Raw genomic sequence first — 54832 nt, 5'->3', positions numbered from 1 at the left:
GCGCCCTCAGCAGCCGAGATCGAAAGTCCACAGAGTATCGTACCGAACGGTCTCCTCAGAGCAACAGCCGCGCATTGTCGACCACCACGCTCACGATTATCCGCGCGGCGATCGATACTTCAGTTTCATAAACGCTCACTTCTTGCCTGAAAAGTACTGGATTTTGCCCTGCTACGTTTATGACATGACTGTCATTGACACATCGGTCAATCACCAGGCCGAAGCCCCAGCCCTTTCCATGCGAGGCCTTCGCAAGTCCTTCGACGGCACGGAAGTTCTCCACGGCATTTCACTCGACGTGCCGCGCGGCTCGTTCTACGCGATCGTTGGCCCCAACGGCGCGGGCAAAACGACAGCACTCTCGATCGCCACTGGCTTGCTCCGCCCGGACGATGGCAGCGCTGAGGTACTCGGGACCGACGTCTGGTCGCACCCGAACGAGGCAAAAACGCAAATGGGCGTTCTTGCGGATGGGCTTCCGACGTTTGACCGCCTTACGGGGCGCGAACTTCTCACGTATGTGGGCCTCATTAGAAACATGGACATCGACACTGTCAATGCACGCACGCAGTCGCTTCTCGACGCGCTCGGGCTCGCCGACAGCGAGGGCAAGCTCGTCACCGACTACTCGGCGGGCATGACGAAAAAGATCCTGCTCGCGTGCGCCCTTATCCACGCTCCTCGCCTTCTCGTTCTCGATGAGCCTCTCGAGGCCGTCGACCCCGTGTCTGCCCACGGCATTCGCACCTTCCTCACCTCCTACGTCGAGGGTGGTGGCACCGTCGTGATCTCAAGCCACGTCATGGAACTCGTCGAAGGCCTGTGCACACACGTCGCCATCATTGCCGAGGGCGAGGTGCGAGCCGAAGGCACCATTGACGAGGTTCGCCGCGGCGGCAGCCTCACGGATCGCTTCATCGAAATCGCCGGTGTCGACGAAACGCAGGGGGATCTTTCGTGGCTGAACCAGTAAACGATAAAGCCCCGGCAGGCGTCGGAACCGAAGTATTTTTCGAAAACCTCGACCGGGAATATTCCCAGAACACTGGCAGTACTTCCGGGGCAACCGCCGAGAAGACGCCGAGCCTCATGCGAGTGCTCCCCAAGCTCCAGTGGACGCTGCTCAAGCGCAGCTTCCACAAGAACTGGGCCAAGATTATCGGGCTCGGCTTTGCACTCTTGTACGGAGTGGCCGCGCTCGTGTTCTTCACCGTCGTTTTGTCAGGCATGTTGTTTGTTCCCGCCGAGTCGGGAGTTTTTGCCCTTGTGATTCGCGTGACGGGCCTCGCTGCCGTCGTCGCGTGGACTCTCCTGCCTCTCTTCATGTTTGGCGTCGACGACACACTTTCGCCCGCCCGGTTCGCGCAATTCGGGCGGGGCCCGAAGGACCTCTTGAAGCCCATTCTCGTGGGCTCTCTCATCTCGGTCGGTTTCATCTTTACCGCGCTCGCCGCGCTCGTGACGGTCGTGCTTGAGGCCATTTGGCTCATCGGGGCACTCGTGTCAAACAACGGTGCCGCAATCTCCACGCCCGGGGCGATCATCGCCCTGATCGCGCTTGTGCCTATGACTGTGCTCGGGCTTCTCCTGTGTGTGCTCATCCCGCGCGCCATTTTCGCGTGGATGTCGACGGTCCGCATCGCAAAGCGTAAGAAGGAACGCCTCCAGGCGCTCCTTCTCATCGGTGTCCTCGTCGCCGTTTACGGCGCGAACCTGCTTCTCAACTCCGGCGGTGGGATCGTGGAGGGCCTCGCTCGGCTCGCTGGGCCTGTGTACGATTTCCTCCTGTGGACGCCGTTCGGTGCTCCGTTTGCCGTCCCCATGGACCTTGCCGAGGGACTGTGGGTCGCCGCGGCTATCCGACTCGTCCTGACGGTCGTCGCCATTTGGCTGCTGTGGCAGTGGTGGGGCCTGAGCTTCGCCGAGGGGCAGCTCCAGGCGCTCAAGGGCGCAAGCCAGGAGCAGGACGCCAAGGTCACGCCACTCGTGCCGGGCTTCCTCAGGTCGAATGCCCTCGGCGCCTCCGCGGGCCGTTCCCTCAAGTATTGGCGCCGCGATACCCGCTACTCCACGGCGCTTCTGATCGCGCCGATCCTCGCGGTCTTCATGCTCGCGATGAGTGTTGTCGTCGACGACAACGCTTTCATGGCGTACTTCGCCGTGGCTCTCGTGGCGTGGCTTACCGGCATCACAATCAGCAACGAGATCGGGTTCGACGGCCCCTCCTCGTGGGTGAATATTGTGGCGGGTATCGACAACCGTGCAAACCTGCTCGGTCGCTATGTTGCCCTCGGCATTCTCATGCTTCCGCTCGTAGTGATCGTCGCGATCGTAGCCCCAATTCTCCAGTCGCAGCCGCAGTACATCGCACTAACGTTGCCCACCGCGCTTGGCTTCGTCGCAAGTTCGTGGGGCATCTCGATGCTCACCACGGCGTTCCTTCCCATGCCCGCGCCTAAGCCCGGCACGATGAAAAATTCCCGCAATGGCGGCGGTAGCGGACAAATGTGGATCACGTTCCTCGCGACGTTTGTGGGCACGTGGCTTCCCCTCACGCCGAGCATCATCTGCATCGTCGTCGGTCTCAAGCTCGTTCCGGGGCTCGAGTACGCGGGGGCGGTGCTCGCTCTCGTGATCGGTGGCGTGACGCTATATCTCGGCCAGAGGTTTGCGGTAAAGCACCTCGATTCGCACTACGCGGACGAGTTCCAAAAGGTCCGGGCCTTCGCCGGCTAGTTCCTGGATTGCATAGTGGTTGTGGGGGTTTGATACCGAGCGTTCTTTCCGCCTCGCGGCTCTCCCCACCTCCCGCTCCCCGCTGTCCCCCTCCCCGCTCCCCTGCTCCCCGCTCCCCGCTCCCCATCTTCGCGGATTGACGTAGCTAAACGTAGGTAATCCCGGCTGTTCGGATGAGTGCGGGCGCGCCTAATTCACGCGCCTATCGGTTGAGTGTGCGCACGGGATACGGGCGTCGATTCCGACGCCTGCTTGTCTCTCTTTTCCGCTATTTCGAGCGTCAAGTGCGAGACTTAATGTTTCGTTTGCGGCGAGGTCAGTGTTTCGACACGCGCATCCGGGTTCGGCGGACCCATCGTGTCGGAGCCACGCTCCGGTTCTCGACGGTACTCCTCCGGAACCTCATCGCCTACAAGACGCGACTCCCGAAGATCCGAATAAACCCACCGCTTCTCACTCGCAACCTCAATGGTTCCCGCAATCGGCTGCCAGGCACCGCCATTGACCGAATACTCTCCGCTGAGTTGTGTCACGAGCGAAACTTCATACCACCCTTGGTGCACGTACCGCATCGACACGTCCTTCTCCGGATACGGCCGACCAGGAAAGGACGTCGTCAGCACCGTCCCATCCCCAAAGTCCCACACATACTTCACCGGCGTTGCTCGAACTTGCACCGCTTGACCGAGCATCTCCATGTCGAACGTCTGCACATCCGATTCCGCCCACGCGATCATGTCGATACCTATCGGAATCCACCCACTCGGCGGGCCAATATGCGCGACAAGTGGCTCGACACCGAGCGACTGAAAATCTGATTCCGTCACCACCGGCACCGCCGGCGCACCACCACCGCCACTGGATGATGGCGTCGAACAACTCGACCAACGCTCCGTTCCAAAAACAGGAGCGCCAGTGGACGGATCAACTTCCCTGCCAACACTCATCGAGGCACCTGGCGTCACGACCGAACACACGATGCTCTGCGCCAGGCACGCCGTACCGCCCATCTGCGCAGTAATGCTGCTCTTATCCGCCAAACACCCTAAATCCGAATCACTCGCTGCAGCCCACACTCGACGAGGACCATCAGTGACGGCGTCACCCCGAGCGCGCTTGCGATCGTCCGGAAGTTCCGATGTACCGCCACGGCCTACTCCTCGAAGATCTGCATCGACAACGATCGAACTGTTGTCCCCATCAACATCGAACTGAAATTCCGGTTCATCAGCCGTCGAGACGCTAAGTGGGAGGAGTGTAAAGACCGATAGTACGCACAACGCCAGCCTGGAAATACACAACGATCCGCTCTTCATCACGCTTCACGCTTTTCCCAAGAAGCTTTTGCGACTACCCACTTTTCCTCTTGCCAGTCCAGGAGGAAAACTGCCTCATACGCGGTAGATGGGAAATGTTTCCCCTGGCTACCTTGGCGAATCTCAACAGTTTGCCCACGCGTAAATTGCAAGACAACCGGGCTCTTCCCCTCGTACTGCTCGCGATCCGGCAGTCGTTCAACTGAATCGACAGTTATGGTTGCGGGACTCAAATACCTCAGGTCGGCCTGCCAACCATCAATTTCTGTGATGACTTTGTCACATCGTTCGCACGTCTGAAGGTCACTGATCTCCTTCAACGGCGCTGAGTCGCCCGTCGCGTAGCCGTAATACATCGCATCGATAAAGTATTGAGCGGCAGCCTTGGCCCCCTGCTCCGTTGGATATGTAATCCCCAGATAATCCCCCTTATCGGGGGCTTTGAGAGCCTCGTTCTCAGGCGGCAACCCTTCTGTACGGCCACCCGATTCAGCACCGCCTGAATCCGAAGCGCCACCCGCATCGCTGCCGCCAGCATCGCTACTGGACGAAGCGGCAGCAGCGGGCGCGGCAGACGCCGAACCGCCGCTCACTTGCTCACCGCCGCAACCCGCCAGCGCCCCCACCAACGCGACTATCCCGATCGCACCGAAAAGCTGCGTCTGCCTGCTCCGCATGTACTCCCCCTCCCGAAAGCCGACCACACTCCCCCGAGCGAGTCCCATGTCACATAGCAAACCATGCAGACCTGCCCGACGCAACGCGTGTTTCAGATTTGTGGAGAAGACCCGCCGTACGAGCCGTCAAATTCCCACCCTCCTATGCAGTCCGGGGCGGTGTCATCCGGGAGAGGGGCTTGTGCATGACGATGGCGTCGACCGGCCCCTCAGGTGTGCGGTAGTAGCCGCGCCTCACCCCAATCTCGCCAAAGCCCGCCCTCTCATACAGCTTCCGTGCGCGGGTATTGTCGCGCCGAACCTCAAGAAACAGACTCTCGGCGCACTCCTCGAGTGCCCGTTGTTCGCACCAGTCAAGCAAGGCACGTCCAATTCCTGCACCTTCGCGAACCGTGCCGATCGTTTGCACATCGGCGCTCTCACCCGCAAGGAAAATGCCCGCGTAGCCGAGGATGCCGCCGCCTTCGTCAACCGCAGCAACATAGTCTCGACTCGGATGCGTGATCTCCTCGAGCACCATGTCGATGCTCCACGCCTCATCCGGGAAAAGCTCGTACTCGAGGCGCGCGAGCACGGGGACATCGGCGCGTGTGAGCGGCCGCAACGACCAGGGTCCCGGTCCTGGCCGCGCGCGCGAAGGATCAAGCGGCCTCCCAATAGCCGGCATAGCTAGGCGGGCCGATCGCCGAGTCCGAGCGCCGACTTGCGGCGCTTAGGCTTCGCCGCATCCGCCTCGCGCAAATAGAGGGGCTCGGTTGAGGAAAGGTCCTCACCACGTTCTTCGGCGCTGAACGCCGCTCGGATCAAAGATCCCGCATCCGCATGGCGCAACTCCCCCGTGGGAGGCAAGATCTCCGGATAGAGGTGTGCGCCACTACCCACGAGCACGTCGGCGGCCATCAGACTCGAGGCAATATCGGCGGGCGCGGCAACACCGGGCTCAAACGTGCGCACGATGTGACGCGGGGAGGCGTCGGAACCTTCACCACTCACCTCATAGAGCGCCCAGTACACCTCGCGGCGCCGGGCATCGAGAGCGACCGCGATCGTTTTTGCCTCCGGGCACCGTTCAGCTGCCTCGAGAGCGATCGCATCGAGGCTCGGAAGGCCGATGAGTCGTGCGCCAAGAACAGAGGCGATAGAACGCGCGGTCACGAGACCCACGCGTAGACCTGTAAAGGGCCCCGGCCCGCGGCCACCGACGACGCACGAGATATCGGCGCGCGAGGACCCAGTCTCGTCGAGAACCGCGTCGATCATGTCGAGCAGCACCTCGTCGTGGTGACGCGCACGTTCATCCATGCGGCGCGCGAGGACCTGGCAACCGTCGGAAACCGCCACGCTTACCGCACCCGACGTATCAATACCCAGCGTTAGCTTTGCCATGTCACTCCTCGCCCTGCTCCGGGCTAAAACCAGCCTCGCGCAGATCAATGCCAATCCGCACGAGCTCTTCGCGCGTATAACGCTCCCCCACGAAGGTTACGGTGAGGCTGCGCTCCTCATCCGTGTCATCCGGGTCCTCATCGAGCGGCCCGCTCTGAAGACTTTCCTCACGATGCAACTCGACAATCGCATAGGAACTTGCGAGGTGCTCAACGCGGTCGCGGCCCCATTCGACGAGCGTGATCGAGGTGTCAAGGTTTGAATCAAGATCGAGATCCTCGATGTCCCAATCCTCGTCCAAGCGATAGGCATCGACATGGACGAGATCAGGGCCTTCCGCATTCGCAGGGTGCACGCGCGCAATTACGAACGTCGGCGAGGCGACGTTACCGCGCACGTCAAGCGCACGAGCGAAGCCCTGCGTAAAAGTTGTTTTGCCAGCTCCGAGTGGGCCGTCGAGCACGAACAGATCGCCTGCCTTCGCGTGATGGGCAATCGCGCGGGCCGCCCTTCTCGTGTCTTCCGCCCCGCGCGTGCGCACCGTGAACGAACGCGGTGCGGGGCGCTCCCCCTCGACGCTCCATGTGCGCTCGACCGGGTCGGCAGCAAGTGGCAGGACCACGCGCGGAACGCGCGAGGATACCGACGTCAGAATCTCGTATGGGATCGTTCCGGCTTCGCGGGCGAGGTCGTTCGCCGTCCACACACCGGGGTAGCGGTTCGGGTCGCCAAAAATGACGACGCGATCCCCGGGCCCGGCATCCGTTTCGGGCCCAAGGTCAAGCACGATCTGATCCATCGAAATCGTGCCCACCTGTGGCACGAGCGTCGATGTCGAACCGGTTTGCACGAGCACTTTGAGCCGATTCGTGAGCCGTCGATCAAGGCCATCGGCGTAGCCAATCGGCACAAGCGCGAGGGTCGTGGGGCGCCCAGTCACGTACTGAGCGCCGTAGCCCACGACCTGACCGGCTTCAACCCTCTTCACGAGCGAAATGCGCGAGGTGAGCGACATTACGGGGCGGAGATCCAGATCGGTCTCGATCGACGAATAGCCGTACACCGTGATTCCCGGGCGCACCATGTCGTAGCGAAACTCCTCGCCCGCGAGTGCCCCCGCGCTCGCCGACAAATGCCGAAGCGGAATCGGGCCCGCAGCGGCCTCGAGCCTCTCGCACATCGCGTCAAAGCGTGCGGCCTGCTCACGCACGCTCGCATCGCCCTGGACATCCGCGTTATATAGGTGACTCATGGCGCCGGCGAGCGACACGTGCGCGCTTTCGCGAATTGCCGCGCCGATTGCTTCGACCTCGCTGCCGAACGCGCCCTCTCGGCCCATCCCCGTATCGAGCGCCACGTGGATGCGTGCACGACGCTCGATCGAATGCGCTGCGTCGATCACGGCCTCAAGTTGCGCGAGGGAGCTCACCGCGAGGTCGACACCCGCACCGATAGCGTGCGGAAGTACCTCCTTGGCCGAAACCGGCTCATGCAGCCAGGCGAGAATCGGCACGTCGAGGTTGGCGCGCGCGAGGTCAAGGGCCGTTGCTGGATGGGCAACGCCGAGCCAGGTCGCGCCGCCAGCAATCGCCGCGCGGGCCGCCTCCACCATGCCGTGCCCGTAACCGTCGGCTTTTACAACCGCCATGAGGGCGATGTAGTCGGGGATCGCAGCACGCAACTGCGAGGCATTGTGCGCGATTGCCTTGAGGGAGATCTCCGCGCGATTCGGGCTGATCAGGGGATCGATGTCGGGTGTCAAGTTCATTCTTGGGGCTCCTCATCCCCGAGTGCTACTTCGTCACTTTCACCGGTCTCCAGTACGACCATGGCGGTCGCGAGGCCTCCATCGTGCGAAAGAGAGAGGTGTGCGAAACGTACTGCTTGCGCATTTGCGGTCTCGAGCGCGGCGCCGCGGAGCACGAGGTAGGGGCGGCCCTGCTCGGTGCGACGCACGATCGCGTCGTGCCATGAAAGGTCGCCCGGATTCCCGAGCGCCTTGCCAAGCGCTTCTTTCGCCGCAACGCGCGCGGCGAGGGACGCGAGGCTCAGATCGCGCTCCTCGGGGGCGAAAAGTCTCTCGCGAAGCCGCGGGTGCCGCTCGAGGCGATCCCCGAGGCGCTCGATGTCAACGATGTCCACGCCGATCCCCGCAAGCGCGTCGCCGCCTAACGGCACGAAGCTGCGCTCACGCGCGTGCGGGGGGTTCGACATGTTCCCCATTGTAGGTCGGGCCGTATGCCCGGACCCGAGTGCTCTACTCGACCGTGACAGACTTCGCGAGGTTTCGGGGCTGATCAACATCGAGCCCCTTCGCGGTTGCGAGTTCGCACGCGAAGATCTGCAGCGGGATGATCGTGAGAAGCGGAGCGAAGAGGGTACGCGTTTCCGGGTAGCGGATGACGACATCGGCGTAGGGCTCAACATCGCTATCGCCCTCTTCCGCAATCACGAGGGTGTAGGCGCCGCGTGCGCGCACTTCTTGGATGTTCGAGACGACCTTCGCGTGGAGTGAGTCGCGCCCGCGCGGGCTCGGCACGACGATGAACACCGGCTGGCCCTCCTCGACGAGCGCGATTGGCCCGTGCTTGAGCTCGCCCGCGGCGAAGCCTTCCGCGTGGATGTAGGCGATTTCTTTGAGCTTGAGAGCACCCTCGAGTGCGGTTGGGAAGCCCACGTGCCGACCGAGGAACAGCACGCTCGTGGTCTCCACCATCGTGCGCGCAAGCTCCTCCACCTGAGTGGAATTGTCGAGAACGTCCTGGATCTTGCCGGGAATCGCCTCGAGGTCGCGCATGATCGCCTGGATCTCGTCCCCGTAAAGATTGCCGCGCACTTGCGCGAGGAAAAGCCCGAGTAGGTAGCACGCGGCGATTTGACCGAGGTACGCCTTTGTGGAAGCGACCGCGATTTCCGGCCCCACGTGTAGGTAGATGGCGGCATCGGACTCGCGCGGGATGGTCGCTCCGCGCGTGTTGCAAATCGCGACGACCTTCGCGCCCTGCTCCTTCGCGTAGCGCACGGCCATGAGGGTATCCATCGTTTCGCCCGATTGCGAGATGGCAACGACAAGCGTGCGCTCGTGAACGATCGGGTCGCGGTAGCGGAATTCGTGGGCGAGCTCGACCTCGACGGGGATGCGACACCAGTGTTCAATCGCGTACTTGACAACCTCCCCGGCGTTGGCGGCAGTACCGCACGCGACCACGATGATCTTGTCGATCGAACGCAAGTGCGAGGGGTCGATATGCATTTCGTCGAGAACGATCTCGTTGTTCTCGAGACGCCCCAGAAGGGTATCGGCGATCGCCTTGGCCTGCTCGTGAATCTCCTTCGCCATAAAGGAGTGGTAGCCGGATTTTTGTGCGGAAGCCGCGTCCCACTCGATCGTGTACTGCTTGGGTTGTGGAACCGGCGTGCCATCGAATCCAATGACTTCGACACTCTCGGCGCTGACGGTAACGATTTGATCTTGACCGATCTCGACCGCGCGCTTCGTGTGGTCCACGAATGCCGCGACGTCGGAACCGAGGAAGTTCTCCCCCTCTCCGAGTCCAACGACGAGAGGGCTATTGCGCCTCGCCGCTACAACCGTTCCCGGCTCGTCCTCGTGAATCGCGAGCAGCGTGAACGCGCCCTCGAGGTGAGCCACGCAAGCGCGCATGGCCTCGGTGAGATTTCGGGCGCTTTCGTACTCGCGCGCGAGTAGATGCGCGACGACCTCGGAATCTGTATCCGAGATGAACTCGTACCCCTCTTCGAAAAGGTTCTTCTTGAGGGAGGCGAAGTTTTCAATGATGCCGTTGTGCACAAGCGCAATTTCGCCGCGTTTGCCGCCGAGGTGAGGGTGAGCATTGGCATCGCTCGGGGCGCCGTGGGTCGCCCAGCGTGTATGACCGATTGCCACGCTCGAAGTCGAGGATTCTTGCCCTTCAAGCCGGTCACGAAGGTTCTGGATTTTTCCCGACGCCTTGAAAAGCTCAATCTTACCGGCGCCACACCGGGCAATACCCGCCGAGTCGTAGCCGCGGTATTCGAGGCGGCTCAGGCCCCCGAGAACGACCTCACTCGGCCGAGTTGTCATGCCCGCGGCGGCGGGCCCTGCGTATCCCACAATTCCACACATGCCACAGAGAGTAGCGCTCCACCAATGAAAAAACGCTGCTCCACTCCCGCGCGTCACCGTAAACTTAAGGAATGCTCGAGCACTTGGACTCTGCCGCACCCCACGCGCACACCCCGCATCACGGCCGCGCACCAGTTGATGATTCCCACCTCACCCCTTTCACGGAGATCAGCCGCGCGGACTGGGCGAGGCTCAGCGACCAAACCCCGCTCCCCATGACTCCAGAGGAGGTCAAGGAGATTCGCGGCCAAGGCGATCCCCTCGACTATGCCGAGGTCAACGACATTTACCGGCCCATATCGAGGCTCCTCAACCTGCAAGTCATGACCGCCCAGCACTTGCGCAACCTCCGCCAGAGCTTCCTTCAGGAACACTTCCGCCGCACCCCCTTTGTCATCGGCGTTGCCGGCTCAGTGGCCGTCGGCAAGTCCACGACCGCGCGCCTTTTGCGGCTCCTCACCGCGCGCTGGCCCGAGACCCCGCGCGCCCAGCTCATCACGACCGACGGTTTCCTCTACCCGACCGCTGAGCTGAGGCGTCGCGGCATTCTCGAACGCAAAGGCTTCCCAGAGAGTTACGACCGTCGCGCACTCTTGCGCTTCATCGCCGACGTCAAAAGTGGCAAAGACCGCGTCGAAGCTCCCGTCTACTCGCACATCTCCTACGACCGGGTACCGGGCGAGCGCATCATCGTGGAGCGCCCCGATGTGCTCATCGTCGAGGGCCTCAATGTTCTTCAACCTGCTCGCCCCCGCGCCGACGGCCGCCTCGGGGTCGCCGTTTCCGACTACTTTGACTTTTCGATCTATGTCGATGCGAAGGAGGATGACATCCGGCGCTGGTACATCGACCGGTTCCTTACTCTTCGCGGGACGGCCTTCTCGAATCCGGAGTCGTATTTTCGTAACTACGCCGACCTCAGCGACGATGAGGCAATCGAGCGTGCAGGTCGCGTGTGGGACACGATTAACGGCCCGAATCTCAAGGAGAATGTGCAGCCTACGCGCGGGCGGGCCGATCTCATCCTCCGCAAGGGCGCGAATCACCAGGTCCACTCGGTTTTGTTACGCCGCATCTAGCACCCAGTAGTAGCCGCCTCATCAACCAGGCTGCTCGGCTGCTGCCCAGACCTCGCCGCACCCCGGCTGCTTCTGCAAACCCCGGCCACCGCTCCTCTTCACCCCGGCCGCCCTCCTCCGCACCCCTGCCGCTCCTCCTCATGAAAAAACTCGGGTCCGACGGCTGCACAGCCACCGTCGGACCCAAAATCTTTATGAAGAGAGCCGCCTTGTCCGCGGAACCCTACTTCTCAAGCGCGAGGCGCTCACGCACGACACCGGCAAGTCGCTCGGCGATGCTGTGAGCGCGTTCATCTTCGGCTGCTTCGACCATCACGCGCACAACCGGCTCGGTGCCCGAAGGGCGAAGCAACACGCGACCGGTATCGCCGAGTTCAGCTTCGGCTTCCTCGACGGCCTTCGTCACGACCGCGTCGATCTGAGCGCGGTTCTTGTCGACACCACGCACATTGATGAGGGCCTGGGGCATGCGGGTCATGACGCTCGCGAGTTCGCGCGCGCTCTTCCCTGTCTCCTTCATGCGCTGGAGAAGGTGGAGGGCGGTGAGCTCACCGTCACCTGTCGACGCGTGTTCGTGGAGAATCACGTGGCCGGATTGTTCGCCACCGATCGAATAGTTTCCGAGAGTCATCTCTTCGAGAACATAGCGGTCGCCAACTGCAGTCTGGCCGAGTTGGATTCCGTGCTCGCGCATCGCGAGCTTGAGCCCGAGGTTGCTCATGACGGTGACGACGAGCGTGTTCTCGGCAAGCTTGCCTTTTTCTTTGAGAGCAACGGCGAGGATCGCCATGATCTGGTCGCCATCGATGACCGTGCCTTCGGCGTCGACGGCGAGGCAGCGGTCGGCATCCCCGTCGAAAGCCACACCGATGTCGGCGCCGTGCTCGACGACGGCGGCCTGAAGTTGCTCGAGGTGGGTCGAGCCGCAGCCTTCGTTGATCTGGCGACCATCGGTGCGATCACCAAGCACGTGGATGCTCGCACCTGCACGCTCAAGAACCCTCGGGCCGCTTTCGAAGGATGCGCCATTCGCACAGTCCACGACGACGTTTAACCCTTCGAGAGAGACCTCGAGGGTCGAGAGGAGGTGCTCAACGTATGCGTCAACGGCGTTTTCGTACGGGGCGATCGAGCCAACCTCTGCCCCAAGCGGGCGGGCCCATTCCTCGTGGAGGCGCGCCTCAATCGCATCCTCGACTTCGTCGGGCAGCTTCGTGCCGCCACGCGCAAAGAATTTGATGCCGTTATCGGGATGCGGGTTGTGACTCGCGGAGATCATGACGCCGAGATCGGCTTCGGAATCCTTCACGAGGTAGGCGAGGCCCGGCGTGGGCAGGACGCCGGCGTCGAAAACATCGACACCCGCGGAGGCGAGTCCCGCGCAGATCGCCGCGGAAATGAAATCGCCCGAGGGGCGAGGATCGTGCGCGACAACAGCGCGAGGCTTGGCCTGACGTTCATCGCTTTCGCTCGCTTCGAACGCACCGAACTGCCCAAGAACGTGGGCCGCCGCAACAGCGAGTTCGACCGCGAGCTCCGCGGTGATGTCCTTGTTCGCAACTCCGCGAACGCCGTCGGTTCCAAACAAACGTGGCATGTGGTTTCTTCCTTGATCGGGTGCACTTCGCGTGCACGAAACTCTTCGAGTGTAGCGGGCGGGTTTTAGGTGACCATGAACTGCACGAGCAGGAGCTGAACAACGATTCCTAGCGCATATACTGCGGCGTAACCCGACGCGGTGCGCTCGTCGTCATAGCTGAGGTTGAGGGCATGCTCGAGGACGACCGATTGCCCCACGAAAGCTGCGACGGCCCCCGCGGCACGCTCGAGACTCACCCCGAGAAACGCTCCGGCAGCGGGAACGAGGGGAAGCATAACGATGAGCGAAGCTGCAGCGACTAGGGCGACTTTGAGGCCCGTCAAGGTAAAAACGTTCTCGGCAAACGAGGGACCCGAGATGACGCCGACCGCCGCGAGGAACACGGAGAGGCCGAGCTGGCGGATCGTAAGGTTCACGGGCCTTGGCAAGGTCCACAAAATGGGTCCCGTGTGCTCCCACCTTCCAAGAATGAGCCCCACGACGAGCGGCCCCGCCGCACTTCCAAGCGCAAACGATGAACCCCCGCCGATCGGGATGCTCACCAGACCGAGAAGGAGCCCGAGTGAAATTCCGAGGCCGAGCGCGAGAAAATCGACACTGTTGATGCGCTTTTCGCTGTCGCCGAGGTATTCAGAAATGCGGCTGATCTCTTCGCGAGGCGCGACGACGCGCACTCGGTCACCGAGCTCGAGCCGAGTCCAGGGCGAAGCGACCATGTCTTCATCACCTCGGCGAAGGCGCGTCACGATCGCGCCATAGCGCGAAGCGATCCGAGTTTCGCGAAGTAGCCGCCCCTCAAGCCTCGGGTTCGAGACGAGAATGCGCCGGTAGTCCACGGCACTCCGGTCGTCCAGAAGGCGGTGCTCGGCGCGTTCTCCGATTACTTCGAGAGCGCTCTCGAGAGAGTCGGGAAAGCCCACGAGCACAACCTCGTCGTCTTCGTGGAGCACCGTGTCGGTGCGAACGATCGTCATCATGCCGCGCCTCAGTAAGTACGAAGCGGACACCGTTCCCTCGCGCACCCCAGGGACGTCCATGAGGGCGATCGTCGAGGTGACGCGCACGCTCATATCGCGAATCTGCGCTCCACGGGGGCGGCCGGGATCCCTTCGCGCGGAAAACTTCGAGCGCAACCAGGGACTCGCCATCATGAGCGACACGAGAATCATGGGGATGATGACACCGAACGGGTAGGCGATCGCGTAGCCCACCGCGGGGATCGTGGATCCACCCGAGGCCCTACTTGCGGCAGCGAGGGCAGGGGTCGAGGTGAGCGTGCCCGTGAACGTTCCAGCAGTGAGCTCTTTTCCGAGGCCGGCGAAGGATCCGAGAAGGCTCACCCCCACAGCATAGAGTGCGTAGATTCCGACGGCGGCCAGCATAAGCCGGTACTGCTTTCGCATGTCGCGAAAGAAGCCATTACCGGCGCTGAGGCCGATCATGTACACAAACAGGGCCAGTCCGAAGGTTTGATACACGCCAAAGCCTTCGCCGAGGCGTGGGTCGAGCGCGCCAACGACGAGACCCACGAACAGCGCACCAGCCGCACCAAACTGGACGGGTCCGAAACGCACGCGCCCGAGCAGCGTCCCAAGCGCCATCACAAGAAAGAGCGCGAGGAGCGGCTGCTCGGCGAGGATATCGAGGACGACCACGGCTACAACCTTAGGCCTCTTGCACGGTTAACGATTGAAGGCGCCACCGTGAGGTGACGCCTTCACTGCAGCGCAAAGGGCTGATGAATCAGCGCTTCGAGAACTGCGGAGCCTTACGGGCCTTCTTGAGGCCGGCCTTCTTACGCTCGATGACGCGGGCATCGCGCGTGAGGAAGCCCGCCTTCTTGAGCGCCGGGCGGTTCGACTCGGAGTCGATCTCGTTGAGCGCGCGCGACACGCCAAGGCGCAGCGCACCGGCCTGGCCCGAGGGGCCACCGCCTGAGATACGGGCAATAACGTCGAAGCGGCCCTGGAGGTCAAGAAGCTTGAACGGATCGTTCACTTCCTGCTGGTGCACCTTGTTCGGGAAGTACTCCTCGAGGGTGCGGCCGTTGACCTTCCACTCTCCGGTTCCGGGCACGAGGCGCACGCGGGCAACAGCCTGCTTGCGGCGGCCGGTGCCGTAGCCGGGAGCGGAAATCGACGAGCCCTTGCCAACGGGCGCGTCGTTCGTAGATTCGGTGGTGTAGTTCGAGGCTTCGCCTTCGAACTCCTCAACTTCGGGGGTGGTTTCTGCCACTTGTTTTCCTCAGATCTCGTATCGGCGTAGCCGGGCTGGGCCCGTTACTGCGCCACCTGGTCGATGGTGAACGGGACCGGCTTCTGAGCCTGGTGCGGGTGCTCGGCACCCGCGTACACCTTGAGCTTCTTGAGCTGCTGGGTGGCAAGCTTGTTCTTCGGGAGCATGCCCTTGACAGCCTTCTCGATCGCGCGCTCGGGGTTCTTCTCGAGCAGCTCGGCGTACCGAGTAGCGCGCAGGCCGCCCGGGTAACCCGAGTGGCGGTATGCGAGCTTCTGCTCGAGCTTCTTGCCCGTGAGGGCAACCTTCTCAGCGTTGATGATGATGACGAAGTCGCCCGCATCCACGTGGGGTGCGAAGACCGGCTTGTGCTTGCCGCGCAGGAGCTGAGCGGCGTGGGAAGCGAGCCGGCCGAGGACGACATCAGTTGCGTCAATGACGTACCAGGAACGCTCGACGTCGTCGTGCTTCGGGGTGAACGTACGCACTCGTGCCTTCTTCTCTCGTTTAAGTGCCTCGCGACACCCATTTTTGGGCACGCAAGAACACGGTTCGAATGGACCGTGGACACGCTTCCTTTGGTTTAAAGCATGACCAAGAAATGCCGTGCTGAGCCGGTAACCCGGGTTTAGGGGCGGGTGTGAGGCTCAGATGCGTGTGAGGAGCCCCTTCGCGCCGAGCGTGAGAAAGCGGCAGCGGCAGAGCGCGCATCTATGGCACAACAGCCCTCAACTCTAGCCCGGATCCTCCGCAAGGGCAACGGTCCGACGGCTGCCCCTCCCTTGTTTTCCCTCACATTTGCGCGTTGTGGCCGCGATGGCACTCAGCAACCGTCGGACCTTCACCCGCGCGTGAACGGTTCCCCGCGTTTATCGCGCGTTCGAGATGCACGGGCCGCCCACTCAGACTCTTTGGGGTACTCAATCCTCTCGAGCGTGAGACCGGAGGGGGCAAACATGGGGGCGCTTACGGCTTCATCGCGCCGGGGAATCGTCACGAGAGCAGCCATCCATTCGGCATCGAGACGCCCCTCCCCCACGGCAACGCTCGCACCAACGATCGAACGGACCATGTGATGGCAGAAGGCGTCGGCTTTGACGACTGCGACCACGAGCCCTGCATCCCTTCCGGTTTCCGGCCGCTCCCAAGCGATCTCGTGGAGAGTGCGAATCGTCGTCGCGTCTTCACGTGGCTTGCAGAACGACAGGAAGTCATGCTCGCCGATGAGGGCACGGGCGGCAGTGTTCATTGCCTCTGCGTCGAGCGAGCGCTTGTGGAAGGCGACGTCGCGGCGCAAGGGGTCGCGCCGCGCATGCTCGTCACAAATGCGATAGCGGTAGGTGCGCGCAAGCGCGCTGAAGCGGGCATCAAAATCTTCACTGACGACGCTCGCGCGCCGAACGGCGATGTCGCGGGGCAAAACTGCGGCGAGGCGCTGGACGATTGAGTCCTCGCTCGAGCGATCACTCCTGCCCGGCATTCGCTGCCACCGCTCGTGGGGAATGTCGACGTGCACGACCTGGCCGCTCGCGTGGACACCCGCGTCGGTGCGACCGGCGACCGTGACCCGAATATCCTCACGAACGATTTTTGCGAGCCCCGCCTCGAGCTCCCCCTGGACTGTGCGCAGCGCCGGCTGAATCCCCCACCCCTTAAAGTCGGTTCCGTCATAAGCGAGGTCGAGGCGCACTCGCAGGCGCGGCGCTTGCTCGAGCGAGGAGTCGGGGGCTGTGGGCTCGGTGTTCACCCCAGAAGCCTAGCTGGAACCGCTAGGGTTAAGGCGTGAAAATTCTCGTAGTGGGCACCGGCGCGCGTGAACACGCCCTCGTGCGGCGCCTCAGCCAAGATTCCGTCCCTCACGATCTCCACGCCGCCCCCGGCAATCCGGGCATGGAGGCCCACGCGGCCATCCACGACGTTTCTCTCGGTGATAGCGCGGCCCTCACGGCACTCGCGTGCGATCTCGGAATCGACCTCGTCGTCATCGGCCCCGAAGCGCCACTCGTCGCGGGCCTCGCCGATGAGATGCGCGAGGCAGGCCTCACCGTGTTCGGCCCCTCCAAGGCGGCAGCCGAACTCGAGGGCTCGAAGGATTTCGCGAAGCGTGTGATGAAGGACGCGGACATCCCCACGGCGCGCTCGATCACCGTTTCGGATCCGACCGCTCTCGAGAGCGCACTCGACGAGATCAATCCGGGCGCGAAGGTTCCCTACGTCGTGAAGGCCGATGGCCTCGCCGCAGGAAAAGGGGTCGTCGTGACACTCTCGCGGGAGGAGGCGCTCGAGCACGCCCGCGCGTGTCTCGCGAGCGACGCCCACGACTCACGCGTGGTTCTCGAGGAGTTCCTCGATGGGCCCGAACTTTCGGTGTTTTGCGTCAGTGATGGCGAGCGTGTCGTTCCACTCGTTCCTGCGCAGGACTTCAAGCGCGCCTACAAGGGCGACGAGGGCCCGAACACGGGCGGCATGGGTGCGTACTCTCCTCTCCCGTGGCTCGACGAGACGGCCGCGATGCACGCAACAGTCGAGAAGATTGCCGAACCCGTCGTGCGCGCGATGCGCGAGCGAGGCACCCCCTTCGCCGGCCTTCTTTTCTGCGGTCTTGCTGCAACACGCGAGGGCCTCAAGGTCATCGAGTTCAATGTGCGTTTCGGCGATCCCGAAACCCTCGTCGTGCTCGACCGGCTCGAAAGCGACCTCGGCACGCTCTTGCATGCCGCAGCATCGGGGAGCCTCGCGGAAGCTGAGCCCGCGCGTTGGCACACCGACAGCTCGGTCGCGGTCGTCCTCGCAAGCGAGGGCTATCCGCTCGCCGCTCAAACCGGGCGCGAGATTACGGGTCTCGATCGGGTCAAAGAGGAAGGCTGCGCGGTGATTCACGCGGGCACAACGCGCGCTTCCGACGGCACCCTCCGCTCCAGTGGCGGCCGAGTCCTCAGCGTGGTCGCCAGCGAAGACACACTCGACAAGGCCCGCGTGCGTGCACAGTCGAGCATCGCGCACGTGCTACTCGAGGGCTCCCATTACCGCACAGACATCGCCGAATGCGCCGCTCACGGCGAGATCGAAAGGGTGACGCAGCTGTGAGTGTTCATGACGGTGGCGCCCTCGTGGAAGCACCCACATTTGAGGGTTGGGATCACGCCCTGAGCGGAAAGGTGCGCGAGCTGTACGTGCCACATGGAAGCACTCTCGAGAGCGCGAGCGAGGTTCTTGTCGTCGCGACCGACCGCATTAGCGCATTCGACCATGCGCTCACCCCGGGCATCCCCGACAAAGGGCGGATCCTCACGGCGCTGTCTCTAGTGTGGTTCGAACACCTCGAGGGCGTCACGGAGAACCACGTTCTCAGTGCGAGCGACGTTCCTGACTCGGTTCGCGGCCGAGCCCTGAGATGCGAGGCGCTCGACATGGTTCCCCTCGAATGCGTCGTGCGCGGGTACCTCACCGGTTCGGGTCTTGCGGACTATCGCCGCGACGGCGCGGTAGGAGGCCACGCACTTCCCGACGGCCTCGTGGACGGTTCCCGGCTTCCCTCCGCGCTCTTCACGCCTTCAACGAAGGCCGAGCAGGGCGAACACGACGAGAACATCACGGTTGAGGAAGCCCGCATTCGGCTCGGATCCGAGCTTGTCGACGAACTCGAGGAGCGCGCTGTTGCCGTGTACCGCTCGGCGGAGCGTTTCGCCCGCGAGCGTGGCATCATCCTCGCCGACACGAAGCTCGAGTTTGGGCGTTCGCGACACACCCGAAACATCGTTCTGGGTGACGAAGTTCTCACGCCCGATTCGTCGCGCTTTTGGGCTGCTGACCAGTACGAACCAGGGCGTGCGCAACCCAGTTTCGACAAGCAGTTCGTGCGCGATTGGCTCACCTATGGAAGCGGCTGGGACAAGAAATCCCAGGTCGCACCCCCACCCCTCCCAGACGCCGTCGTCGAATCAACCCGGGCGAAATACATCGAAGCCTACGAACGGCTCACGGGCGAGCGCTTTTAGGTCACCCAGGCGCTTGCCCGCCCCGAGACGTACCATGTGACCAACGCCACGGAGAGGGCTCTAGGTCCCATACAGATATAGGGCGCGCTCCTACGGTTTAACTACCAGCACACCTCACGAGCATGCGGCTTAGCCCCCGCCATGGAAGGAAGGCTCTCATGACTGCTGTGGAAGAAAAGAACGCCGGAGCCCAGGGCGAGAATCTCGACCCGTGGCGCGGTTTCAAGGCCGGCGACTGGAACGAGAACATCAACGTTCGCGAGTTCATTCAGCTCAACTACACCCCCTACGAGGGCGACGCCGAGTTCCTTGCGGGTGCAACCGAGAAGACGCTTCGCGTGTGGGACACCCTCGAGAAGAACTACCTCTCCGAGGAGCGCCGCCGCCGCGTGTACGACGTCGACACCGATATTCCCGCTGACATCGACGCCTTCCCCGCTGGCTACATCAGCGAGGACGACGACGTCATCGTCGGCCTTCAGACCGACGTTCCCCTCAAGCGCGCGATGATGCCGTTTGGTGGATGGCGCATGGTCGAGACCGCGATCAAGGAAGCCGGCAAGGAGCCGAACCCCGAGATCAAGAAGATCTTTACCAAGTACCGCAAGACCCACAATGATGGCGTGTTCGACATCTACACCCCGCGCATCCGCGCGGCGCGTAGCTCGCACATCATCACCGGTCTTCCCGATGCCTACGGCCGCGGCCGCATCATCGGCGACTACCGCCGCCTCGCTCTCTACGGCGCTGACTTCCTGATCGCCGAGAAGAAGGCCGCAAAGGACGCCGTTTCGGATCAGCCGTTCAGCGAGCACTGGGCTCGTTTCCGCGAGGAGCACGCCGAGCAGATCAAGGCTCTCAACAAGCTCGTGACGCTTGGCGAGTCTTACGGCCTCGACCTTCGCCGCCCCGCCGCGACCGCACAGGAGGCCGTGCAGTGGGTGTACATGGCCTACCTCGCCTCGGTCAAGAGCCAGGACGGCGCCGCCATGTCGATCGGCCGCCTCTCCCCGTTCCTCGATGCCTACATCGAGCGCGACCTTCAGGAAGGCCGCATCACCGAGACCGATGCGCAGGAGCTCATCGACGCCCTCGTCATCAAGCTCCGCATCGTGCGATTCCTCCGCACGATCGACTACGACCAGATCTTCTCGGGCGATCCCTACTGGGCAACCTGGTCCGACGCCGGTATTGGCGAAGACGGCCGCACGCTCGTCACGAAGACCTCGTTCCGCCTGCTCCAGACCCTACGTAACCTCGGCCCGGCCCCCGAGCCGAACATCACGATCTTCTGGGATCCCATGCTCCCGCAGGGCTACAAGGACTTCTGCTCGGCAATCTCGATCGAGACCAGCTCGGTTCAGTACGAGTCCGACGAGCAGATCCGTAACCGCTGGGGCGACGACGCAGCGATCGCATGCTGTGTCTCCCCGATGAAGGTCGGCAAGCAGATGCAGTTCTTTGGCGCTCGCGTGAATTCGGCAAAGGCTCTTCTGTACGCGATCAACGGCGGCCGCGACGAGATGAGCGGCAAGCAGGTCACGGAGGCAGGACTCTTCGAGCCCATCCAGGGCGACGGCCCGCTCGACTTCGACGAGGTCTGGCAGAAGTACGAAGAAATGCTCGACTGGGTCGTGGGCACCTATGTCGAGGCGCTCAACATCATCCACTACAGCCACGACAAGTACGCGTATGAAGCGATCGAGATGGCTCTGCACGACTCGGACATCGTTCGCACGATGGGCTGCGGCATCGCTGGCCTGTCGATCGTTGCGGACTCGCTCTCCGCGATCAGATACGCCAAGGTCTACCCGATCCGCGACGAATCGGGGCTCGTGGTTGACTACCGCACCGAAGGCGACTTCCCGATCTACGGTAACGACGATGACCGTGCCGATGACATCGCTGCGACCGTGGTGCACACGATCATGTCGAAGATCAAGGCGATCCCGATGTACCGTGACGCGATCCCGACCCAGTCGGTCCTCACGATTACGTCGAACGTCGTTTACGGCAAGGCAACCGGTTCCTTCCCCTCGGGTCACGAGAAAGGCACGCCTTTCGCACCGGGCGCCAACCCTGAAAACGGCATGGACAGCCACGGCATGGTGGCCTCGATGCTTTCCGTTGGCAAGCTCGACTACAACGACGCGCTGGACGGTATCTCGCTGACCAACACGATCACCCCGCAGGGCCTCGGTCGCACGAAGGACGAGCAGGTCAAGAACCTGGTCGGCATTCTCGACTCGGGCTTCATCATGGACGACGAAGACTGATCGTCTGAATCCCCACCAACCGAATCGGTCGGGCGCGAGCCCCTCGGGCTCGACCGATTTTCACCCCACATTTTCATCACTTCGATTGAGGAGAGAACAATGGCAGTCAAGACTTTCGATGAGCGCCTTCAGTCCATGAAGACCAATCGCGCAGCGAACAACATGGAATCGGGCCTCTACCACGCGAACATCAACGTGCTCAACAAGGACACCCTTGTCGACGCTATGGAGAACCCCGAGAACTACCCGAACCTCACGGTTCGCGTTTCGGGCTACGCCGTGAACTTCGTGAAGCTCACGCGCGAGCAGCAGCTCGACGTTCTCAACCGCACCTTCCACCAGGGCGCCTGAGACACACTCCTTCGCACGCGTGATGCGCAATAATGAGGCGCATCGAAGCGTTCACCTGTTGGGCCTGGAAGCTCCGGTTTCCGGGCCCAACTCTTTAGGGCGACCAACCCGGCTCGTGGCATCCACAGCCGAGCGCCCGCCACGACTTTGACGAGAGGCGATCCATGACCGAGTCCCAGGGCACGAGCATCAGCCAGGTTGACCTTCCGCTTCATAAGAGGCGCCAAGGCGCCGGGATTGAAGGACTCGAAGAAACGCATCTTGAACGCCCTGATCGCCTCCAGGCCGTGCGGGAGGGTGAGCTCGCCTCCATTCATTCCTGGGAACTCGTCACGGCCGTCGATGGCCCCGGCACGCGCCTCACGATCTTCTTTAGCGGCTGCCCACTTCGCTGCCTGTACTGCCATAACCCCGACACTTTCGAGGCAAAAAACGGCCAGGACGTCACTGCGGACGAGCTGATCTCGAAAACCAAGCGCTACCGCCGCATTTTCAAGGCTTCGGGTGGCGGCATCACGCTTTCTGGCGGCGAGGTGCTCCAGCAGCCGGCCTTTGCGAAGCGACTCCTTGAGGCGGCAAAGGACATGGGTGTTCACACCGCGATCGATACATCCGGCTTTCTCGGCCGCAACGCCTCGGATGAGTTGCTCGAGTCGGTCGACCTCGTGCTTCTCGATGTCAAAAGCGGCGATCCCGAGGTCTATAAACGCACCACCGGCCGCGATCTTCAGCCAACGATCGACTTTGGCGATCGATTAAATGAAAAGGGCATCGAGGTGTGGGCACGCTTCGTACTTGTTCCGGGCCTCACTGACGACTACGACAATGTCGAGAAGGTTGCCGATATCGTTGAGCGCTGGCGATCGAACGTGAGCCGCATCGAGGTGCTCCCCTTCCACCAGATGGGCACGGACAAGTGGGATTCACTCGGTCTCGACTACAAGTTGCGCGATACTCGCCCGCCGGAGAAGGAGCTCGTGGAACGCGTGCGCGAACAGTTCCGTGCGCGCGGAGGCTTTGAGGTTCACTGAGTCCCTAGGCATTCGCTAGAACCGCAAGGTGCGCCCATCCTCCGCCTCCGCATCCGCGGGCCAGTCGCGCACCTCGCATTCCTCGGGGGCGTTCTCTCGCGACTGTTTGAGGTAGATCGCACGCCCTTGCCCGGATGCGACGCGATCGTGCACGGGAATCGCCACCGAGGGCTTCACGATCCGCAGAAAGTCGATCGTTTCCTGCATCTTCGACCACGGCGCTACGACGGGGAACGACAGTACGTCCACTCCCATGAGATCGGGGTGCGGGACGAGGGAATCGCCCGTGTGCGCAAAAGTCCGCTCTCCCGGGGCCTCAACGATGAAAGCCACGTTTCCCACGGGTGGAATCGCGGGGTGGATCGTCGCGTGGGCCCCGCCAACTGCACGCACGGTTACGGGAAGTGTTCCGACGCTTGCCCGCCCACCGGGCGCGAGCGGTGTAAATCTTTCCCGGAAGCGTGAGGTCTCGGGGGCTCCGCTTAGCACGCTCGCAGTTTGAGGCTCGAGAATGATCGTCGCCTCGGGGTTGTTCTCGAAGAGTTGTTCGAGGAAGGGCGGGTGAGCGTGGTCGGGGTGCTGATGACTCACCGCGATCGCGTCGAGATCCATGAGTTCCGTAATTCGGGGATCGCTGAGGTTTCCGGGGTCGATGAGAATGCGGCAGGCGTCGGCCCCTCCCTCCCCCGCGTAACTGAGGAGCAGAGCGGAGTGGCCGAAGTGTGTGATGTCCATACCGCCACCGTAGGGCCGAAAGATGAGCATAGGCCGCACGGGTCGGTAGAATCGAGGGGTGCGCGGATCGCGCATTTTTCGACGACACATTCATGCCTATTGTTTTCTGGAGATGACATGCCCCGCCTCATCGTCGACGTGATGCCAAAACCCGAGATTCTTGACCCTCAGGGAAAGGCCGTTCTCGGCGCTCTCGGAAGGCTCGATTTTGAGCACATCACCTCGGTTCGCCAGGGCAAGCGCTTCGAACTCGAGATCGAGGGTGAAGTGACGCACGAGGTCCTCGAACGCGTGCGCGAGGCCGCAGGCGAACTCCTTTCGAACCCCGTGATCGAGGATGTCGTCTCGGTGCGCCTCGAGGAGGAGCAAGCCTAATGCCCGCAATAGGTGTAGTGACCTTTCCCGGCACTCTCGATGACCGCGATGCTCTTCGCGCGGTCACGATCGCGGGTGGGGAGCCCGTATCCCTTTGGCATGCGGACGACGATTTGCGCGACGTCGACGCGGTGATTTTGCCCGGTGGCTTCAGCTACGGCGACTACCTTCGCGCGGGCGCAATCTCGCGCTTCGCTCCGATCATGGACCGTGTTGTCGACGCCGCTAAGGGAGGGATGCCCGTCCTTGGTATTTGCAACGGCTTTCAGATTCTCACCGAGACCCACCTCCTTCCAGGCTCGATGATTAAGAACGCGCACCGCACATTCGTGTGCCGCGATCAGCCTCTCCGGGTGGAGAACAATCGCACCGCGTGGACAACCGCGTACGAGCAAGGGCAGGTCATCACGGTTCCGCTCAAAAACCAGGATGGGCTCTACGTCGCGGATGAAAAAACCCTCGACGAGCTCGAGGCCGAAAACCGCGTGGTGTTCCGATATGCCGAGGGCGCCGCAGGTGGTCCTATCGGTTTCGAGGACAACCCCAACGGTTCCTACCGCGGGATTGCTGGCGTTACGAACAAATACGGCAATGTTGTGGGGCTCATGCCGCACCCCGAGCACGCTGTTGAAGCAGGATTCGGCCCGGATGCTCCCGGTGAAGGAACACGCACGGGGGTCGATGGCCTCGGATTCTTCACCTCCGTGATGACCTCGATCCTCGACTAAGGAATAAGCACGCTCAATCGCTACTTCGTCGCGCTGAGAACAGTGAACGTGCGGTCGCGACTCACCTCACGGGTCGCGGCAAAACGACGCTCGAGCAAGGCGCGATAGCGCAAGTGCGAGTTATGCACGAGGAGCAGCTGTCCGCCAGGCTCGAGAATGCGATGCGCCGCTTCAATCAAAGGCTCAACGAGGGTCGCGTCCACGCGCGTGCCGTCGTGGAACGGCGGATTGAGCAGAACAAGGTCACATGATTCCGACGGTTGCCGGGCAGCCGCATCGTCCCACGTGACTCGCACATCGATCCCCGGCCGATCGATGTAGGGCGCGAGAGTCGCCCGGGTGGATCGCACCGCATCGAGGTCGATATCCGTTGCCGTGAGTGAGAGCTCGAAGCCACTGAGCGATGCTCTCTCGCTTAGGGCAAGCGAGAGCATCCCGTTTCCACAGCCGAGGTCAAGCACTCGGGCTGCGCCCCGCCCGAGTGAGGAAAGATTCGTCATCCACGCCGACGCTGCGCGCGCGAGGCTCTCTCCCCCGCGGTCGGGCTTCGCGCCGGAGAACACACCGCCGAATGCGGTGATCCGGCCCCCGCCCCACGGGGTCTCGCGCGGGCCAAGCGCTTCTACAGATGCGCGCGGCATCGACGCCTTGAGGCACCGGAACTTTCCCTTACCTCGAAGACCGTGAACGTCAGCAAAACCTGCGGCGAGAGCATCGTTCATCGAGCGCGTCATGTGCTTCGTGGCGCCGCCTAACACGAGTGCCATCTCGGTCTTAGCCCTGCTCACGTGTTTCGCGAGAAAGCGCGCGTTTTCCTCGAGAGCCGCGAGAGACTTTGGCAGCCGCCCAAGCGCGAGGCTTCCGCGGAACTCGTGCTCAGCGAGGAATGAGCCGAGGTCGAGCTTAGGGGAATCTTCACCGGCGATGAGTAGGCGAGCGTCGGACTCCCCGCGCCGCCGCACAGCTGAGCGTACCGTTGCCGCGTGAGCGAGCGAGACGGTGCGCACAAAGACCCGCGAGCGCTCCCCCGCTTTCGCAGTCGCCCACCCCGTGAGCGCACCCGAGCGATCGTCGAGCACGAGGATGTCACCCGCCGCGTCTTCTGCATGCTCGGCGACGTCGTGGGCGATGAGACGCTCGAGCGCGTCGGCATTCTCCTCAAGTGCGAAGGTCATGGCTTCGAGCCTACGACATCGCGCGAGGGCGGGAGTCGATCCTTTCGAACCTCCTCCCGCCCTCGGCGGTGCAATGCGTTGATGCTAGGCGTTTGCTGCGCGCGGCGCGCCGATGCCCGGATCGATCTTCGGAACGTCACCCGCACCGGGGCGCACGTCGATGTCGAAGATTGCGGTCGGGATGTACACCGTTGCGCACGAGTTCGGGATGTCTACGACGCCCGAGAAGCGGCCCTCAATCGGTGCGGCGCCAAGCATGAGGAATACCTGCTCGGGGCTCCAGCCGAAGGTCGTGAGGTAGTCAATCGCGTGGAGGCATGCACGCTGGTAGGCGAGCTGCGAATCGAGGTAGCGCTGTTCGCCGTCGAGCGTGACGGACGTGCCCGAGAAGGAGATCCACTCGCTGTAGCGAGGCTCCACATTGCCGGGCATGAAGATCGCGTTTTCCTTGACGTTGTACTTATCCATGCCACCGGGGATGACATCGACGTGCACGTCGATAAAGCCGGACATCTCGATGCCACCGCAGAAGGTGATTTCGCCGTCGCCTTGCGAGAAGTGCAGGTCGCCAACCGAGAAGTGCGCGCCGTCCACGTATACGGGATAGAACACGCGCGTACCCTTCGAAAGGTTCTTGATGTCCTGGTTGCCACCGTTCTCACGCGGCGGGGCGGTGCGTGCGCCTTCAGCCGCAACACGGTCGTAGTCGGCTCCGGTAAGGGTGCCGAGAACGGCATCCTTCGGCTCGGGCGGAAGCGCGAGCGGGGGCAGGCGATTGGGGTCGGTCGCGATAAGGGCGGCCTCGCGGTCATTCCACTTCTTGAGCAGTTCGTGCGAGGGCGCGGTACCCATGAGGCCCGGATGGATGAGGCCTGTAAAGGACACGCCCGGTACGTGACGCGACGTTGCGGTCTGACCGTTGAAGTCCCACACGGCCTTGTACGCATCCGGGAACTGATCCACGAGGAAGCTACCACCGTTGTTCTTCGCGAAAATGCCGGTGTAGCCCCAGCCCTGACCCGCGAGTGGCCCCTCGTCTTCCTGCGGGATCGGGCCGACGTCGAGGATGTCCACGATGAGAAGGTCGCCGGGCTTCGCACCCTTGATGTGGAACGGGCCCGATAGAGCGTGGACCTTGCTCACGGGAGCCTCGAGGATGTCCTGGGCGCTGTCGTCGTTCTTAATGTCGCCGTCGAACCACTCGCGGCAGTCGATACGGAACGTGTCGCCCGGGTTCACCGTCACGGCCGCGGGAATATCCGGGTGCCAGCGGTTGTGGCCAACGATGTCCTGGTCTTTAAACGATTTCGTGGAGTCAAGCGGGAAAAGATTCTTAGGCATTGAGTATGTGCTCCTTTGCTCGCCTACCCGAGGGCGTCAGGGACGCGGAAGTGCACGATGGCGCGGATCGTGCGACACGGGGGTGGGCTTAGCGCCAGGCGACGTGGGAAGCGACGAATGAACCTGGGGCTCATAAGCGCTCTTATTCGCCGAATCGATCGCGTTCGTCAGTGCCGGGTTGAGTGAACGCAGCGCGGGCGCGCTCACGAGGCGCTTCGCGGGGTTCTCGCACTCGGGGCACTGGCGTTCTCGAGTTGTACTGCTCATGGGTAGCAGGGCTTCGCTGAGGTGACCTTCACCGCAACGGAACTCGTACAGGGGCATGGCGCTCCTTCGTCCGCACCTTCGGGCGGTACACCTGCTGCACCGCCCCTCGTCTTTTCTGCGCTTTCACACTAACTCGCAGCTCATCAGCGTTCCTGAGATCTCCTGAACACCCGGGGCACTCACAGCGCTCCTTACGCCGCGATGAGCGAGCTGACACAACCGAAAAAACTGAGGTGCGCCGTGCGGTCAGCGGGCGTCGGACCGTGAAAATTGAACCCCGAAAAGGTGACTTTTTCGCCCGCCGGTTCTCCTCGTCGAGTCTCACGCTCGTAGCGCACCCACACGGTTGCGGGTAGGGGCGGAAGCGAGGGGAACTCAAGCTCCCACAGGAGCGGCGTACTCACGCTCGGGCGAATCTCGCTCAGGGCGCGAGAGCCCAAGAGCATGCCGTGAGCGAGCGGCCCCGGCGCTCCAAGCGCACGAGCGCTGAGGGCGCTCACATGGACCGGGTGGACGTCCCCACTTGCGCGTGCGAACTCGCGCCCCGTGCCCGCGGAAAGCCTCCACCGTGATCGCGGCGCGTTGGTGGCAAGAGGGTAATGCTCGGCCACCTCCGAATCGCGCTGGTTGCCGGTATCAGCGGAGCCCCGCAAGAGATAAGTTGAGACATCCGTCGCAAGGATTTCCCCACCGCGCGAGATCACCGAAACTACCTCGCACGTGCGTCCCTTTGGCGTGCTGCCAAGGGAGCCTACGCGCGTTTCAATGTCAATCTTCTCCCCCACGCGCACCGGCCTGTGCACGAGGAGTGAATTCTTGACATGAACGAGTCCGAGGGCTGGCAGCGGAAAGCGCGGGCGAGCCATGAGAGAAAGACCAAGCGGCTGTGCGAGAGCGTGAACAAAACCGGGATGAGTGAAGCTCGCTTCCGGCCACGGCTCTTGACGTTTCGGGGCGACGAGCCGCGAGTAGCGCATCGCGCGTGCCCGATCAACGCGCACCCCGCGCACGATGTAGCGAAGGTCGGCAAACGCCTCGGAGCGCGCAACGGGCGCACGCGTAAGAATTGCCGCCCATGCGGCAGCCGCGCTTGGGACGCGCGCGAGTGTCTTCGTCGTGGACGGCATACTCCTACTCTTTCATTCCCCGCTCTCTCGCGCGACGTCGTAAAATACAAGGTGCTGCGAACAACCGACACGGAGGACAGCCGCGAGCATGAACACCCACGAGCCAGACACCATCGAACGGGCACGTGAGACGCCAAACGAGATCCAGCCGTGGGCCGAGCTCGGTCTCAAAGAGGCGGAATACGGAAAGATCCGCGACATCCTCGGCCGCCGCCCCACAAATGCCGAACTCGCAATGTACTCCGTCATGTGGTCGGAGCATTGCTCGTACAAATCCTCGAAAATCCACCTCAAGCAATTCGGCCACAAGCAAACCGCCGCGATGAAGGAAAATCTCCTCGTGGGCATTGGTGAGAACGCCGGCGTTGTCGACATCGGCGACGGTTGGGCCGTGACATTCAAAGTCGAATCGCACAACCACCCGAGCTACGTCGAGCCCTACCAGGGTGCCGCAACCGGTGTGGGCGGGATCGTCCGCGACATCATCTCGATGGGCGCCCGCCCCGTCGCCGTCATGGACCAGCTTCGCTTCGGTGCGATCGACCACCCCGACACGGCGCGCGTTGCTCAAGGAGTCGTCGCCGGCGTTGGGGGTTATGGCAACAGCCTCGGTTTACCCAATATCGGTGGCGAAACTGTTTTCGATCCCGCCTACCAAACAAACCCGCTTGTGAATGCTCTCGCCGTTGGCGTGCTGCGCCACGAGGATATCCATCTCGCCTCCGCCACCGGCACCGGGAACAAGGTTGTCCTGTTCGGTGCGCGCACGGGCGGTGACGGCATCGGCGGCGCATCAATCCTCGCCTCCGAAACGTTCGAGGATGAGGGCCCCGCCAAACGCCCGAGCGTCCAGGTCGGCGACCCGTTCATGGAGAAGCTCCTTATCGAATGCTGCCTCGAGCTCTTTGCGAAAAAGATCGTGGAGGGCATCCAGGATCTCGGCGCCGCAGGTATTTCGTGCGCCACGAGTGAACTCGCCTCCAACGGCGACTCCGGCATGCACATCGACCTCGAAAACGTCCTGCTTCGTGACCCGACTCTCACCGCCGGCGAGATTCTCATGAGCGAATCGCAAGAGCGAATGATGGCCGTCGTCAGCCCGGAGAATCTCGAGGACTTCCTTTCGATCACCGAGAAATGGGGAGTCGAAGCCGCCGTCATCGGTGATGTTACGGGTGAGGGCCGGCTCACGATCGACCATTACGGCAAGCGGATTGTCGACGTCGACCCGAGGACCGTCGCGCACGAAGGCCCCACGTACGATCGCCCCTACGCGCGCCCCGCATGGCAGGACAACCTCGAAGCAGACCGCGCCGAAGACCTCTCGCACCCCTCGAGCCCTGAAGAACTCGTGGACCAGCTTTGGGCCCTCACGACTTCTCCAAACCTTGCGAGCGCCGCGTGGGTCACCGACCAGTACGATCGCTACGTCGGCGGCAACACCGCACTCGCCATGCCCGATGACGCCGGCGTGCTCCGCATCGATGAAAAAACCGGCCGCGGCATCGCTATCGCGACAGACGGCAACGGCCGCTTCACCATGCTGAACCCGCGTGAAGGTGCTCGCGCCGCCCTCGCCGAGGCCTATCGCAACGTCGCGACAACGGGCGCGCGCCCGCTCGCCGTTACCGATTGCCTCAACTTCGGCTCGCCTGAAGACCCCGATCGCATGTGGCAATTCGTCGAAGCGATCACGGGGCTTGCCGACGCCTGCCAAGAGCTCGAGGTCCCCGTCACAGGCGGCAACGTCTCGCTCTACAACTCCACGGGCGAACCCGGACGCCTCAACTCGGCGATTCACCCGACTCCCGTCGTCGGCGTTCTCGGGGTCTTTGACGATGTCGCTGCGCGCGTGCCCTCCGGCTGGCACGAAGCGGGTCTCGCGATCTACCTCCTCGGCGAAACCCGCGAGGAGCTTTCGGGTTCGGCATGGGCCGACGCCATCCACTCCCACCTTGGTGGCACACCCCCGCGCGTGTCGCTCAAGAACGAAAAGGCCCTCGCTTCGGTACTCATCGGTGCCGCAGAAAAGGGCCTCGCGCGCGCGAGCCACGATCTGAGCGAAGGCGGCCTCTTTCAATCGCTCGTCGAATCGGCGACTCGATTCGGCATTGGTGCCACAATCGATCTTGCGCCGATAATGGAACGAGACGGCGTTGACTCCTTCACCACGCTCGTTTCCGAATCACACGCCCGCGCTCTCGTTGCGATACGCCCCGAGGACGCCCCCGGTTTCGAGGAGCTCGCACAAAGCGCCTCGGTTCCCGTGGTGCACGTGGGCACAAGCGGTGGAGACGTCTTGGATCTCGCAGGCGTCGGAACCTTCCCCCTCCCTGAGCTGCGCGAGCGTCGCGCACGCACGCTCCCCGAGCACCTCGCCTGAGCACGTACGCAAGCCACATAGCCCACGTTGACCTTCACAAAGAGAGGCTGCGTGGGCTATGGTGATGCCGGAAATCCCCATTTACGAAAGTACTTCCCCCATGAACTTTTCGAAAACTCCCGTCAATCGTCGCGCCCTCCTCAAGATCGGCGCCGTGACTCCCCTCGCCGTCGCCGGCGTAGGCGCGCTCGGCATGGGCCTCGCCCTCGCCGACGGCAGCCCCGCCCCGAGCGGTGGCGATACCGCCGTAGTCGACCGCGACCTCGCCCGCACCAATTCGGTCGAGACACAGGGCGCTTCGGAAAAGAACCCTGAGCTCGACGGCAGCTCCGCCAAGCAAGTCGCCGGATACATCACCATGGCCGCAGCCACGTGGCCGGAGGACGTCGAAGCCCCCGACGCGGTCGAATTCCAGGGCCAAGATCTCAACACGGGCGAATGGGGCGATTGGCTCAGCGCTGAAATCTTGACGGACATCGCCGAAAACGCGACCGACGCCGTCTGGCTCGGCCCCTCGAGCGCGGTCAACGTTCGCGCCTTCCGTAATGGGAAAGATATCTCCAATCAGCTCACCGCACACCTCATCACCACATCGGAGGCGGGCAGCGACGTGCGCCTCGCCTCGAGCGGCGGCGGTACCGGTATTACGCGAATCCTCCCCGCGACCGTCACGCCTGGCACTGGTGCTCCAACGTTTATCACCCGCAAAGAATGGAACGCCGGATCGGTAAGCGCGTCGCGGCTCAGCTACGCGAAGGAACTCAAGGCGATCTGCATCCACCACACCGGTGGCTCCAACAACTACACAAAAGCGCAAAGCCCGCAAGTCGTACGTGGAATGTTCTCGTATCACACGGCCACGCTCGGGTGGGCAGATCTCGGCTACAACATTGTGGTCGACAAATACGGCCAGATCTTCGAAGGGCGCAGCGGCGGACTCCACCGGAATGTTGCCGGTGCACACGCGCGCGGCTTCAACACCGGCTCGTGCGGCATCTCCGTCATGGGCGACTACATGAACATTTCCGTCCCCTCCGCCGCCCTTAACGCGATTGCGACCGTCGCTGCTTGGAAACTCGGAAGCACGTTCACGCAAGACGTCTACGGAAGCAAGGAATGGACGGTGAATATCTCCCGCGTCAAGCGCACGGGCACCTTCTCCTTACCGCATCTTTTCGCGCACCGCGACGTCAACTACACCGATTGCCCGGGCGATCGGTACTATCGCCAGCTTCCCGAACTTCGCAAACGCGTGCAGCAAAAGCTCACGGAATACAAGAACCGGTACCCCGAGCACTCACGTGCTTTCGTGAATGGCGGCGGGCGCAGCACTTTCGGCACCGTCACCCACGTTCGTCGCCGCGAAGGCAGCTTTGACGTCACGCGCCTCACGAGCGGCTTAATCATCACGGCGGGCGGGCGCACAACCGCGCACAGGAGCAGCTTCTCGCACGACTGGCAGCCAGCTTGGGGCCGCCCCATGGAGAACGGAAGCAGCACCCGCCAGCGGTTCGAAAACGGCACCGCATCACGCGCCAATGGCAAAGTGGCGTTCACGCCGCAGAAGAACACGACCCCTCCTTCAGCCGAAGGCGTCACCGGCGCGATCGGTGCTTTCTATGTGCGCAACGGTGGCGCAGCGGAATTTGGTGCCCCGCGAGGAGCGGAATACCCCGTGCACGGCGGGAGCCAACAAAAATTTGCCCGTTCTACCATTACGTGGAGCCGAACAACCGGCGCCTACGACACGCGATACGCCATTGGCGACAAATGGAATTCCCTTGGCGCCACGAGTTCCCAGCTCGGATTCCCCACGAGCCGTGAACGCATTCTTAACGGTGGGGCGGCGCAGTCGTTCCAGAACGGCCAAATCGTCTGGTCCCGCAAGACCGGGGCCATCATGATGACCGGGCCAATCCTGAACTACTGGAACAAGGTCGGCGCCGAGAACAGCTCTCTGAAATACCCTACCCGTGATCTTCGCACAGGACTTAAGGGCGGCGGAAGCTCGCAAGTCTTCCAAAATGGGATTGTGCTTCACGACGCAAGGAATAGAAAAACGTTCGGAGTACACTACGCAATATATAGCGTTTACGTGCGCGAGAATCTCGAACGCGGAAGTCTCGGATACCCCACGACCGATGAAATCGTTGTGAAGGGTGGCGCCTATCAAGCCTTCGAGAACGGCCAACGCGTGTATTGGTCGCGCGCGACCGGGGCTCACATTATCAAAGACGGTTTCAAGACCTACTGGCTCCAACGAGGTGGGGAACGAAGCACCCTCGGCTACCCAACAACAGACGAGTTCAAGGACTCCCTCGGGCGCACCGTCCAGGATTTCCAGGGCGGGCGCCTCATCTGGGATCCGAAGAGGCGTTCGGTCATCTTCACTCGACGTCACTAAGACGAGCAACCAACGAATTTTTCGGCTGTTCAATAGCCGCACCGAAAAACCCGACTGACGTCTCCAATAGAGAAAGCGGCCCGACACCCCTTCACAGGGGATCGGGCCGCTGCTCTATGCGGAGAGGAGCCGGGGATCAGGCCTCGGTGTTGTCCGTGACCTCTTCGGTGGTGTCCTCGGCAGCGGTCTCTTCAACCTTGGTCTCCTCAGCGGGAGCCTCCTCGGCCTTGGCGGAAGCCTTGGCTGCGCCTTCAGCTTCCTTCACGACTGCCTGCTTCGGCGAGTACTCTTCCTCAACAAGCTCGAGGAGCGCCATGGGGGCGTTGTCGCCCTTGCGGTTCTCGAGCTTAGTGATGCGGGTGTAACCGCCTGGACGCTCCGAAAACTTCGGGGCGATCTCAGTCATGAGAAGATGCGCAGCTTCCTTGGTCTTGAGCGTCTGCATCACGCGGCGGCGGTTCGCAAGATCGCCCTTCTTGGCCTGAGTGATGAGACGCTCAGCGAGGGGCTGAACGCGCTTCGCGCGAGTGTGCGTCGTGGTGATGGCACCGTGCTCGAACAGGGCGGTCGCGAGGTTCGCGAGAATAGCTTTCTCGTGAGCCGGGGACGAGCCGAGTCGAGCGCCCTTAGTGGGTGCAGGCATGTTGTTTCTCCTCGAAGAAAAAGATGGAAATCAGAACTGCTCGCCGAACTCGTCGTCGCCGTACGAGTCAAGAACAGAAGAAGGATCAAAACCGGCAGGGGAATCCTTGAGCGAGAGACCGAGCTCTGCGAGCTTCGCCTTGACCTCGTCAATAGACTTCTGGCCGAAATTGCGGATGTCGAGCAAATCCGCCTCCGAGCGGTTGGTGAGTTCACCAACGGTGTATACACCCTCGCGCATGAGGCAGTTGTACGAACGAACCGTGAGGTTGAGGTCGTTGATCGGAAGCGCAAGGTCTGCGGCAAGTGCCTGGTCGGTCGGCGAAGGGCCGATCTCAATTCCCTCGGCTTCCTGGTTGAGCTCCTGAGCGAGGCCGAAGAGCTCCACGAGGGTCTTGCCAGCCGAAGCAATCGCATCGCGAGGAGCAATCGCCTGCTTCGTTTCGACATCAATGATGAGTCGATCGAAGTCAGTGCGTTGCTCCACACGAGTGGCCTCAACCTTGTAGGTCACCTTGAGAACGGGCGAATAGATCGAATCAACCGGAATACGGCCAATCTCGCTCTCGGCTCCCTTGTTCTGTTGAGCCGAAACGTAGCCGCGGCCACGCTCAACGATCAGCTCGACCTCGAGGCGACCCTTCGAGTTGAGGGTAGCGATGTGAAGATCAGGGTTGTGGATCTCGACGCCTGCCGGAGGGGTAATATCGGCGGCGGTCACGACGCCCTCTCCCTCCTTGCGCAGGTACATGACGACCGGCTCGTCGTTCTCTGACGACACCACGAGGTTCTTGATGTTCAGGATGAGCTCGGTGACGTCTTCTTTCACGCCAGGAACGGTCGAGAATTCGTGAAGAACGCCATCGATGCGGATCGACGTCACTGCTGCGCCCGGGATGGACGAGAGCAGTGTGCGGCGCAGCGAGTTACCGAGCGTGTAGCCGAAGCCCGGCTCGAGAGGCTCGATGACGAACCGTGAACGGTAGTCAGAAACGACCTCTTCGGTCAGCGTGGGGCGCTGTGCAATGAGCACGTTGTGTCCTTTCTTGGAACGTCCGCTATATGACGTTCGCGGTGGCGGTACGACACTGATGGATGACGGTTATCGTTTCGCGCACCCGAGCAATGCTCAGTTGCGACGACGCTTCGGCGGGCGAACGCCGTTGTGGGGCTGCGGGGTGACGTCCTGAATCGAACCGACCTCGAGACCCGCTGCGGTGAGCGAACGGATCGCGGTCTCGCGGCCCGAGCCCGGGCCCTTGACAAAGACGTCAACCTTCTTGAGGCCATGCTCCTGGGCGCGGCGAGCAGCAGCTTCGGCAGCCATCTGCGCCGCGTAGGGCGTGGACTTGCGCGAGCCCTTGAACCCAACCTGGCCCGAGGACGCCCACGAGATCACAGCACCGCTCGGGTCAGTGATCGACACGATGGTGTTGTTGAAGGTGCTCTTGATGTGTGCTTGGCCGTTAACGACGTTCTTCTTGTCTTTGCGGCGTGGCTTACGCGCCGCAGCGGCCTGTCGTGACTTGGGAGGCATATGCCAAAACTCCTTGAGTTCGTGAAAGGTGATCGATACGGGTCAGCGCACTGCGCTGCCCGTGGAGTAACTGCGGCTCAGCGAGTGGCCTTCTTCTTGGCGGCCACGGTACGCTTCGGGCCCTTGCGGGTGCGGGCATTGGTCTTGGTGCGCTGACCGCGAACCGGAAGACCACGGCGGTGACGAATGCCGGCATACGAGCCAATCTCGATCTTGCGGCGAATGTCTGCTGCGACCTCGCGTCGCAGGTCACCTTCGACCTGGTAGTTTTCTTCGATGTAGTCGCGCAGCTTCACGAGGTCCTCATCGGAAACCTGGTGGACGCGCTGGTTGCCGTCAACGCCGGTAGCGTTGAGAGCTTCAATTGCGCGGGTGCGACCCACGCCGTAAATGTACGTCAAGGCGACTTCCAGGCGCTTTTCGCGCGGGAGGTCAACGCCAACGAGACGTGCCATGAGCAGTTCTCCTACTTTTCTCAGGGGCCTGATCCAGCATGCCGCTCCCGTGTGTAGGGTGCGCCGCGGCCCCTGGCCCGCGGGTGATCCTCGAGATGAGGTTCATGCTGTCTCTTTACTTATAAGGTGCGGCATGTGCCGCGGGTTGCCTCCTGCTGGGAGGCGATGCACTCAGCCCTGCCGCTGCTTGTGGCGCGGGTTCGTGCAGATAACCATGACACGCGAGTGGCGACGAATCACCCTGCAGTTGTCACAGATGCGCTTCACGCTGGGGTAAACCTTCATGATGCCCTTCTACAGTTGATCTGCTCTCGGCCCTTGAAGGCGTGAGAGCATAGCTGACCGCGTGCGCGGTCCGGCCTACTTGTATCGGTAAACGATGCGGCCCTTTTCAAGGTCGTACGGGCTGAGCTCCACCACGACGCGATCCTCAGGGAGAATCCTGATGTAGTGCTGGCGCATCTTGCCCGAGATATGAGCGAGTACTTTGTGGCCGTTGTCCAGCTCAACGCGGAAGCGCGCGTTTGCAAGCGCTTCGGTCACGGTGCCCTCGACTTCGATCACGCCGTCTTTTTTCGCCATAGTCTCTACTGTCCCTCTGCCCCGAGCGGGGTCTGGTTTCGCATGTGCTACCTTCGAGCGCGTGCTTTCGCGGGCAGCGAACCGCTCGAATTAACGGCGGTAGCCCAAAAACACACTCGGTTGTCTATCGTACACGCGCGAGGGTGCCGAGATAAGTGGCTTTGCGCGTGGGTTCGCTCACCTTCCGGTGGCGGTATGGGAATCCGACGGCTCCTGCGCCACCTCAATGCCGCGCTTTTCAAGTTCGGCTTTGCCTCCGTCAACCGCACTGAGGACGAAAATGCCCGATTCGGTCACAGCTACCGAATGTTCGAAGTGAGCCGCGCGTCCACCCTTTGTTGCCACAACGGTCCAATCGTCGTCGAGAATCTCAAACTCTCCATCGTTTTGGATCAGCATCGGCTCGATACAAAGCGCCATACCGGGCATGATCTTTGGGCCGCGATCACGGGTGCGGAAGTTCATCACATCGGGCGGCTCGTGCATGGCCCGACCGATGCCGTGCCCACCGAATTCCTCGAGGTGCTGGATCCTCTCCCCTGCGCGCTCTGCAACGTAGTCTTCGATCGCAGCTCCAATTTCGCCCACGCGCGTCGCTTTTGCGAGAGCGGCGATACCTTCCCACATGGCCTCGTGAGTGACATCCACGAGCTCGCGATCGGCATCGCTCTTCGCTCTCCCCACGATGTGCGTGCGGGCGGCGTCGGAATGCCAGCCTCCCACGATACAGCCGGCGTCCACGCTCACGACGTCACCTTCTCGGATCACACGCGTGCCGGGAATGCCGTGAACAATTTCCTCATTCACGCTCACGCATACCGTAGCTGGAAACCCGTGGTACCCAAGGAAGTTGGACCTCGCGCCCGCGCCATCGATGATGCCGCGGGAAATCTGATCGATGTCCGCGGTCGTCATCCCCTCGCGGAGACGGTCTTCGATTTCGTCGTGGATTCGCGCAAGCAGAAGCCCCGCGCGGCGCATCACCCCGAATTGCTCGGGCGTTTTCAGGCTCACGCGGGGCTTACGGCGAAACGACATTCGCTCTCAAGCTCCGAGGGCAGCGAGGATATCGGCGGTCACGGCGTCAATGTCCTTCATACCGTCAATGCGCTTCACGAGGCCGCGGCGCTCATAGATGTCGATGAGCGGGGTGGTCTGCTCCCCGTACACCTCAATGCGGCGGCGAATCGTCTCTTCATTGTCATCGCTGCGGCCCTGTTCCTTACCGCGCTGAAGGAGACGCTGGACGATGGCTTCGCTGTCCACGTCGAGCAGGACAACGGCGTCGAGTGCAACACCGAGCTTTTCGAGGATCCCGTCGAGGGCCTCAACCTGCGCTACGGTGCGAGGATAGCCGTCGAGAAGGAAGCCATTCTTCGCATCGGACTCACCGAGGCGGCCCTCGACCATGTCATTCGTCACCGAATCAGGAACGTACTCGCCCTTATCCATGTAGGACTTGGCGAGGACGCCGAGGTCGGTCTCATTCGAGACATTCGCGCGGAAGATATCGCCGGTTGAAATTGCCGGCACACCGAGCTTCTCCACGATGCGTTCAGCCTGCGTTCCCTTACCGGCACCGGGAGGACCAACAATGAGGAGTCGGCGTGCGGGAGTGGAGGCGGCGTTCATCGGACAATCCCTTCGTAGTGGTGCTGCTGGAGCTTGGAGCTGATCTGCTTCAAGGTATCGAGGCCAACACCGATAATGATGAGGAGTGAGGTTCCGCCGAACGGGAAGTTCTGGTCGGCGCCGAGAAGCGCAAATGCGAGAAGCGGAACAAGGGCGAGGATGCCGAGATACAGCGACCCCGCGGAAAGCACGCGATTGATCACGTACTCGAGATAGCGCGCGGTCGGACGGCCCGCGCGAATCCCCGGCACGAAGCCCCCGTACTTCTTCATGTTGTCGGCGATCTCTTCAGCGTTGAACGTAATTGACACGTAGAAGAACGCAAAGAACACGATGAGGGCGAAGTACACGACCGCGTAGGGCCATGAAACGCCCTGGCCGAGGACGAAGTGTTTGTGAATCCACTGCACCCAACCTGCGGTCTGGTCACCAAAGGAAGCGATGAGCTGAGGCAAGGCAAGAAGAGACGACGCAAAGATGATAGGAATAACGCCGGCCTGGTTGACCTTGATCGGGATGTAGGTCGAGGAACCGCCCACGAGTCGGCGACCTACCTGGCGCTTCGCGTACTGCACTGGGATTCGGCGCTGCGACTGCTCAACATAGATGACGGCGACAACGATGACCATGCCCACGAGCATGACGGTCGCAAAAGTCAACCAGCCCTGAAGCTTGAGAATCTGACCGAAGGAGCCGGGGAAGCCGGCGGCGATCGACGTGAAAATGAGCAGCGACATACCGTTGCCGACCCCCTTTTCCGTGATGAGCTCGCCAAGCCACATGATGACAAGGGTTCCCGTGGTCATCGTCAGGATCATGAGCACAAGCATCCACCAGGATTGGTTCGGCACGAGGGGAAGATTGCACCCCGCGAAGAATGCGCCGCTTCGCACGAGCGTAATAACGGTAGTTGACTGAAGGACGGCGAGGCCAATCGTCATGTAACGCGTGTACTGCGTCAAAGTTGCCTGGCCCGCTTGGCCATCTTTATGGAGCTCTTCGAACTTCGGAATCACGACTCGAAGAAGCTGCACGATAATCGAAGCCGTAATATACGGCATCACGCCAAGCGCGAAAACCGACATTTGCAAGAGCGCCCCACCCGAGAACAGGTTGACCATGCCGAGCACACCGCCGCCGTCGCCACTGAGCGCCTGATCAGCGCACGCGGTGATGTTCGTGAAATCAAAGCCGGGGGTCGGCACGAACACGCCGAAGCGATAGATGGCGAGCATTCCCAGAACAAAAAGAAGCTTGTTCCTCAGCTCAGGGGTTCGGAAGGCGCGCACGAAGGCGTTGTCCACCAGGTTCCTCCTGTCGGGGTGGCCCGAGGGGTGGGCCAATCATGCACACGGGGCGCATTAGAGCAATGGCTTTAAGGCCTAAACAAACAGGCACCGCGACTCAAAATAACCCGAGTCGCGGCGCCTGGTCAAAGAAGCATTATGAAATTTGCTTCAACTCACGCCACAGTGATCGAGCCGCCAGCAGCGGTGATCTTCTCCTCAGCCGTAGCCGAGAACTTCTGAGCGGTGATGTCAATCTTCACGGAGATGTCGCCCGAACCGAGCACCTTGACGGGCTGGTTCTTGCGCACGGCACCTTTCTGGGCGAGGTCCTCGACGGTGACGGTGCCACCCTCGGGGAAAAGCGCCTCGATGGTGTCCAGGTTGACAACCTGAAACTCCACGCGGAAGGGGTTCTTGAAGCCGCGAAGCTTGGGAAGGCGGCGGTGCATCGGGGTCTGACCACCCTCGAAGCCGGCCTTCACCTGGTAGCGAGCCTTCGTACCCTTGGTACCGCGGCCCGAAGTCTTACCCTTCGAACCTTCACCGCGGCCCACGCGAGTCTTGGCGGTCTTTGCGCCGGGAGCCGGGCGAAGATCGTGAAGCTTAAGCGGGTTTTCGTTCGCCATGGATCAGTCCACCTCTTCAACCGTCACGAGGTGACGGACGGCATTGATCATGCCGCGAATCTCGGGGCGGTCTTCCTTCACGACAACGTCACCGATGCGCTTGAGGCCGAGGCCTCGCACCGTGGAACGCTGTGCGTCGTTACCGCCGATTACAGACTTGACCTGAGTAACTTTGAGCTGCATCAGGCACCTACCTTCTCTTCACGCGCCTCGCGAGCCGCTGCGCGACCCTCGGCCTGCGCACGAAGCAGGTAGCCGGGGGCAACATCCTCGAGGGGAAGGCCGCGACGCGCTGCCACTGCTTCCGGTTCCTCGAGCTGCTTGAGGGCCTTGACGGTTGCGTGCACGATGTTGATCGTGTTCGAGGAGCCAAGCGACTTCGACAGAACATCGGCGACGCCTGCGCACTCGAGAACGGCGCGCACCGGACCACCGGCGATTACACCGGTACCGGGAGCAGCCGGGCGAAGGAAGACGACGCCCGCGGCATCCTCTCCCTGGACCGGGTGCACGATCGTGCCCTGGATGCGGGGAACGCGGAAGAAGTTCTTCTTTGCTTCCTCAACACCCTTCGAGATGGCGGCGGGAACTTCCTTTGCCTTGCCGTAACCGATGCCAACGGTACCGTCGCCATCGCCAACCACAACAAGCGCGGTGAAGGCGAAGCGGCGACCGCCCTTGACAACTTTCGACACGCGGTTGATGGTGACAACACGCTCGAGGAAGGCCGACTTCTCTTCCTGACGACCGCCACGACCCTCGCCGCGGCGCCCGCCCTGGTTGCGGTCGTTGCCACGACCGCGGTTGTTACGATCCTCGTTCTCGCCCCTCCGACCGGAGGCCGCGGGACCATTGTTACGCTGCTCAGCAGCCATGTGAATCCTCTTCTCGTCCTATTTCCGGGGGGTGGTCACAGAGTCAGTCCGGCCTCACGTGCGCCGTCAGCGACGGCGGCCACGCGGCCGTGGTACTTGTTGCCGCCACGGTCGAAGACCACGGCGTCGATACCGGCTTCCTTCGCGCGCTTCGCCACGAGCGAGCCGACCTGCTTGGCCTTCTCGGTCTTCGTAGCCTCCGACGCGCGAAGGTCTGCTTCCATGGTCGACGCCGATGCGAGGGTGACACCCTTCGTATCGTCGATGACCTGAACGTACATGTGGCGCGCCGAGCGGGTCACAGCGAGACGGGGACGCTCAGCGGTACCCGCAACACGGCGACGGAGGCGCAGGTGACGGCGGCCGCGTGCGCGGACGCGGCTCTTGCGGTCACCGCGAGTGTGCTTTTCAGCGAAACCCATAATCACTTACCAGCCTTTCCGGCCTTGCGCTTCACGGTCTCGTCGGCGTAACGCACACCCTTGCCCTTGTACGGCTCGGGCTTACGAATCTTGCGAATCTTCGCGGCTGTCTCGCCGACCAGCTGCTTGTCAATACCCGACACCGAGAACTTGGTGGGGCTCTCCACGTTGAACGTGATGCCCATGGGGGCCTTCACGAGAACGGGGTGGGAGAACCCGAGCGCGAACTCGAGGTCGGTTCCCTTCGCGACAACACGGTAGCCGGTGCCCACGATCTCGAGCTTCTTTTCGAAGCCCTCCGTGACGCCCTGAACCATGTTTGCGATGAGGGTACGTGCAAGGCCGTGGAGGGCCTTGTTTTCACGCTCTTCGTCGGGGCGGCGCACGACGATCGAGCCGTCTTCAGCGCGCTCGACGCTGAGAGGCTCCGGCACCTCGTACTGAAGCTCGCCCTTCGGGCCAGCGATCTGGACGTGCTGGCCGTCGATAGTCACACCAGTGACGGAAGCCGGTACGGAAACCGGACGAAGTCCAATGCGGGACATTACGGTTCTCCTTTCCGGTTACCAGACGTAGGCGAGGACTTCCCCACCCACACCCTTCTTCGTGGCCTGCTTGTCGGTGAGGAGACCGGAGGACGTGGACAGAATCGCCACGCCGAGGCCGCCAAGCACCTTGGGCAGGTTGGTGGACTTTGCGTATACGCGAAGGCCGGGCTTCGAGACACGGCGAACGCCGGAGATCGCGCGCTCGCGATCGTCGGTGTACTTGAGTTCGATGACGAGGTTCTTACCAACCTCGGCTTCTTCCTCGTGCCAGTCCTTGATGTACCCCTCGGCCTTCAGAATCTCCGCGATGCGGGACTTGAGGTTCGAGTACGGCATGGTCACGGAATCGTGGAACGCGGTGTTGGCGTTCCGGATTCGCGTGAGCATATCCGCGATCGGATCAGTCATTGTCATGTCGAATGCTTCTTTCTCACCGTGGTTTCCCTCGCAAGGAACGGGGACCTGTGGCGATAGTCCTTACCAGCTGCTCTTGGTGACGCCGGGCAGTTCACCGCGGTGGGCCATCTCGCGAAGGCACACGCGGCAAAGACCGAACTTGCGGTACACCGAGTGCGGGCGGCCGCACTTCTGGCACCGGGTGTAGGCGCGCACAGCGAACTTGGGCTTGCGCTGCTGCTTGTTCTTTAGCGCTGTCTTGGCCATATCAGTTCTCCTTGAAGGGGAAGCCGAGCGCACGAAGCAGCGCACGTCCCTCGTCGTCGGTCTTGGCGGTGGTCACCACGGTGATGTCCATGCCTCGAACGCGGTCGATCTTGTCAGGGTCGATCTCATGGAACATGACCTGTTCGGTGAGACCGAAGGTGTAGTTGCCGTTGCCGTCGAACTGCTTCGGCGAGAGGCCGCGGAAGTCGCGGATACGCGGAAGCGCGGTCGAAAGCAGTCGGTCGAGGAACTCCCACATACGGTTGCCGCGAAGGGTTGTGTGGCAGCCGATGGCCTGCCCCTCACGAAGCTTGAACTGGGCAATCGACTTGCGGGCGCGCGTCACCTGAGGCTTCTGGCCGGTGATCGCGGTGAGATCCGCAATAGCACCGTCGATGACCTTCGAGTCACGTGCGGCATCGCCGACACCCATGTTCACGACGATCTTGGTAAGACCGGGAATGAGCATCGGGTTGGCGTAGTTGAACTCGCTCTGGAGCGAGTCCTTGATTTCTTCGCGGTACTTGGTCTTCAGGCGCGGGGTGGTCGTCTCGGTCATCAGATGTCCTTCCCGGTGCGCTTCGAGTAACGCACACGAATGGTCTTCGTGCGGCCGTCCTCGAGCTCGACCTTCTCTTCACGGAAACCCACGCGAGTCGGCTTGCCGTCGTCAGCCACGAGGGCGACGTTCGAGATGTGGATCGGGGCTTCGACCTGCTCGATGCCGCCGGCCTGGCCGTTGTAGCCGGGCTTGTTGTGGCGGGTGATGCGGTTGACACCCTCGACGAGCACGCGCTGGGTGTCGGGGAACACCTGGAGTACGCGGCCCTGCTTGCCCTTGTCGCCTGCGGCGAGCTCGCCCTTGCCCTTTTCGGCGCGGGTTTCGTTGCGCTTGGCGATCTTGTCTGCGTCGCTCGTGCGACCGGTGATGACCTGAACGAGGTCACCCTTCTTAATCTTCATGCTCATGTCACAGCACCTCCGGTGCCAGCGAGATGATCTTCATGAACCGGCGATCACGCAGCTCACGGCCCACGGGGCCGAAGATGCGGGTACCGCGCGGCTCGCCGTCGTTCTTGAGGATGACGGCGGCGTTCTCATCAAAACGGATGTATGAACCATCGGCACGACGGCGTTCCTTCGTGGCGCGAACCACGACGGCCTTCACAACATCGCCCTTCTTGACGTTTCCGCCAGGGATTGCGTCCTTGACGGTCGCAACGATGGTGTCACCAATGCCGGCGTAACGGCGACCGGAGCCACCGAGAACACGAATGCAGAGGATTTCCTTTGCACCGGTGTTGTCGGCGACCTTGAGTCGCGACTCCTGCTGAATCACTAACGTTCTCCTTGCGTCTCGCCGGTTCTCTCGGCGTTCGCCTCAAGCCTTGCGGAACGGATATCGGACTTGTTTTCCACCGGGCCCACGAGTGGGCACAGCGGCTTCCAGTTCCCGGGCATCAAAAAACCCCGAGCCGGACTCAGGCACTGCCGAAAGGCGATGCAAGGTCTCCGGCTGGGCTGGGTCCCACGTGGGGCCCGAGGACCGGGTCCTGTGCTCAGTGGCGCGTCCCTTAAACTTCGAAGTTTTTCGGACGCGTTCACACAGCAACCCGTCTAGTTTACGGCACGCTCTCGTTCTTGGTAAGGGGGAAAGGGGCTCCGCTCGTGTGTGCTTGGTCTCGCTCGGCCAGGCTGTTGTTCGTGCGCTTGCGCGGAAGTTTTCGAACAGCCGCGGGTCCGACGGTTGCCGGCAAACGTCGGACCTCACGCTCGTGCACGCTGCTCGAGCGACGCCTTCGCCATCGCTCCCTTTGAGCGCACCGGATCCTTTCCCTTTCGCTAGTGCGCTGGCCCCGCGAACGGGAGGGTGAGGCTCACGGACGTGCCCTCGCCGTGCCACGACGTAAGGGCAGCCGTGCCGCCGTGGCGTTCGACGATCGCTTTCACCATGGGCAATCCGAGACCGGAGCCTTCTATCCCACGCACCTCGCTTGCACGGCCGAGCTCCTCCCACACGAGGGGGATGTCGTCGGGAGCGATGCCGAGCCCCGTGTCAGCCACTTCGAGCAGGATTCCATTCTCGAGTTGGCGGCCGCGAACCTCGATCGCGTCACCGGGCCTCGAGTACTTCACCGCGTTCGTCAGCACGTTTACGAGACACAGGAATAGGAGATCCTCGTCGCCTTTGATCGGCGGCAGTGGGCGCGGTGCGGTCGGGAGCGAAACGCTCATCGACCGCTCACTAGCGCCGGGGACTTCCCGCGCCGTCTCGATCGCGTCATGGACGAGCCGCGAGGGGTCTACCTCCGTGACCTCTAGCTGAGTGTGCTCAACTTCGCCAATCTTGCGAAGGTCGCTCAAGAGGGACGTAAGGCGACGCGACTGCGCGTCGATGCTCTGACGTTGACGCTCGGAGGGCTCGTCGGCAAGAGCAGCGCGGATCCCCTGGATGGGATTCTTGATCTCGTGATCGAGGCGCGCGATGAGCCGGCGGCGACTGGCAGTCTGCTCGGCTGCGGTCTCGCGCTGCGCCCGGCGCACGGCATGACGCGTGTACCACCACGAGCCCAACGCAGGAAGAGCCGCGAGGGTGAGGAGCACACCGACCGTGACAGGGAGCCACGCAAGCGCCATCGAAAAGTAGATGTGCCTTGTATCGCCGAAAAGGCTCCACACGAGAGAGGCGATGAGGCCGACGACGAGTGGAAGCGCGACCACAACGACGGCGTAGGTGAAAGGGTGTTTCTTCATGAACGTTCGACCTTGTGCGCGAAGCGATAGCCGAGGCTCGGAACGGTCTCGATATACGCGGGGGAATCGTCGTCGGAACCAATCACACGCCGGATCTCTGCGATTCGGTGATCCACGGCGCGGGTTGTCACAATCGCATCGAATCCCCACACGGTTTGCAGAAGCCTCTCGCGAGTGAACACTTCTCCGGGATGCGCCATGAGATATTCGAGAAGTGCAAAAGCACGCGGCGTGAGCTGATCTTCGTTGCCGCGAACGAACACTCGTCGAGCCGTGCGGTCGATGCGCAGCTCCCCCGAGGTCAGAGTCGACGAAGTACTGAGGGGTGCCGAACCCCGCGAACTACGGCGGAGGACGGCGCGAATGCGGGCAAGGAGCTCGTGTGGGTCGAAGGGCTTATTGAGGTAGTCGTCAGCCCCCTCGTCGAGCGCCGAGGCACGCTCGAAGCTCTCCCCCACCTGGGTAAGAAGAATGACAGGGAGCCACTCGTGCCGTTCGCGGATGCGACGAAGAGTCTCGCGGCCATCCATGACCGGCATCATGACATCGAGGATCACAAGGTCCGGCTCACTCTCGTCCAGTTTGTCGAGGGCTTCCGCTCCATTCGAGGCCATGCGCACCTCGAGGCCACTTCGAGAAAGAACCCCCCCAAGATGCTCGCGGATCGTCTCGTCGTCGTCCACGAGAAGGATGTGCTGGCGGGCCGGATCGGCCGGCTCCGAAGAACCGGCCGATCCGGACGCGTTCGGCAGAAGGTGGCTACCCGTCATAACGGATCTCCACGCGCCGGTTCTTGGCGCGCCCTTCGGGGTTATCCTCCCCGCCGCTCTCGTTGGGCTCAACGGGTTTCGTATCCCCGTGGCCGGCGACCTCAAGATTTAGGTCCCCGCGCGCCGCGGTAATCGCATCGGCCACGGCCTGGGCGCGCTCTTTGGAAAGCACGTCATTGCCGCGATGGTAGGGGATGTTGTCCGTGTGGCCGTCGATTTTCACGGTCGCGCCCTGGGGAACGTCTTTGACGAGTTCACCGATGCGCTTTTTCGCGGGCTCCGAAAGTTCATTGGACCCGTAGTCGAAGAGGATGTCTGAGTTCAAGGTGACGACCTTGGTGTTGCCCTCTTGCGTATCGGTGTTGAGGTCTTCGATATTGGTTTCGAGCTCGTAAATGTTCTGCTCAAGCGGGTAAGTATTGGGCTCGTAGGTCCCGATTTGAGTTGGGGGCTCGGGAGCTGGCGTTTCATCGCCGTTATCGGCGAGAGCCACGGGTCCCGCGGCGAAAACGCAGGTCGCAGCCATAAGGCTTACAAAATGACGCTTCCTCATTTGATTTCGACCCCCTTTGCGATCTCACCGGTTTCCCACAGCATGACGTCCATCGTCTTGACGTCTTCTGGCGGGGCAGCAAAGGTCGCGAAAGCATACGCCGTTTGACCGGGCATGATGTCGACGTCAATGAGCTCCGTCATCGCACGCTCTTGGTTATTGGTTGTCGAGAGCGGCCTGTGCTTACGAAGGTTCTTGGTGTCGATAATGAAGGGCGTCCACCTATGGCTACCATTAAGCCTGAAGAAGCTTTGTTCCTCTTTCGAGGTCGTATTGAGCTTGAAGGAGTAAAAGGCTGTCACTGTATCGCCATCGCGCTTGAGCTCGTGCAAGGACGCCGTGAGAGTGGCATTTGGATCGTCCTTGACAGTTGCGGCGGCCTCGGTCGTGAAGATCGGCTCGGGGTAATTTTTGCCGCTGGGATCACCCGCAATTTGCTGACCATTCGCGCCGCCCTGATCAGAAGCGCCCTGCTCGGAACCACCGGCGTCGCTCGAACCTTGCGCGGGATTCGCGCCTTCGGCGTCGCTTCCCTGGTTCCCGCCGCCGCTGTTGTCCGCCGGCGCCGCTGCACTCGTCTGATCCGCGGGCTTCTCATCGCTGCTGCCGAGCACGCCGAACGAACATCCGCTTGCGCCCGCAACAAGAAGGGACACTGCCGCAAGGCTTGCCGCGAGGCGGCGCTTCGTCATCGTGGTCGTCGTCATGGGGATTCACTCCTCAAAGTTCCGGGAGCCGCTTCTCGCCTCCTCGTTACCTCCACGCTATTGGGCGGATGTCGCGGCGGCGTTGCGACGCGGTACCTACTCTGCCATGCCGTGTCGCAGATTTGCGACAGCCATGGCGGGCGAGGCATATTCGTCAACCCGTGTCGCAGCATTCCCATACGTGGCACAGACAAAGCAAAAGGGGCCGCTCGCTCATGCGCGAACAGCCCCTTTTGCGGGAGTCTTTCGGGGAATACCCCGCAAGACTTACTTGGCCTTTTCGATGATCTCGACGAGGCGCCAGCGCTTCGAGGCGCTCAGCGGCCTGGTCTCCATGATGCGAACAAGATCGCCGATACCGGCGGTGTTCTCCTCATCGTGGGCCTTGAACTTCTTGTGCTTCTTCATAACCTTGCCGTACAGCGAGTGCTTCACGCGCTCCTCGACCTCGACAACGATGGTCTTGTCCATCTTGTCGGAGACGACGTAGCCGCGCTGAGTCTTGCGGTACGGACGCTCTTCAGCGACCTGCTTTTCGTTCATTACCTAACCTCGCTCGTTCACTCGGCCGAACCGGGGGCCTGGCGGATCCCCAGCTCGCGCTCGCGCAGGATTGTGTAGATCCGTGCGATGTCCTTCTTGACCGAACGCAAGCGAGCGCTCGACTCGAGCTGGCCGGTCGCGCCCTGGAAACGGAGCTTGAAAAGCTCGTCCTTGGCCTTCGCGAGTTCTTCGGCAAGCTTTGCGTCATCGAGCTTGTTGAGCTCGTCAGCGGTAAGCTTCGTGGCTGCCATCAGATGTCACCACCCTCTCGGCTGAGGATTCGGCACTTCATGGGGAGCTTGTGCATCGCAAGGCGGAGCGCCTCGCGTGCCGTGGGCTCATCGACGCCGGCAACCTCGAACATGACGCGGCCGGGCTTGACGTTCGCTACCCAGAACTCCACCGAACCTTTACCGGAACCCATGCGGACCTCGGCAGGCTTCTTCGTGAGGGGGCGATCGGGGTAGATGTTGATGTAGACCTTGCCGCCACGCTTCATGTAGCGGGTCATGGCGATACGTGCAGCCTCAATCTGGCGGTTCGTGACATAGGCGGGCTCGAGAGCCTGGATGCCGTAATCGCCGAACGCGAGATCGAAGCCACCCTTGGCCATACCGGTACGGGTGGGGCGATGCTGCTTGCGGTGCTTGGTCCTACGCGGGATCAGCATTGGACTCAGGCCTCCGTTCCCTTATCAGCCGGAGCGGCTGCGGGTGCCTCGGACGTGGCAGCTGCCTGTGCCGAAGCCTCCGCATTCTCACGGCGGGCGGCGTTGCGCTCGTTGCGGCGGCCACGGGGGCGCTCAGCGCGCGGACCACGGCCCTGGCGCGGAGCCTGGGCGGCCTGCTGTGCAGCGAGTTCCTTGGACGTGATGTCGCCCTTGTAGATCCACACTTTTACGCCGATGCGACCAAAAGCGGTGCGGGCCTCGTAGAAGCCGTAGTCGATGTTCGCGCGAAGTGTGTGCAGGGGCACGCGGCCTTCACGGTAGAACTCGCTGCGGCTCATTTCGGCGCCACCGAGGCGGCCCGAAACGGCGACACGGATACCCTTCGCGCCAGCGCGCTGCGCGGACTGAATGCCCTTGCGCATTGCACGGCGGAAGGACACGCGGCTCGCGAGCTGCTCGGCGATGCCCTGAGCAACGAGCTGCGCGTCTGCCTCGGGGTTCTTGACCTCGAGGATGTTGAGCTGAATCTGCTTGCCGGTCAGCTTCTCGAGCTGGCCGCGGAGACGCTCGGCCTCCGCGCCACGGCGACCGATCACGATGCCGGGGCGAGCGGTGTGCAAATCAACGCGAACGCGATCGCGGGTGCGCTCGATTTCGACCTTCGAGACGCCAGCGCGCTCAAGCCCCTCGGAGAGGAGGTTGCGGATGGCGACATCTTCCTTCACGTAGTCGCGGTAGCGCTGACCTTCCTTCGTGGAGTCAGCGAACCAGCGGCTCGTGTGGTCGGTCGTAATACCGAGGCGGAACCCGTTGGGATTGACCTTCTGGCCCACTAGCGGGTCTCCTTCTTCTTCGACGGGGCAACAACCACGGTGATGTGGCTGGTGCGCTTCTTGATCTGGAATGCGCGACCTTGAGCTCGCGGCTGGAACCGCTTCATGGTCGGGCCTTCGTCGACGAATGCAGCGGACACGACGAGCTCCTGCTCATCGAAACGCTCCCCTGCCTGATCTGCCTTCACGCGGGCGTTGGCGATCGCGGACTTTACGAGCTTCGAGACGGGCTCGCTGGCGGCCTGCGGCGCGAACCGCAGCATCTCCAGCGCTTCACCCGTGCTCTTACCACGAATAAGGTCAACGACGCGCCGGGCCTTCATGGGCGAAATACGGATGTACCGCACCTGCGCCTTGGCTTCCATTGCTGTCCTGCTTTCTTTAGTGAATAGCGAGGATCATCGTCACTTCGCCTCGTGGGCGATTAGCGGCGACGTCCCTTCTTGTCGTCCTTGTCATGGCTGCGGAAAGTGCGCGTGGGAGCGAACTCGCCGAGCTTGTGGCCAACCATCGACTCGGTGACGAACACCGAGACGTGCTTGCGGCCATCGTGCACTGCGAAAGTGTGGCCGAGGAAGTCCGGCGTAATGACCGAACGGCGCGACCAGGTTTTGATGACATTCTTGGTACCGGCTTCGTTCTGAGCGTCAACCTTCTTCTGAAGGTGATCGTCAACGAAGGGGCCCTTAGCAATACTGCGTGGCATAACTGTTTATCCCTCGTCCTATCAGCGCTTTTTGCCGGTACGGCGGCGGCGCACGATGAGCTTGTCGCTTTCCTTGTTCGGCTTGCGGGTACGGCCTTCCGGCTGACCCCAAGGCGAAACGGGATGACGACCGCCCGAAGTGCGGCCCTCACCACCACCATGCGGGTGGTCCACAGGGTTCATCACAACACCACGGACGTGCGGGCGCTTGCCCTTCCAGCGCATGCGGCCGGCCTTGCCCCAGTTGATGTTGGCTTGCTCGGCGTTGCCCACTTCGCCGATGGTCGCGCGGCAGCGCGCATCGACGTTGCGGATCTCGCCCGACGGCATACGAAGCTGGGCGAACTTGCCTTCCTTTGCGACGAGCTGCACGGAGGCACCCGCGGAGCGGGCAATCTTCGCGCCGCCACCGGGGCGGAGCTCGATCGCGTGCACAACGGTACCAACGGGAATGTTGCGCAGCGGAAGGTTGTTGCCGGGCTTGATGTCGGCGCTCGGGCCGCTCTCGAGCACGTCACCCTGGCGAAGCTTCGCCGGGGCGAGGATGTAGCGCTTCTCGCCGTCCAGGTAGTGGAGCAGAGCGATGCGCGCGGTACGGTTCGGGTCGTACTCGATGTGGGCGACCTTGGCGTTGATGCCGTCTTTGTCGTGGCGACGGAAGTCGATCACGCGGTAGGCACGCTTGTGGCCACCACCGCGGTGACGCGACGTCACGCGGCCCTTGTTATTACGGCCACCCGTCTTGGACAGGGGGCGGACCAGCGACTTCTCCGGCTCACTACGAGTGATCTCGACGAAGTCGGCGACGCTCGAGCCACGGCGGCTCGGCGAGGTCGGCTTGTTCTTACGAATTCCCATCGTGGGTTTCCTCAGACTCTCTCGTTTGTCTTCGGGTCACGACCGCTCACGCGGTCGCGCCTCCGAAGATGTCGATGGATCCGTCCTTGAGGGTGACAATGGCGCGCTTGGTGTCGTTACGCTTGCCAATGCCGAAACGCGTGCGACGCGTCTTGCCCTGACGGTTGATGGTGTTCACCGAAGCAACCTTGACGTCGAAGATTTCCTCGACGGCGAGCTTGATTTCGGTCTTGTTTGCGCGGCGATCGACGAGGAAGACGTACTTGCCTTCGTCCATCTGGCCGTAGGACTTCTCGGTGAGGACCGGCGCGAAAAGGATGTCGCGCGGGTTCTTGTTGATCGAGGTCACTTGGCTTCCTCCTCATCGGCCGAGCGAACAGCGTTCACGAAACCGGCGGCTTCCGCTGCTTCGGTCGTCGCGAACCAGACCTCAGCCTTGGTGCGGCCGTACCACGGCGATTCCTCGGTGTGGTACTTCATGGAGTTGCTGTTGCCCTTGATGGTGAAACCTTCGGGGGCCTTGCCACCGTCGAGCGGAAGAGCGCTGCCTTCCCCGTAGGGGGCCTCAACTGCCGCGGGCGTGGTCTTCGCCTCAGCTTTGGCGGCTGCGGGGGCAGCCACGGTGGCCGTATGCGCGGGGGCCTTCACAGCGGCGAGCGTTGCGCCAGCTACGAAGTCCTCGAGCGCACCTTCGGTGAAGACGACATGGTCGGATGCCATCACGTCGTAGGTGTTGAGCTGATCGGCGAACAGCACGTGAGCGTTCGCGAGGTTGCGCGAGCTGAGCGCGCCGACCTCGTCGTCACGACGAACAACCAGGAGGAAGTTCGAGCTGTCCGAGACGGTAGCGATGGTCTTTGCCACGAGCTTCGTCGAAGGCTTGTCGCCCTCGAGAAGCGCGGTGAAGACGTGAACGCGACCAAAGCGTGCGCGATCCGAAAGAGCGCCACGAAGGGCGGCAGCCTTCATCTTCTTCGGTACACGCTGGGTGTAGTCGCGCGGAACCGGGCCGTGCACAACGCCACCGCCGGTCCACTGGGGTGCGCGGATCGAACCCTGGCGAGCGCGACCGGTGCCCTTCTGCTTCCACGGCTTACGGCCACCACCGCGGACCTCGCCGCGGGTCTTGGCCTTGTGCGTGCCCTGGCGTGCAGCGTTGAGCTGAGCCGTCACGACCTGGTGGATAAGCGCCACGTTGGTCTGAACATCAAAGATGTGAGCGGGAAGCTCGGCAGTGCCAGTCTTCTTGCCTGCGGGGTCGAGAACGTCGACAGTCAGGTTGTTAGCCATGAAAATCAGGCTCCCTTCTTCGGGCCCTTGACGGCCGAGCGAACCAGCACGATGCCACCCTTGGGGCCGGGCACGGCCCCCTTGATGAGCACGAGGTTCTTCTCGGCGTCCACCGCCTGAACGGTGAGGTTCTGGACGCTGTTGCGGTTACCGCCCATGCGGCCCGCCATGCGCATGCCCTTGAACACGCGTGCGGGGGTCGAGGCGCCACCGATCGAGCCGGGCTTGCGGTGGTTGCGGTGCTGGCCGTGCGAGGCGCTCACACCGGCAAAACCGTGACGCTTCATAACGCCAGCATTACCCTTGCCCTTGGTCGTGCCGACAACGTCGACCTTCTGGCCGGCCTCGAAAATCGATGCGTCGATTTCCTGGCCAAGCTCGTACTCCGCGGCATCGTTCGTGCGGAGCTCGGCGAGGTGACGGCGCGGCGTGACGCCGGCCTTCTCGAAGTGACCCTTGAGGGGCTTCGTCACCTTACGGGGATCAATCGCGCCGTACGCGATCTGGACAGCGTCGTAGCCATCAACGTCCTGCGAGCGGACCTGCGTGACAACACACGGACCGGCCTGAACCACGGTCACGGGGACGATCTTGCCGTCCTCGTCCCACACCTGGGTCATTCCGAGCTTTGTGCCGAGCACGCCGTTGATGACGCGATCGCGCTGCCCTGTCAGTTCGTTACTCATGTGTTCCGATACCTCAGAGCTTGATCTCGATGTTGACGTCCGCAGGCAGGTCGAGGCGCATCAGCGAATCCACTGCCTTGGGCGTGGGATCGACGATGTCGATGAGGCGCTTGTGGGTGCGCATCTCGAACTGCTCACGGGAATCCTTGTACTTGTGCGGCGACTTGATCACAACGAAAACGTTCTTCTCAGTCGGCAGCGGCACCGGGCCCACGACCGTTGCACCAGCGCGGGTGACAGTGTCGACGATTTTGCGCGCCGAGCTGTCAATCACCTCGTGGTCATACGACTTGAGCCGGATGCGGATCTTCTGTCCCGCCATAGCCTAGGTCTATCTCTTTCTCTAAAACCGCTCTTACATGGAGTGGGCCAGACCGACACCCGCGGTCGGGTGTGTCGCTCTTGCGAGGCGCAAAAAGGCCGCGCGAAACCCTTGCACTTGCGACTGTTCCCTCAAACGATGCGCCCTCAGCGGAGTTTCCACACTGTTCGCATCCTCGGGCTGGGCGTCATCCGGTGGTCATTCCCAGAGATGGGGAACGGAACCGGGCATGGCCGCCCGCGCAAGCAACTCATCTAGTTTGCCACGTGAATCAAATGGGCACCAGGGGCACGGGCGTGGAACGCCTCACAAGGCCCGGCAGTTCCCGTGCTGACCTACTCCCCTTGCGCGTTCCCAAAGCGCACTCGTGCCCTGCACGCGCGCGCTTCGATTCTCCGCGCAGGCAAGCATCCTAGAGTAAAGCCATGACACAACAGCCACACAGCCCGCTCCAGTCGAGAGCTTTTTCGCTTGAATTTCCGCAATCACTTGGGACGTACAAGGAGTATGCCGACGTCCAGCACATGGTCGACGCGCTCGCTGACGCCGGCTTCCCAGTGCAAAATACCCTCATCGTCGGAACAGATCTACGTCTTATTGAACGCGTCACCGGCCGCCAAACGTGGGGGCGCGTCGTTCTTGGTGGCCTCTTAAGCGGCATGTGGATGGGCCTGTTTGTCGGTCTTATTTTCGGGATCCTTCTCGACAACTGGGTCGCGAACATCGCAAGTTCCGTGCTTCTCGGCGCTGCATTCTTCACCGTGTGGGCCGTGATCGGGCATGCGATGAGTGGGGGCCAACGTGACTTCACATCCATGACCGCGACCGTTCCTATGCAGTACGAACTTCTTGTTGAGCACCGCAATGTCATGGAGGCTCGGCGCATTCTCACGGATGCCGGAGTACGTCTCAAAGACGACGCTTTCGGCGGCACAAGCCCGGTGAACGCTTCCCCTGCACAGCCTCCGCAGGGACCTGGCGTGGCATCCGATTCAGCCCCGAAATACGGGCAGAGAGGTCCAACGCCTGCCGGCACCAATCGACCCCAGTACGGTCAGAGCGCTCCTCCGCAGTACGAGCGAGACTTCCCCGCTAGCGGCACGTCGGGCCCCGAACCCCAGGAAGGGGAACTCCCCTCTCCGCAGGACCCCGAGTCATCCGGTGAGCCCACACGAGAGTCACGCGGAAACGCCGACCACCACGACAGTCGACGCACTGATGGAGAGTCGTCGTTTTTCACGCAGAGCGCTACCGGGTCCAGCGCCAATGATCAGGATTCGGCGAGCGCCGCCAACAAGCCTGAAGCTACCTCCGCAGCCGTGACAAGAGTCGATGACCGGCCGTCGAAACGACCCACGTACGGGCTACCGTCGGACCCCTCGGAGCCGACTGACCGCGACTAATACGAATCTGCACCCAACATTTGCGGGGGTATTTCACTGAGTTCCGCCACAAACGTTGGGGCCAGATTCCAAGCTCAAGGGCTCAACCCCGAATAGGGCAAAGAAAAGCGCCCCGGACGA

General features: G+C 62.3%; 64 protein-coding genes. 13 read left to right on the top strand and 51 right to left on the bottom strand.

Annotated elements, in window-relative coordinates:
* Positions 1–184: 184 nt before the first annotated feature.
* Together M3B90_RS05685 and M3B90_RS05680 are read left to right on the top strand one after the other, a co-directional pair.
* Positions 185–973 carry an ABC transporter ATP-binding protein gene (locus M3B90_RS05685; RefSeq protein WP_259889045.1) on the top strand — a complete coding sequence of 263 codons (789 nt, stop codon included), beginning with the start codon at positions 185–187 and terminating at the stop codon, positions 971–973.
* Positions 958–2736, top strand: a complete 1779-nt coding sequence (locus M3B90_RS05680; RefSeq protein ID WP_259889044.1) for a hypothetical protein — start codon at positions 958–960, stop codon at positions 2734–2736. Before M3B90_RS05685 ends, M3B90_RS05680 begins: the two co-directional genes overlap by 16 nt.
* Positions 2737–3029: 293 nt before the next feature.
* Here M3B90_RS05680 and M3B90_RS05675 read toward each other — a convergent pair whose 3' ends face one another.
* The 7 genes from M3B90_RS05675 to glmS all read right to left on the bottom strand — a co-directional run bounded on the left by M3B90_RS05675 (position 3030) and on the right by glmS (position 10241).
* Positions 3030–3563 carry a PKD domain-containing protein gene (locus M3B90_RS05675; RefSeq protein ID WP_259889043.1) on the bottom strand — a complete coding sequence of 178 codons (534 nt, stop codon included), beginning with the start codon at positions 3561–3563 and terminating at the stop codon, positions 3030–3032.
* Between the two features lie 488 nt (positions 3564–4051).
* Positions 4052–4729: a DUF6318 family protein gene (locus tag M3B90_RS05670; RefSeq protein ID WP_259889042.1), complete on the bottom strand. Its 678-nt coding sequence runs from the start codon at positions 4727–4729 to the stop codon at positions 4052–4054.
* Between the two features lie 142 nt (positions 4730–4871).
* Positions 4872–5333 (bottom strand): ribosomal protein S18-alanine N-acetyltransferase, encoded by a 462-nt coding sequence (gene rimI / locus M3B90_RS05665; protein WP_259889041.1) that lies wholly within the window; start codon positions 5331–5333, stop codon positions 4872–4874.
* Positions 5334–5398: 65 nt separating this feature from the next.
* On the bottom strand, positions 5399–6115 hold the full coding sequence (gene tsaB, locus M3B90_RS05660) for a tRNA (adenosine(37)-N6)-threonylcarbamoyltransferase complex dimerization subunit type 1 TsaB (protein ID WP_259889040.1): 717 nt from the start codon (positions 6113–6115) through the stop codon (positions 5399–5401).
* Between the two features lies 1 nt (position 6116).
* Positions 6117–7883: an alanine racemase gene (alr, locus tag M3B90_RS05655; RefSeq protein WP_259889039.1), complete on the bottom strand. Its 1767-nt coding sequence runs from the start codon at positions 7881–7883 to the stop codon at positions 6117–6119.
* On the bottom strand, positions 7880–8329 hold the full coding sequence (locus M3B90_RS05650; protein WP_259889038.1) for a holo-ACP synthase: 450 nt from the start codon (positions 8327–8329) through the stop codon (positions 7880–7882). Before M3B90_RS05650 ends, alr begins: the two co-directional genes overlap by 4 nt.
* A gap of 43 nt (positions 8330–8372) precedes the next feature.
* Positions 8373–10241: a glutamine--fructose-6-phosphate transaminase (isomerizing) gene (glmS, locus tag M3B90_RS05645; RefSeq protein WP_259889037.1), complete on the bottom strand. Its 1869-nt coding sequence runs from the start codon at positions 10239–10241 to the stop codon at positions 8373–8375.
* Between the two features lie 71 nt (positions 10242–10312).
* Here glmS and coaA point away from each other — a divergent pair, with 71 nt between their 5' ends.
* Complete coding sequence (gene coaA, locus M3B90_RS05640; protein WP_259889035.1) at positions 10313–11320, top strand: type I pantothenate kinase; 1008 nt, start codon at positions 10313–10315, stop codon at positions 11318–11320.
* A gap of 223 nt (positions 11321–11543) precedes the next feature.
* Here coaA and glmM read toward each other — a convergent pair whose 3' ends face one another.
* From glmM to truA, 5 genes are all read right to left on the bottom strand, one after another.
* Positions 11544–12917, bottom strand: a complete 1374-nt coding sequence (gene glmM / locus M3B90_RS05635) for a phosphoglucosamine mutase (protein ID WP_259889034.1) — start codon at positions 12915–12917, stop codon at positions 11544–11546.
* A 65-nt stretch (positions 12918–12982) separates the two neighbouring features.
* Positions 12983–14575 carry an aspartate:alanine exchanger family transporter gene (locus M3B90_RS05630; RefSeq protein ID WP_259889033.1) on the bottom strand — a complete coding sequence of 531 codons (1593 nt, stop codon included), beginning with the start codon at positions 14573–14575 and terminating at the stop codon, positions 12983–12985.
* Between the two features lie 88 nt (positions 14576–14663).
* The gene (gene rpsI, locus M3B90_RS05625; RefSeq protein ID WP_311199944.1) at positions 14664–15155 is read right to left on the bottom strand and encodes a 30S ribosomal protein S9; all 492 of its coding nucleotides are present in this window, start codon (positions 15153–15155) and stop codon (positions 14664–14666) included.
* Between the two features lie 44 nt (positions 15156–15199).
* Positions 15200–15643, bottom strand: coding sequence for a 50S ribosomal protein L13 (gene rplM / locus M3B90_RS05620; protein ID WP_259889032.1), 444 nt, complete (start codon positions 15641–15643; stop codon positions 15200–15202).
* A gap of 353 nt (positions 15644–15996) precedes the next feature.
* A complete protein-coding gene (gene truA / locus M3B90_RS05615; protein WP_259889031.1) occupies positions 15997–16902 on the bottom strand; it encodes a tRNA pseudouridine(38-40) synthase TruA in 906 nt (301 codons plus the stop codon).
* Between the two features lie 35 nt (positions 16903–16937).
* Between truA and purD the strand changes: the two genes are divergently transcribed.
* The 5 genes from purD to pflA all read left to right on the top strand — a co-directional run bounded on the left by purD (position 16938) and on the right by pflA (position 22811).
* Positions 16938–18242, top strand: coding sequence for a phosphoribosylamine--glycine ligase (purD, locus tag M3B90_RS05610; RefSeq protein WP_259889030.1), 1305 nt, complete (start codon positions 16938–16940; stop codon positions 18240–18242).
* Positions 18239–19153 (top strand): phosphoribosylaminoimidazolesuccinocarboxamide synthase, encoded by a 915-nt coding sequence (locus M3B90_RS05605; RefSeq protein ID WP_259889029.1) that lies wholly within the window; start codon positions 18239–18241, stop codon positions 19151–19153. The genes purD and M3B90_RS05605 overlap by 4 nt, the downstream gene beginning before the upstream one ends.
* Before the next feature lie 158 nt (positions 19154–19311).
* Complete coding sequence (locus tag M3B90_RS05600) at positions 19312–21429, top strand: pyruvate formate lyase family protein (protein WP_259889028.1); 2118 nt, start codon at positions 19312–19314, stop codon at positions 21427–21429.
* A 99-nt stretch (positions 21430–21528) separates the two neighbouring features.
* The gene (grcA2, locus tag M3B90_RS05595) at positions 21529–21780 is read left to right on the top strand and encodes an autonomous glycyl radical cofactor GrcA2 (protein WP_259889026.1); all 252 of its coding nucleotides are present in this window, start codon (positions 21529–21531) and stop codon (positions 21778–21780) included.
* A gap of 164 nt (positions 21781–21944) precedes the next feature.
* Complete coding sequence (pflA, locus tag M3B90_RS05590; RefSeq protein WP_259889025.1) at positions 21945–22811, top strand: pyruvate formate-lyase-activating protein; 867 nt, start codon at positions 21945–21947, stop codon at positions 22809–22811.
* 15 nt (positions 22812–22826) lie between these two features.
* On the opposite strand, the gene M3B90_RS05585 is transcribed toward pflA, so the two are convergent.
* Positions 22827–23546 carry an MBL fold metallo-hydrolase gene (locus tag M3B90_RS05585; RefSeq protein WP_259889024.1) on the bottom strand — a complete coding sequence of 240 codons (720 nt, stop codon included), beginning with the start codon at positions 23544–23546 and terminating at the stop codon, positions 22827–22829.
* Between the two features lie 117 nt (positions 23547–23663).
* On the opposite strand from M3B90_RS05585, the gene purS reads away from it, so the two are divergent.
* A complete protein-coding gene (gene purS, locus M3B90_RS05580) occupies positions 23664–23921 on the top strand; it encodes a phosphoribosylformylglycinamidine synthase subunit PurS (protein ID WP_259889023.1) in 258 nt (85 codons plus the stop codon).
* Positions 23921–24649 (top strand): phosphoribosylformylglycinamidine synthase subunit PurQ, encoded by a 729-nt coding sequence (gene purQ / locus M3B90_RS05575; RefSeq protein WP_259889022.1) that lies wholly within the window; start codon positions 23921–23923, stop codon positions 24647–24649. The genes purS and purQ overlap by 1 nt, the downstream gene beginning before the upstream one ends.
* A 20-nt stretch (positions 24650–24669) precedes the next feature.
* Here purQ and M3B90_RS05570 read toward each other — a convergent pair whose 3' ends face one another.
* From M3B90_RS05570 to M3B90_RS05555, 4 genes are all read right to left on the bottom strand, one after another.
* Complete coding sequence (locus M3B90_RS05570) at positions 24670–25824, bottom strand: class I SAM-dependent methyltransferase (RefSeq protein WP_259889021.1); 1155 nt, start codon at positions 25822–25824, stop codon at positions 24670–24672.
* A gap of 84 nt (positions 25825–25908) precedes the next feature.
* Positions 25909–27165, bottom strand: a complete 1257-nt coding sequence (fmdA, locus tag M3B90_RS05565) for a formamidase (RefSeq protein ID WP_259889020.1) — start codon at positions 27163–27165, stop codon at positions 25909–25911.
* 36 nt (positions 27166–27201) lie between these two features.
* Complete coding sequence (locus M3B90_RS05560; protein ID WP_259889019.1) at positions 27202–27489, bottom strand: FmdB family zinc ribbon protein; 288 nt, start codon at positions 27487–27489, stop codon at positions 27202–27204.
* Positions 27490–27623: 134 nt separating this feature from the next.
* Positions 27624–28559, bottom strand: a complete 936-nt coding sequence (locus M3B90_RS05555; protein ID WP_259889018.1) for a MaoC/PaaZ C-terminal domain-containing protein — start codon at positions 28557–28559, stop codon at positions 27624–27626.
* A gap of 88 nt (positions 28560–28647) precedes the next feature.
* Here M3B90_RS05555 and purL point away from each other — a divergent pair, with 88 nt between their 5' ends.
* Both purL and M3B90_RS05545 read left to right on the top strand, forming a co-directional pair.
* Entirely contained in the window at positions 28648–30942 is a 2295-nt protein-coding gene (gene purL / locus M3B90_RS05550; protein WP_259889017.1) for a phosphoribosylformylglycinamidine synthase subunit PurL, read from the top strand.
* A gap of 100 nt (positions 30943–31042) precedes the next feature.
* Positions 31043–33346: an N-acetylmuramoyl-L-alanine amidase gene (locus M3B90_RS05545; RefSeq protein ID WP_259889016.1), complete on the top strand. Its 2304-nt coding sequence runs from the start codon at positions 31043–31045 to the stop codon at positions 33344–33346.
* Between the two features lie 136 nt (positions 33347–33482).
* Here the strand turns inward: M3B90_RS05545 and rplQ are convergent, their stop codons facing one another.
* From rplQ to rpsJ, 34 genes are all read right to left on the bottom strand, one after another.
* Entirely contained in the window at positions 33483–33989 is a 507-nt protein-coding gene (gene rplQ, locus M3B90_RS05540) for a 50S ribosomal protein L17 (RefSeq protein WP_259889015.1), read from the bottom strand.
* Positions 33990–34019: 30 nt separating this feature from the next.
* Positions 34020–35021, bottom strand: a complete 1002-nt coding sequence (locus M3B90_RS05535; protein ID WP_259889014.1) for a DNA-directed RNA polymerase subunit alpha — start codon at positions 35019–35021, stop codon at positions 34020–34022.
* Between the two features lie 96 nt (positions 35022–35117).
* Positions 35118–35525 (bottom strand): 30S ribosomal protein S11, encoded by a 408-nt coding sequence (gene rpsK / locus M3B90_RS05530; RefSeq protein WP_016664053.1) that lies wholly within the window; start codon positions 35523–35525, stop codon positions 35118–35120.
* Positions 35526–35602: 77 nt separating this feature from the next.
* Complete coding sequence (rpsM, locus tag M3B90_RS05525) at positions 35603–35980, bottom strand: 30S ribosomal protein S13 (protein WP_259889013.1); 378 nt, start codon at positions 35978–35980, stop codon at positions 35603–35605.
* 171 nt (positions 35981–36151) lie between these two features.
* On the bottom strand, positions 36152–36265 hold the full coding sequence (rpmJ, locus tag M3B90_RS05520; protein WP_016664051.1) for a 50S ribosomal protein L36: 114 nt from the start codon (positions 36263–36265) through the stop codon (positions 36152–36154).
* A 75-nt stretch (positions 36266–36340) separates the two neighbouring features.
* Entirely contained in the window at positions 36341–36562 is a 222-nt protein-coding gene (infA, locus tag M3B90_RS05515) for a translation initiation factor IF-1 (protein ID WP_016664050.1), read from the bottom strand.
* A 177-nt stretch (positions 36563–36739) separates the two neighbouring features.
* Positions 36740–37600, bottom strand: a complete 861-nt coding sequence (gene map / locus M3B90_RS05510) for a type I methionyl aminopeptidase (protein ID WP_259889012.1) — start codon at positions 37598–37600, stop codon at positions 36740–36742.
* Between the two features lie 6 nt (positions 37601–37606).
* The gene (locus M3B90_RS05505; protein ID WP_259889011.1) at positions 37607–38194 is read right to left on the bottom strand and encodes an adenylate kinase; all 588 of its coding nucleotides are present in this window, start codon (positions 38192–38194) and stop codon (positions 37607–37609) included.
* A complete protein-coding gene (secY, locus tag M3B90_RS05500; protein WP_259889010.1) occupies positions 38191–39498 on the bottom strand; it encodes a preprotein translocase subunit SecY in 1308 nt (435 codons plus the stop codon). Before secY ends, M3B90_RS05505 begins: the two co-directional genes overlap by 4 nt.
* A 158-nt stretch (positions 39499–39656) precedes the next feature.
* Positions 39657–40109 carry a 50S ribosomal protein L15 gene (gene rplO / locus M3B90_RS05495; protein ID WP_259889009.1) on the bottom strand — a complete coding sequence of 151 codons (453 nt, stop codon included), beginning with the start codon at positions 40107–40109 and terminating at the stop codon, positions 39657–39659.
* 3 nt (positions 40110–40112) lie between these two features.
* A complete protein-coding gene (rpmD, locus tag M3B90_RS05490) occupies positions 40113–40295 on the bottom strand; it encodes a 50S ribosomal protein L30 (protein WP_034372287.1) in 183 nt (60 codons plus the stop codon).
* On the bottom strand, positions 40292–40984 hold the full coding sequence (gene rpsE / locus M3B90_RS05485) for a 30S ribosomal protein S5 (RefSeq protein WP_055089381.1): 693 nt from the start codon (positions 40982–40984) through the stop codon (positions 40292–40294). The genes rpmD and rpsE overlap by 4 nt, the downstream gene beginning before the upstream one ends.
* Positions 40985–41019: 35 nt before the next feature.
* Positions 41020–41406: a 50S ribosomal protein L18 gene (gene rplR, locus M3B90_RS05480; protein ID WP_259889008.1), complete on the bottom strand. Its 387-nt coding sequence runs from the start codon at positions 41404–41406 to the stop codon at positions 41020–41022.
* A gap of 2 nt (positions 41407–41408) precedes the next feature.
* Entirely contained in the window at positions 41409–41951 is a 543-nt protein-coding gene (gene rplF, locus M3B90_RS05475; RefSeq protein ID WP_259889007.1) for a 50S ribosomal protein L6, read from the bottom strand.
* 18 nt (positions 41952–41969) lie between these two features.
* Positions 41970–42368 (bottom strand): 30S ribosomal protein S8, encoded by a 399-nt coding sequence (rpsH, locus tag M3B90_RS05470; RefSeq protein ID WP_065247397.1) that lies wholly within the window; start codon positions 42366–42368, stop codon positions 41970–41972.
* Between the two features lie 63 nt (positions 42369–42431).
* The gene (locus tag M3B90_RS05465; RefSeq protein WP_016664040.1) at positions 42432–42617 is read right to left on the bottom strand and encodes a type Z 30S ribosomal protein S14; all 186 of its coding nucleotides are present in this window, start codon (positions 42615–42617) and stop codon (positions 42432–42434) included.
* Position 42618: 1 nt separating this feature from the next.
* A complete protein-coding gene (rplE, locus tag M3B90_RS05460; RefSeq protein WP_034372276.1) occupies positions 42619–43176 on the bottom strand; it encodes a 50S ribosomal protein L5 in 558 nt (185 codons plus the stop codon).
* The gene (gene rplX, locus M3B90_RS05455; protein ID WP_034372273.1) at positions 43176–43586 is read right to left on the bottom strand and encodes a 50S ribosomal protein L24; all 411 of its coding nucleotides are present in this window, start codon (positions 43584–43586) and stop codon (positions 43176–43178) included. Before rplX ends, rplE begins: the two co-directional genes overlap by 1 nt.
* A 1-nt stretch (position 43587) precedes the next feature.
* Positions 43588–43956: a 50S ribosomal protein L14 gene (gene rplN, locus M3B90_RS05450; protein WP_259889006.1), complete on the bottom strand. Its 369-nt coding sequence runs from the start codon at positions 43954–43956 to the stop codon at positions 43588–43590.
* A 503-nt stretch (positions 43957–44459) separates the two neighbouring features.
* Positions 44460–45371, bottom strand: a complete 912-nt coding sequence (locus tag M3B90_RS05445) for a sensor histidine kinase KdpD (RefSeq protein ID WP_259889005.1) — start codon at positions 45369–45371, stop codon at positions 44460–44462.
* Positions 45368–46141, bottom strand: coding sequence for a response regulator transcription factor (locus M3B90_RS05440; protein ID WP_259889004.1), 774 nt, complete (start codon positions 46139–46141; stop codon positions 45368–45370). Before M3B90_RS05440 ends, M3B90_RS05445 begins: the two co-directional genes overlap by 4 nt.
* Positions 46131–46694 carry an OmpA family protein gene (locus M3B90_RS05435; protein WP_259889003.1) on the bottom strand — a complete coding sequence of 188 codons (564 nt, stop codon included), beginning with the start codon at positions 46692–46694 and terminating at the stop codon, positions 46131–46133. The genes M3B90_RS05440 and M3B90_RS05435 overlap by 11 nt, the downstream gene beginning before the upstream one ends.
* Positions 46691–47401, bottom strand: a complete 711-nt coding sequence (locus tag M3B90_RS05430) for a hypothetical protein (protein ID WP_259889002.1) — start codon at positions 47399–47401, stop codon at positions 46691–46693. The genes M3B90_RS05435 and M3B90_RS05430 overlap by 4 nt, the downstream gene beginning before the upstream one ends.
* Before the next feature lie 267 nt (positions 47402–47668).
* Positions 47669–47944, bottom strand: coding sequence for a 30S ribosomal protein S17 (gene rpsQ / locus M3B90_RS05425; protein WP_259889001.1), 276 nt, complete (start codon positions 47942–47944; stop codon positions 47669–47671).
* Between the two features lie 17 nt (positions 47945–47961).
* The gene (gene rpmC / locus M3B90_RS05420; protein WP_034372255.1) at positions 47962–48195 is read right to left on the bottom strand and encodes a 50S ribosomal protein L29; all 234 of its coding nucleotides are present in this window, start codon (positions 48193–48195) and stop codon (positions 47962–47964) included.
* Positions 48195–48614: a 50S ribosomal protein L16 gene (gene rplP, locus M3B90_RS05415; RefSeq protein ID WP_016664027.1), complete on the bottom strand. Its 420-nt coding sequence runs from the start codon at positions 48612–48614 to the stop codon at positions 48195–48197. Before rplP ends, rpmC begins: the two co-directional genes overlap by 1 nt.
* Positions 48615–48619: 5 nt before the next feature.
* A complete protein-coding gene (gene rpsC / locus M3B90_RS05410; protein ID WP_259889000.1) occupies positions 48620–49447 on the bottom strand; it encodes a 30S ribosomal protein S3 in 828 nt (275 codons plus the stop codon).
* Positions 49447–49812, bottom strand: a complete 366-nt coding sequence (gene rplV / locus M3B90_RS05405; protein ID WP_259888999.1) for a 50S ribosomal protein L22 — start codon at positions 49810–49812, stop codon at positions 49447–49449. Before rplV ends, rpsC begins: the two co-directional genes overlap by 1 nt.
* A gap of 59 nt (positions 49813–49871) precedes the next feature.
* Complete coding sequence (gene rpsS / locus M3B90_RS05400) at positions 49872–50153, bottom strand: 30S ribosomal protein S19 (protein WP_016664024.1); 282 nt, start codon at positions 50151–50153, stop codon at positions 49872–49874.
* Between the two features lie 21 nt (positions 50154–50174).
* Positions 50175–51011: a 50S ribosomal protein L2 gene (rplB, locus tag M3B90_RS05395; RefSeq protein ID WP_259888998.1), complete on the bottom strand. Its 837-nt coding sequence runs from the start codon at positions 51009–51011 to the stop codon at positions 50175–50177.
* Between the two features lie 46 nt (positions 51012–51057).
* Positions 51058–51360 carry a 50S ribosomal protein L23 gene (gene rplW / locus M3B90_RS05390; protein ID WP_016664022.1) on the bottom strand — a complete coding sequence of 101 codons (303 nt, stop codon included), beginning with the start codon at positions 51358–51360 and terminating at the stop codon, positions 51058–51060.
* The gene (gene rplD, locus M3B90_RS05385; protein WP_259888997.1) at positions 51357–52301 is read right to left on the bottom strand and encodes a 50S ribosomal protein L4; all 945 of its coding nucleotides are present in this window, start codon (positions 52299–52301) and stop codon (positions 51357–51359) included. The genes rplW and rplD overlap by 4 nt, the downstream gene beginning before the upstream one ends.
* Before the next feature lie 5 nt (positions 52302–52306).
* On the bottom strand, positions 52307–52987 hold the full coding sequence (gene rplC, locus M3B90_RS05380; RefSeq protein WP_259888996.1) for a 50S ribosomal protein L3: 681 nt from the start codon (positions 52985–52987) through the stop codon (positions 52307–52309).
* Between the two features lie 13 nt (positions 52988–53000).
* Complete coding sequence (rpsJ, locus tag M3B90_RS05375) at positions 53001–53309, bottom strand: 30S ribosomal protein S10 (RefSeq protein ID WP_055089348.1); 309 nt, start codon at positions 53307–53309, stop codon at positions 53001–53003.
* Positions 53310–53734: 425 nt separating this feature from the next.
* Between rpsJ and M3B90_RS05370 the strand changes: the two genes are divergently transcribed.
* On the top strand, positions 53735–54712 hold the full coding sequence (locus tag M3B90_RS05370; protein WP_259888995.1) for a general stress protein: 978 nt from the start codon (positions 53735–53737) through the stop codon (positions 54710–54712).
* The last annotated feature ends 120 nt before the right edge of the window (positions 54713–54832 follow it).

Source organism: Dermabacter sp. p3-SID358 (assembly GCF_025147465.1).
GTDB lineage: Bacteria > Actinomycetota > Actinomycetes > Actinomycetales > Dermabacteraceae > Dermabacter.
Note: the sequence above shows the minus strand (reverse complement) of the source record. Positions and strands in the feature narration are given on the sequence as shown.

Excerpts from the sequence above, each read along its gene's own strand:
- M3B90_RS05685 (WP_259889045.1), top strand. The coding sequence starts at position 185 with ATGACTGTCATTGACACATCGGTCAATCACCAGGCCGAAGCCCCAGCC.
- M3B90_RS05670 (WP_259889042.1), bottom strand. The coding sequence starts at position 4,729 with ATGCGGAGCAGGCAGACGCAGCTTTTCGGTGCGATCGGGATAGTCGCG.
- tsaB (WP_259889040.1), bottom strand. The coding sequence starts at position 6,115 with ATGGCAAAGCTAACGCTGGGTATTGATACGTCGGGTGCGGTAAGCGTG.
- alr (WP_259889039.1), bottom strand. The coding sequence starts at position 7,883 with ATGAACTTGACACCCGACATCGATCCCCTGATCAGCCCGAATCGCGCG.
- M3B90_RS05650 (WP_259889038.1), bottom strand. The coding sequence starts at position 8,329 with ATGTCGAACCCCCCGCACGCGCGTGAGCGCAGCTTCGTGCCGTTAGGC.
- glmS (WP_259889037.1), bottom strand. The coding sequence starts at position 10,241 with ATGTGTGGAATTGTGGGATACGCAGGGCCCGCCGCCGCGGGCATGACA.
- coaA (WP_259889035.1), top strand. The coding sequence starts at position 10,313 with ATGCTCGAGCACTTGGACTCTGCCGCACCCCACGCGCACACCCCGCAT.
- glmM (WP_259889034.1), bottom strand. The coding sequence starts at position 12,917 with ATGCCACGTTTGTTTGGAACCGACGGCGTTCGCGGAGTTGCGAACAAG.
- M3B90_RS05600 (WP_259889028.1), top strand. The coding sequence starts at position 19,312 with ATGACTGCTGTGGAAGAAAAGAACGCCGGAGCCCAGGGCGAGAATCTC.
- grcA2 (WP_259889026.1), top strand. The coding sequence starts at position 21,529 with ATGGCAGTCAAGACTTTCGATGAGCGCCTTCAGTCCATGAAGACCAAT.
- pflA (WP_259889025.1), top strand. The coding sequence starts at position 21,945 with ATGACCGAGTCCCAGGGCACGAGCATCAGCCAGGTTGACCTTCCGCTT.
- M3B90_RS05585 (WP_259889024.1), bottom strand. The coding sequence starts at position 23,546 with ATGGACATCACACACTTCGGCCACTCCGCTCTGCTCCTCAGTTACGCG.
- purS (WP_259889023.1), top strand. The coding sequence starts at position 23,664 with ATGCCCCGCCTCATCGTCGACGTGATGCCAAAACCCGAGATTCTTGAC.
- purQ (WP_259889022.1), top strand. The coding sequence starts at position 23,921 with ATGCCCGCAATAGGTGTAGTGACCTTTCCCGGCACTCTCGATGACCGC.
- M3B90_RS05570 (WP_259889021.1), bottom strand. The coding sequence starts at position 25,824 with ATGACCTTCGCACTTGAGGAGAATGCCGACGCGCTCGAGCGTCTCATC.
- fmdA (WP_259889020.1), bottom strand. The coding sequence starts at position 27,165 with ATGCCTAAGAATCTTTTCCCGCTTGACTCCACGAAATCGTTTAAAGAC.
- M3B90_RS05560 (WP_259889019.1), bottom strand. The coding sequence starts at position 27,489 with ATGCCCCTGTACGAGTTCCGTTGCGGTGAAGGTCACCTCAGCGAAGCC.
- M3B90_RS05555 (WP_259889018.1), bottom strand. The coding sequence starts at position 28,559 with ATGCCGTCCACGACGAAGACACTCGCGCGCGTCCCAAGCGCGGCTGCC.
- purL (WP_259889017.1), top strand. The coding sequence starts at position 28,648 with ATGAACACCCACGAGCCAGACACCATCGAACGGGCACGTGAGACGCCA.
- M3B90_RS05545 (WP_259889016.1), top strand. The coding sequence starts at position 31,043 with ATGAACTTTTCGAAAACTCCCGTCAATCGTCGCGCCCTCCTCAAGATC.
- rplQ (WP_259889015.1), bottom strand. The coding sequence starts at position 33,989 with ATGCCTGCACCCACTAAGGGCGCTCGACTCGGCTCGTCCCCGGCTCAC.
- rpsK (WP_016664053.1), bottom strand. The coding sequence starts at position 35,525 with ATGCCTCCCAAGTCACGACAGGCCGCTGCGGCGCGTAAGCCACGCCGC.
- rpsM (WP_259889013.1), bottom strand. The coding sequence starts at position 35,980 with ATGGCACGTCTCGTTGGCGTTGACCTCCCGCGCGAAAAGCGCCTGGAA.
- rpmJ (WP_016664051.1), bottom strand. The coding sequence starts at position 36,265 with ATGAAGGTTTACCCCAGCGTGAAGCGCATCTGTGACAACTGCAGGGTG.
- infA (WP_016664050.1), bottom strand. The coding sequence starts at position 36,562 with ATGGCGAAAAAAGACGGCGTGATCGAAGTCGAGGGCACCGTGACCGAA.
- map (WP_259889012.1), bottom strand. The coding sequence starts at position 37,600 with ATGTCGTTTCGCCGTAAGCCCCGCGTGAGCCTGAAAACGCCCGAGCAA.
- M3B90_RS05505 (WP_259889011.1), bottom strand. The coding sequence starts at position 38,194 with ATGAACGCCGCCTCCACTCCCGCACGCCGACTCCTCATTGTTGGTCCT.
- rplO (WP_259889009.1), bottom strand. The coding sequence starts at position 40,109 with ATGGCGAACGAAAACCCGCTTAAGCTTCACGATCTTCGCCCGGCTCCC.
- rpsE (WP_055089381.1), bottom strand. The coding sequence starts at position 40,984 with ATGGCTGCTGAGCAGCGTAACAATGGTCCCGCGGCCTCCGGTCGGAGG.
- rplR (WP_259889008.1), bottom strand. The coding sequence starts at position 41,406 with ATGGGTTTCGCTGAAAAGCACACTCGCGGTGACCGCAAGAGCCGCGTC.
- rplF (WP_259889007.1), bottom strand. The coding sequence starts at position 41,951 with ATGTCCCGCATTGGACTTCGTCCGGTTTCCGTACCGGCTTCCGTCACT.
- rpsH (WP_065247397.1), bottom strand. The coding sequence starts at position 42,368 with ATGACAATGACTGATCCGATCGCGGATATGCTCACGCGAATCCGGAAC.
- M3B90_RS05465 (WP_016664040.1), bottom strand. The coding sequence starts at position 42,617 with ATGGCCAAGACAGCGCTAAAGAACAAGCAGCAGCGCAAGCCCAAGTTC.
- rplE (WP_034372276.1), bottom strand. The coding sequence starts at position 43,176 with ATGACCGAGACGACCACCCCGCGCCTGAAGACCAAGTACCGCGAAGAA.
- rplX (WP_034372273.1), bottom strand. The coding sequence starts at position 43,586 with ATGAGCATGAAGATTAAGAAGGGTGACCTCGTTCAGGTCATCACCGGT.
- M3B90_RS05445 (WP_259889005.1), bottom strand. The coding sequence starts at position 45,371 with ATGAAGAAACACCCTTTCACCTACGCCGTCGTTGTGGTCGCGCTTCCA.
- M3B90_RS05440 (WP_259889004.1), bottom strand. The coding sequence starts at position 46,141 with ATGACGGGTAGCCACCTTCTGCCGAACGCGTCCGGATCGGCCGGTTCT.
- M3B90_RS05435 (WP_259889003.1), bottom strand. The coding sequence starts at position 46,694 with ATGAGGAAGCGTCATTTTGTAAGCCTTATGGCTGCGACCTGCGTTTTC.
- M3B90_RS05430 (WP_259889002.1), bottom strand. The coding sequence starts at position 47,401 with ATGACGACGACCACGATGACGAAGCGCCGCCTCGCGGCAAGCCTTGCG.
- rpsQ (WP_259889001.1), bottom strand. The coding sequence starts at position 47,944 with ATGAACGAAAAGCAGGTCGCTGAAGAGCGTCCGTACCGCAAGACTCAG.
- rpmC (WP_034372255.1), bottom strand. The coding sequence starts at position 48,195 with ATGGCAGCCACGAAGCTTACCGCTGACGAGCTCAACAAGCTCGATGAC.
- rplP (WP_016664027.1), bottom strand. The coding sequence starts at position 48,614 with ATGCTGATCCCGCGTAGGACCAAGCACCGCAAGCAGCATCGCCCCACC.
- rplV (WP_259888999.1), bottom strand. The coding sequence starts at position 49,812 with ATGGAAGCCAAGGCGCAGGTGCGGTACATCCGTATTTCGCCCATGAAG.
- rpsS (WP_016664024.1), bottom strand. The coding sequence starts at position 50,153 with ATGCCACGCAGTATTGCTAAGGGCCCCTTCGTTGACGATCACCTTCAG.
- rplB (WP_259888998.1), bottom strand. The coding sequence starts at position 51,011 with ATGGGAATTCGTAAGAACAAGCCGACCTCGCCGAGCCGCCGTGGCTCG.
- rplD (WP_259888997.1), bottom strand. The coding sequence starts at position 52,301 with ATGGCTAACAACCTGACTGTCGACGTTCTCGACCCCGCAGGCAAGAAG.
- rplC (WP_259888996.1), bottom strand. The coding sequence starts at position 52,987 with ATGAGTAACGAACTGACAGGGCAGCGCGATCGCGTCATCAACGGCGTG.
- rpsJ (WP_055089348.1), bottom strand. The coding sequence starts at position 53,309 with ATGGCGGGACAGAAGATCCGCATCCGGCTCAAGTCGTATGACCACGAG.
- M3B90_RS05370 (WP_259888995.1), top strand. The coding sequence starts at position 53,735 with ATGACACAACAGCCACACAGCCCGCTCCAGTCGAGAGCTTTTTCGCTT.